Consider the following 54,553-nt stretch of genomic DNA (forward strand, 5'->3'; position numbering starts at 1 on the left):
CCAATGCCTCTCCCTCTCCCCTTCCCAAGGGGAGAGGGGTCCCTTTGTCCGGGGATTCTCCCTCTCCCCTTCCCAAAGGGAGAGGGTCGGGGAGAGGGGTCCCTTTGTCCGAGGACTCTCCCTCTCCCCTTCCCAAGGGGAGAGGGTCGGGGAGAGGGGTCCCTTTGTCCGAGGACTCTCCCTCTCCCCTTCCCAAAGGGAGAGGGTCGGGGAGAGGGGTCACCTTATGTCTAGTCCATCCCACGCTCCCCCCATTATGCCTACCGTCCCTCCACTCCCAGCCGTCCAAACCCAGGGCTTGACCCGCATGTATGGGAACATCGCTGCCCTCTACGGCCTGGATTTAATCGTCAACAAAGGCGATTTGTTCGGGTTCATTGGCTCCAACGGCGCCGGCAAAACGACCACCTTGCGCATCCTCGCCACCTTTCTGGCCCCATCGGCCGGCCAGGCCCGTGTCCTCGGCCATGACGTCGTGCGCGATGCCAATGCCGTCCGCCATGTCATCGGCTACATGCCCGACTTCTTCGGCGTGTACAAGGACATGGAAGTAACCGAGTATCTCGATTTCTTCGGCGCTTGTTATAAAATCCCAACTACCCAAAGGGAAAAGACCGTCAATGACGTCCTCGAGTTGGTCGGGTTGAGCGAGAAAAAAGGCTCGCTCATCGGCGCTCTGAGCCGGGGCATGCAACAGCGGTTGGGGCTCGCCCGCGTCCTCATTCATGACCCACAGGTGTTGCTCCTGGACGAGCCGGCCAGCGGCCTGGACCCTCGCGCCCGCATCGAGATGATGGCCATCCTCCAGGAACTCCAGCGCCTCGGAAAAACCATCATCATCTCCTCCCACATCCTCAGCGAACTTCAAACCCTCTGCAACCGCGTCGCCATCATTGAAAAAGGAAAGCTCATCTATAGCGGCCCCGTCCAGGGTGTCCGGGACCAGATGACCCAAGGTTGCGTGCTCTGGGTTAGGGTTTCTAGCGATCAAAGCCAAGCCATCGAATTACTCAAGGCCCGCCCGGAAATTGCCGATGTCGCCGTCACCGATGGCGAACTCAAAATCACTCTGACCGGCGCCAACATCGATCACAGCATCGTCGCCGATGTCCTGGTGCGCGGCGGGGCCAAACTCATCGAGTTGCGTGAGGATGAAATCGGCCTCGAAGAGGTCTTCCTGAGAGTCACCCGCGGCGAAACCCAGTGAGGCGCTCAAAACGAGAAGCAGAATTGGCCGCCCTGGAAGTTGGGGCCGACCACCGGCTGCAGCGCTACCCCCCAGCGGTTGCGGCTGAAATGCACCACGACATGCCCCACCAAAGTCCCAATGGCCGCCCCCGCCAGCTCGTCGGAGGCCCAATGGTAATCGCTATTCAACCGCGCGTAACCGACCATGCTTGCCAGGCCGTAGGAGGCCGCCTTGCTCCAAATCGAATCGTAATGTTCCGCAATCACCGCGTCGAAATGTTGTCGAGCCTGCCGTTGCGGTTCCGTTGGACGGCCGGCGCGGTGAAGGTCTCTTTGACATCACAAAGCACGAGTTTCCAATAGGCCTTTGTAAAGGGATTGGGCGGGATGGCGGCATCGCCAGCCGGGGTGGAGGAGTCTGGTTCCCCCAGGGCCAGGGTAAGCTCGGGCGATATTACAGAAGCCCACAGGGCGCTTCTCACAGAGGAGTCTGCAACATGTGCCACAACCGTAAGCTGCCGAGGATTCTCCCTCTCCCCTTCCGAAGGAGAGAGGGTCGGGGAGAGGGGTCCCTGCGTCCGAGGACTCTCCCTCTCCCCTTCCGAAGGGGAGAGGGTCGGGGAGAGGGGTCCCACATAAACTACAGCTTTACTCTGCCGATGCTTCCCCCTCTCCCCCCCTTGCAGTCCCTGCCCCGACCAGTAAACGCATTAAGGTCGAATAAAGGTAAATCAAACCAAATTCAACCAAATGAAACCAATTCGCGGATAAAAGTGCACCCCATCTCCCCGAAAATCCGGTCAACTCGGCAAAGAAACGGTAAAGTGAACCCCCATCGTGCCAGCCCATTCTCCCCATCGCTCTCAGCCACCCCGGTCACCAAAAGTAGCCAACAGACACCAATAGACACCAATTCGCGTATAAAAATGAACCCCCTCACTTCCAACTCATTCCATCGTACCGCCCGCTTTCTTCTCCACCGGCGCCGCGCCGGAAAAATCGCCCGCCTGCCACAGCCCATCCGCGAGCAAATCGACCTCATGCTCCGCGACGGCCTCACCTACGCCCAAATCATCGCCAAACTCGGCCCGGACGCCAAACACCTCAATAAAGACAACCTCTCTCGCTGGCGAAAAGCCCAGCACCAGGATTGGCTGGCTCACCAATCTAGTCTGGAAGCCGGCGGCCGCCCCGCTCACGCCTCGCCGGAAGTCAACAACATCGCCTTCCTGCTGCACGAATTTGACTCCGACACCCTCCGCCACAGAGCCTCGCACGGCCCCCACGCCTTTAATCGAATCTTTAACCTGAGCGCCCGATTGCTGAACGCCTTTGCAAAAAACGGCAAATCCACCCCTGCGCCACCATCCGGCGCCGCCCCCCCCACCAATAACGCCTGCTAACACCTACTCACGTCAATTAACATCTCCCTCTTTTTGCCTCCAACTGTTAGAGCCTCTCCCCACAGACTTGAGCATTGAGCATTTTGGATTTTTCATTGACCGCCCCCACGCTTGCCTTTGAACCCGTTTTGCCTTACTGAAATCAACCTATGAACATGAACCAGCCCAACCGCCCGTTCACCCGGCGCAGCTTTCTCAAAACCTCAGGCGCCGCTCTGGGCCTGGCCGGCGTGGCCGGGTTTCCAGGGGAGTCTTACGCCGAGTCCGCCCAAGCCTGGCCCCCAGCCGCTCATTCCCTCGTGCGGCCCGGGGACATCATCCTGTTCCAAGGCGATTCGATCACGGATTTTGGCCGCAGCCGGGAACACGCCCAGGAAGCCAATAGCCAGCCCGCTTTGGGCACGGGCTATGCCTGGCTGGTGGCAGCGGGCTTGCTGGTCGATCATCCCCAAGCAAACCTCAAGATTTACAATCGCGGCGTCAGCGGCAATAAGGTCTTTCAACTCGCCGACCGCTGGCAGGCCGATTGCCTCGACCTCAAACCGAACCTGCTCAGCATCCTGATTGGAGTCAATGACCTCTGGCACACCATCGATGGAAAATACAACGGCACAGTCGAGATTTACGAACGCGATTACCGCGCCCTGCTCGAACGCACCCGCAAAGCCTTGCCCAAACTCAAGCTCGTCATTTGCGAGCCTTTTGTCCTCCGCTGCGGCGCCGTCAATGACAAGTGGTTTCCGCTGTTTGATGAATACCGCGCCGCAGCCGCGCGGGTGGCCCGGGCCTATCACGCCACGTTCATCCCGTTCCAGGCGATGTTCGACCAGGCCGTCAAATACGCCCCGCCCGAGCGCTGGTCCAAGGACGGCGTCCACCCCAGCAACGACGGCGGCGCGCTGATGGCCCAGAACTGGCTCCGCGCCGCCGCCGGCAAAGGATGACAGAACCCGTAGCAGCCGACGCCAGGAGGCTCTTTTGCCGCTACCCCCTCCGCGCCCATCTCCCCAAAATCATCAACCCGCATATCCCCACACAAATCCAGCCGAATACGTCCCCGTTTCGGGTATAGAACGTCAGGGTGCGCGCCGTCCCCGGCGGCGCCAGCGGCACCTCGATCGTCATGAACCCCGGCCCGTAAATCGTCCCATGGTCATCCCGAAAAATGTCCCGCAGCCGGCCATCGCTATCAATCCAGCAGGTCAGGCCGTTGTTGCAGCAACGGAGCAGCGGCACGTGGTTTTCAACCGCGCGAAACAGGGCCGTCGTTGCGTGCTGCCACTGCTCGGCCCCCTCGTCGAACCAGCCGTCATTGGTAATATTGACCAGGAAATCCGTGTCCGGCCCCGTGCTGTCGCGCCCAAGCTGCGGGAAAGTGTCTTCATAACAAATCAGCACCGACGTCCTCACGCCCAGGTCGCGCAGCTCAAAAGGAACGGGGCGAGTCCCCGGCGTAAACCCGCCCTGGATAGGCGTGAAATACTTGAGGAACGGCAGCCAATGTTGAAACGGCACATACTCGCCAAACATCACCAGGTTCCGTTTGATGTAGCGCTCGCGCAGTTGCCCCTCCGGGCTCACCAGGAAGCTGCTGTTAAAATAATTCTCCTCGCGTTGCACGGCGTTCCGGCGCGGCTCGGCATCGTCGGACCCGAGAATGATCCAGACATGATGCCGGTGGGCCAGGCCGGTGATGGCGTCGAAGGTGGCCTGATCATAACGAATCATTTCAGGAACCGCCGACTCGGGCCACACGAGGAGGTCGGGCCGGTTGGTCAGCGCCGCTTCAGAAAGCTCGAGGACATGCCGAAACCGGTTCGTGTCGTCGCTGGCATTCCAGATCACCGTTTGGGGAATGCTCGGCTGCACCAGGGCCACTTTCAGCGCGTGCTCGGCGGCGGGCTGGCTGCGCAGATGCCGCGTGCCCAGGTTGAACACTACCGCCACCACCAGCAGCGGCAGAAGCACTTCGCCAACCCACACCGAGCGCGCTGTTGGCCGCCGGATGACCATCAGCGCCGCCGAGAGCAGCGAGAGGGAACCCCAGGCAACCAGAAAGGAGACACCATACACCCCGGTAATTGACGACATCTGAATGAGCGGCGCCATCCGGTACTGCGACACCCCAAGCAGGTTCCACGGAAATCCCCCAAGAAACCGCGCCAGGACCATCTCGAACGCAACCCAACTGGCGGCGCCCCCAAGCGCCCAACACATGCGCCTCGCCCAACCGCGCGCCAGGACGCCTCGCAAGTCCTGTGCGTCGCTGGTCCCGAAAAGGGATTGGGCCAGCGGTTCTGAAGGGGCCTTGGGCGCGCCCCGGTGGACTGCAGCTACCAGCGCAACCCACGTCGCCGGGAACAACGCCAACACACCGCTCATTGCAAGCCATCCGGCCGCAGGCGCCAGAGGCAGCCCGTGCCAGCGATACGGGATTAACAACACCCAATAAAGAATCGACAGGTAATGAACCAGCGCCCCGGCATATCCAATCCGAAACCGCTCACCACCGCTTTTGCCCAACGCGGCGCCTGCGAGAATGCCAGGGCCGATCCAGGCCATGCCGGCAACCCCGATGTTGGGGAAGGCGGACGTCAGCACCAATCCTCCCAGCATCGCCAGGGCGTAACGGCTGCGAAACAACGGAATTTGCGGCGGCATCCGTTTGGCTCCTATTGCTACGCAGCAACAACAACTCGCCTAAGGACCGCTTCCTTGCAGATGTCGCGCGCGGCATTTGGCCGACCCAGGGCTTTGGCTGCGCGCCCCATCTCGCTGAGCTTCTTCGTTCCCAGCAACTGCTCGATGCGATACGGCAAATCATCGACGCGATTGGCCTTTGCCGCCGCGCCGCGTTCGAGAAGGAAATCGCTGTTGGCCGCCTCCTGCCCCGGGATGGGGTTGATAATAAACAGCGGCTTGCCCAACGCCAGCACCTCGGATGTGGTGAGCCCGCCGGGTTTGGAAATGATGAGGTCCGCAGCGGCCATGAGTTCGTGCATATTCGAAGCAAAACCAAGCACACGCGTCGGATGCCGGCGGTCCTGCGCCGCCAGCTCACGCCGCAATTCCTCATTGCGCCCCGCAACGACCACCGTTTGGAACAACGCCTCGACTTTATCCAGCGCTTTAAGAATCTCCCCCACCGGTCCCATGCCAAACCCGCCGCTCAACACCAGCAACACCGGCTGATCATCGCGAAGACCAAAAGCTTTGCGCGCCCCTTTGGCATCCGGCTTGGCGGAGAACTTGGCCGAGATGGGAATGCCCGTCACCACGACATCCCCGGCAGGCGCGCCTCGGGCCACCAGCCGGGCTTTGGTGTGTTCAGCCGCAACACAATACAAATCGACGCATGCGTCCATCCACAGCGCGTGCGCCTCGAAATCGGTGACCACGCTCACCGCCAGCGGGCGCAGCCCATTCTTTTTCCGGCGCAATTCACTCAAGGTTTCGAGCGGCAGGTAATGGGCGCACAGCGCGATGTCGGGCCTAAACTTCTCGACATGCCGCGCGAACTTCGCCCGCGAATTGCTCGGAAAAATGCGCTTCAACCGATTGAGCCGGCGAGCGACCTCGGGGTCGTCGGTTTTGCCGAACATCATGCCCCACAACTCGGGCGCATGCGCAACCAGCTTCACATACCCGTCCGAAACTATCTTGCGATGCAGCGGAGAAAAGAACTTCACCAGGTCAATCTGCTCGACCACGTCTTCCGGGCGCGCGGCGCGCCAGGCCTCATCCAACGCCGCCGCCGCTGCCAAGTGCCCTGCCCCGGCTGTGACCGTCGCGATGAGAATACGCATAAGTTCTTCCCGCACCTTGCCGAATGCATTGCGAATTGAGAAGCCCAATTTTGATAGCGGCAGGCGCTGGAATCCTAAGTCGAGGGTGGGGCCGCTGCCAGGTTCCCCTCTCCCATTCTGCGGCCAGAGGGCTAGGGAGAGGGGCCTGTTCGCTGGTTGCGCTTAAAGACTTTCATTGGCGGGGTGCAGCGAGTGGAGCCTCCTCTCCGCGCCGACCCTATCTCCACCTTTGCGTTACACAACGCTCGCGCCTTGGCCTTGACACTCAGCCCGGGCTGGCAATCATCTTAACAATGCCTTCTCCGCTTACAAAGGCGTCAGAATCCGGCACGCCGGCTTCTCCGCCCTTAAAGTCTTCCGGGTTGACCTCCTATCACTGGCTCGTTCTGGGCCTGGCCGCCTGTGGCTGGCTCTTCGACTGCATGGGCCAGAGGGTGTTTGTGTTGTCGCGCGAGCCTGCCCTGAGAGAGTTGCTCGGCAGTGGCGCAACCGATGCCTTGGTCAAATCCTGGGGCGGCTGGGCAACGGCTGTCATGATGATCGGTTGGGCCACCGGTGGCATCCTTTTCGGCTCAATGAGCGATCGCTTGGGCCGAGTCAAAACCATGATGGCTACTCTGGTGGCCTACACCCTCTTTTCAGGTTTGACCGGCTTGGCCCGGACTGGCTCGGAATTCCTAGCTTACCGTTTTCTGGGTGGCCTGGGCATCGGCGGGATGTTCGGCGCCGCCACCACCCTCGTGGCTGAGAGCATTCCAAGCCGTGTCCGCGCCCTGGCCCTCGGCGCCATGCAAGCCCTCTCCGCTTTCGGCAATATTTTGGGTTCTCTCATGAGCGTCTGGATTCAACCTGGTCAGAAGGATTTTTATCACGGTTACGCGGGCTGGCGATTCATCTTTTTTGCCGGGGCCGTGCCGATCCTGTTGCTGGCGCCAATCGCACTGCTGCTGCACGAGCCGGAGCCCTGGCTGGAGGCCAAGCGCCGCGCCAAAGAGTCCGGAGACCATTCCAAGAGAGTAGGCTCGATCTTCGATCTCTTTCGCCACCCTGTGTGGCGCCGCAACACCCTGGTGGGCATCGCGCTGGGCCTGGCCGGCATGGCGGGCCTGTGGGGAATCGGTTTCTTCTCGCCGGAACTGATTTCAACAGCGCTCCGGGGCGAACCTCAACGAGTGGTGGATGTGGTGCGCGGATGTGGCTTGACATTGCAGGATGTCGGGGCCTTCCTCGGCATGCTCACCTTTACCTTGGCGGCTACCTACGCCGGACGGCGGATCGCCTTTCTCGGCGCCTTCGCCCTTTGCCTGGTCACGACGGTGTTCGTCTTTAACAACCTGCGTAGCGGAAGCGATGCCTACTGGATGCTCCCCATCATGGGCTTTGCCCAACTATCCGTGTTTGGAGGCTATTCGATTTATTTCCCGGAATTATTCCCGACCCGCCTGCGGGGCACCGGCGTGAGTTTCTGTTACAACACGGTGCGGTACCTGGCGGCGGCCTTTCCGCCGATGCTCATGTATCTCAATGGCCTGCTGCACGAGCATCACATCAACGAACCGTTCCGCCGCGCGGCGACGCTTCTTTCGCTGGTTTTCATTGTCGGCATGGTCGCGCTGATATGGGCGCCCGAGACCAAGGGGAAAGCCTTGCCGGAGGATTAGAAAGAAATTAAAGGATGTTTGAAAATGGACGGCTCCCTCTCCTCTTCGTTCTCGTTCTCGTCCTTCGTCCTCGATTTTTCAGGGCTTTCGAGAACGAGGACGACCACGAGGAGGAGGACGAAGAGCGGCAGTGGCTCAGCCTCAGGCCGAAGCTGGGGTGGCGGATGCCTGCTTTGGTTCTTCCTTGGCCTCGGCAGGCGCTTTGCCCTCTTGCGCAGGTTGGGTTTCGGCTACCGGTTTGGTTTCTTCCGCCGGTTTGCTTTCCTGAGGCTCAGCGGGAGTAACGGGCATATCGACCCATTCAAGGATAGCGAGATGCCCGGCATCGCCTTGGCGCTGGCCCAGTTTCACAATCCGTGTATAACCGCCATGGCGCTCCTTTTGGAACGGAGCGATTTCGTTGAAGAGGATTTTGACCACGTCCTCCTGGTGCAATCGTGCAGCAGCCAGGCGGCGGTCATGCAGAGTGCCCTTTTTGCCCAAGGTGACCATCTTTTCGGCCACCGAGCGCGCTGCTTTGGCCTTGGCCAAAGTGGTGGTGACCCGTTTATGTTTGATGAGGCTGCAAACCAGGTTGGCAAGCATCGCGTTGCGATGCTGGCCGGTGCGGCCCAGCTTGGCGGTTCGCTTTAGGTGTCGCATAATAAGTGGCGCAGATTGGGCATGGCCCGGACGGGATAGGCGCCCAAGCAGCTATTGATTATCGCGTGATGGTGGTGATCTCTTCTTTGGGCGCTTCGAGCAGGTCGGGCTCGAAGGCCATGCCCAGGGTCAGACCCAACGCCGCCAGTTTCTCTTTTATTTCATTGAGCGATTTCTTGCCGAAGTTACGATACTTCAGCATTTCCTGCTCGCTCTTCATCGCTAACTGGCCAACCGTTGTGATATTGGCGTTGTTCAAACAATTGGCTGCCCGGACGCTCAACTCGATTTCGTTTACGCTCATATTGAGCAGTTTCTTGAGTTTGGTCTTCTCTTCGTCCTGTTTATCGACCACCTCTTCGAATTCGACGGCGTTCTTATCATACCCAACGAATACATCGAGATGATGCTGCAGGATGGCAGAGGCTTGCGTCAACGCGTCATCGGGCGAGATGCGCCCGTCGGTCCAAATCTCCAGCAGCAGCCGATCATAATCCGTGCGCTGCCCGACGCGGGCGTTTTCGACGGCGTAGCGGACGCGTGTCACCGGTGAAAAAAGCGAGTCAATCGCGACGACGCCGATGGCCTGGTTAGGCTTTTTGTTTTCATCCCCAGGCAGAAAGCCGCGTCCGACTTTGATTTCGAGCTCCATCTCAAACTTTTTCTTCTTGTCCAAAGTGCAGATGTGCTGGCTGGGGTTGACCAGTTCGAGGTTCTGGTTGAGCTGGATGTCGGCAGCGGTCACTTCACCCTCTTTATTGACCGAAAGCATCAAGGTCTGCGGATCGCGGCTATGCGAACGGAAGAGCACCTTTTTCAAATTGAGCACGATATCGGTGACATCTTCAACAACGCCCTCGATGGTGGCAAATTCGTGCATGGCGCCATCAACTTTGATCGAGCTGATGGCGGCCCCTTCCAACGAAGAGAGCAGCACCCGCCGCAGCGAGTTGCCCACCGTATGGCCGTAACCGGTTTCAAATGGCTCGGCAATGAATTTGGCGTAGGTTTCCGTCGCGGTCGTGTCTTCCTTGGTCAACCGCTTGGGCATTTCGAACCGTCCTAAACGTACTGGCATAACTTTCCTTTCACAATTTTAATCTGGCCGGCCCGCTATTCCCAAGCGGTCCAACCCGTATAATTGTTTGTTTTTACTGTTAAACTAGCGGGAATAAAATTCTACCACAGCCTGCTCGTTGGCGATAGGTTGGATTTCGTCGCGGGTCGGGATACGCATCACCACCCCTTTGAGGGCCTCCTTATCGAGCGTCAGCCAATCGGGCACAGCGCGGCTGGCGGCAATTTCGAGGTTCTTTGTGGCCAATTGACGAGCGGCATTGGAATTCTTGATGTCAATCGTATCGTTCACCTTTAAGCCGTAAGAAGGGATATTGACCTTCCGTCCGTTGACCCGGACATGGCCGTGAGAGACCAACTGGCGGGCTGCAGCCCGAGTATTGGCAAAGCCCAGATGATAGCAAACGTTATCCAGGCGGGTCTCGAGAATCTGGAGCATCTGCTCGCCGGTGACGCCGCGGCGTTTGAGGGCCCGTTCATAAACCCCGCGAAACTGCCGCTCCAGCAGCCCGTAATAATAGCGCAGCTTCTGCTTCTCAATTAAGCCCAGGCCGTAATCGGTATGTTTGCGGCGCGACTTGGGCCCATGCACTCCCGGGCCGTAATTGCGGCGCTCGAGATACTTGGTCGGGCCGAAGATGGGGATGCCAAATCGGCGGCTAATTCGAACGCGGGGACCTGTATAACGTGCCATAATTTAAAAATGCCAATAAAGGGTTAAGGGGCTACACCCGACGCTTCTTGCGCGGGCGGCAGCCATTATGAGGAACGGGAGTCACGTCCTTGATGGTGGTGATTTCGAGCCCGATTGCCTGAAGAGCGCGAATGGCCGATTCACGGCCCGAGCCCGGCCCTTTAACCCGCACCTCGATCTCCTTCATCCCGTGAGCCATCGCCTGGCGGGCGGCGTCCTGGGCCACCTGCTGGGCAGCATAAGCGGTGCTCTTGCGTGAACCCTTGAATCCGACACGCCCGGCGCTGGACCAGCCGATGACATGGCCTTGCATATCGGTAATGCTGACCAGCGTATTATTGAATGTGGCCAGGATATTGGCCACCCCGCTGAGGATATTCTTAGCGCCTTTGGCCTTGACGATCTTTTTCCCCGCCATTTCATCAGCGAGCAACTCAGCCGCAGTCGGGGCGGCCCCGGCAACTGGCGTCGCAGCACCTTCTGCGGCTTTGGGGGCTTCAACGCCCGGCGCAGCAGGCGTGGCAGTTTCCTGAGAAGCACCGGCAGCAGCCGCGGCCTTTTTAGGCGCTTTAGGGGCCTGGCCTTCAGCCGCAGGTTTGGCAGCGCCTTTTTCATCGGCGCCTTCGGGCTTCGCTTCCTTCTTTGGGGTTTGTTTCTTTTTGGGTTCGTCAGCCATAAACAAAAGACCTTAGTGGATACCGGTCTTGGCAGCAGGGTTGCGAACAACTCCCACTGTTTTGCGCGGCCCTTTGCGGGTGCGCGCATTGGTTTGGGTCCGCTGGCCGCGCACGGGCAAACCGCGCAGATGCCGGATGCCGCGGTAACTTTTGATGCCCTGGAGGCGTTTTAGATTCATGCCGATCTCGCGGCGCAGGTCGCCTTCGATGATATATTTGCCATCTTGAATCGCGTGCACGATTTGGGAGAGCTGTTGTTCCGTGAGGTCCTTGGCGCGGATTGCGGGGTCGATTTTGGCCTTGGCCAGGATAACCTTCGAGTTGCTGGTTCCGATGCCATAGATGTAGCGCAACGCGACATCGATGCGCTTGTTGGGCGGGACCTCTACTCCAATGATGCGAGCCATATTCTTTTATGTAATTACGGAATTCAGTTCAATCAGCCCTGGCGCTGCTTGTGCCGGGCGTTAGTGCAAATGACACGGATGACGCCTTTGCGGCGCACAATTTTGCAATTCTCGCAAAGCTTCTTAACGGATGCGCGAACTTTCATAATCTTGATTCGTTTCTGCTACTATTCGACCATGCGACAAATCATAAGCCGATAATTCCAAGCTGACCTTGTCGCCGGCGTCCAAAGAGACAAAGCCCGCTCGCGCCTTGCCGGCGACAAACGCAAGCAGCCGATGGCCATTGGCCAACTCGACTCGATACGTCCGGTTGGGCAAAGCTTCCAACACTATACCTTCAACCTTGATGGCATCTGTTCGGGCCATGTCAGAATCTCCGGTTCCGCCTCCGTGATGAGCACCGTGTGCTCAAAATGGGCGGATAATGAACCATCTTGGCTGACGACTGTCCAGCCATCATTCAATATTTTTACCGCGGGCAGCCCCGCATTGACCATCGGTTCGATGGCTATGGTCATCCCTGGCCGCAGTTTCGGCGAGGACTTGCCGTCCACGAAATTGGGCACCTGCGGTTCTTCGTGCATCGAGCGACCGACGCCGTGGCCGACGAATTCGCGAACTACGCTGAAGCCGTTGGTTTCCACATACTTCTGTATGGCGCTCGAAATATCCACCACACGGTTTCCAGGCACGGCTTGCGCAATCCCCTCATAAAGGGCCTTTTCGGTCACGTCCATCAGTTTCTGCGCCAATATGCCACATCCACCCACTGGCACTGTTCGAGCGGTATCTCCAATAAATCCATTGTAAACGACACCGATGTCCAGGCTGACAATGTCTCCAAAGCTCAACTGCCGTTGTCCGGCCAAGCCATGCACAACCTGTTCATTCACCGAGATACACGCGTGACGGGGAAACTTGCGGTAACCTAAGAAAGCGCTCTTGGCGCCATAATGCTTCATCCGCTCAGCAGCGAACTGATCGACCTGTAGCGTTGTGACACCCGGTTGAATGAAAGCGCCCACCTCGTTTAACACCGTGCTGGCCACAGCACAGGCGGGGCGCATGGCTTCCAAATCCCGTTCACTCTTAATGAGGATCATCGGTTTTGAGGCCATTGCTCAACCGGAACGCTGCGCGACATCTCACTTTGAGAGGTTCTCACATGAATCGGCCGCGGAGCCGCCCTTTCTTCAAAAAGCCGTCATAATGGCGCATGAGCAGGTGCGTTTCCATCTGGCGCATGGTGTCGAGAAGCACCCCGACCAGGATGAGCATGCTGGTGCCGCCAAAAAAGGTAGCGACCGCGTACGGGATGTTTAGCTCGTTATACAGCAATAACGGGATGACAGCGATCACGGTCAAAAACACAGCACCGGCCAGGGTTATCCGGCTCATCGAATTGTGCAGGTAATCGCTGGTGGCCTGCCCGGGCCGCACTCCGGGGATATAGCCGCCGTTTTTCTTCAAATCATCCGCTATTTGCAGTTCGTTAAACTGCGTGGCCACCCAGAAATAGGAGAAAAACAGGATCATCAGAGAATAGATCAGGAGATAAAAAAAGGAGCGCTCGGCCAGCAATCGCGCCAGGCGAATGCTGATATCCGCGAGCCATTTCACTCCAAGGTTATGGCTGCTATTGAATGTCTCCCCGGCGAACAGGAAAATTTTCTGGGGAAACATCAGGATGGCCTGCGCAAAGATGATCGGCATCACGCCGGCGTAATTGACGCGCAGGGGCATGAACGAGGTTGTGCCCTGGTAAATTTTGCGCCCCACTGCGCGTTGCGCGTATTGGACGGGGACCTTGCGTTCGGCCTGAGTAATGGCGATGACTCCGGCAATGACTCCGGCCAGCAGCAAGACCAGCGCGATGGCATGTCCGAAATTAAACTGAGCTTCCCCGCCGCCGGGCGGGGCAAACATGTCTTTCAGGGCAACGATGGCTTGGGGCAGCCGAGCCAGGATGCCGATGGTGATGACAAGCGAAACTCCATTTCCAATACCGCGATCCGTGATCTGCTCCCCAAACCACATTAACAGCATCGTCCCCGTCGTCAAAATAATGGTCGTTTGAATCCGATACCACCACAAATGCGACGCGCTATAGAGCACCAACTGCCCAATACCCGCTCCGAAGATTTTCTCGGGGTGTTCCCAGCCGAAAGCCATGAACAGGCCCTGGCCGAGACAAAGGGCCACCGTCCCGTACCGGCCATACTGAACGATCTTGGTTCGACCGCCTTCTTCCCGGGACATCTTGCTCCATTGCGGGACGACCGCCGTGAGTAATTGGATGATAATCGTCGCGCTGATATACGGCATGATGCCCAGGGCACCCACCGCGCAATGTTCCATGGCGCCTCCCGTGAACAGGCTGTACATACCCAGCACCGACGCCCCCGTCTGCTGGTGCTTACTGAAGAACTGCGCCAGCTTGCCGCCGTCCAGGCCCGGGATTGTAATCCAGGCCTCAAGGCGGCAGATGCCTAGAAGGAGCAGCGTGAAAAGAATCCGGGACTTGAGCTCGGGGATTTTAAAACAATTACTGAATGTATTGGCAATGGCGGCTAACATGTCGAATCAATCAAAGGCTTATGACGAAATCACAGGAGTCTTTGCCGCTATCTCGCACGTGCCCCCTTTTGCCTCAATTTTGGCCTTGGCCGAGGCGCTAAAAGCATGGGCGGTGACGTTCAGTTTGCGCGTGAGTTCCCCGTCACCCAGAATCTTAATGCCTTGCACAAGGCCCGGCCCATTGGCAAGGCCCGCCTTGCGCAGGAGCGCTTCATCGACTCGTGCGCCGTCCTCGAACCGGTTGAGGGATTCAATATTCACAGCCAGATAACGAGTTTCATGGCGGATATTATTAAAGCCGCGCTTGGGGATGCGCCGAATCAGCGGCATCTGACCGCCTTCAAAACCGATGCGGATCGAGCTGCCGGAACGGGCCGTCTGCCCTTTCCCACCGCGCCCGCTGGTTTTGCCGTGGCCGCTGGATTCGCCCTGCCCAAGGCGCTTGCGACGGTGCTTGGAGCCGGGACGGGGTTTGAGATCGTGTAATCGCATAAAATCGGGTGGTTTATCCAGCCGTTGGGCTCGGAGCAGGCGCCTGAGCCGCCTCAGCCGGGAGAGCCTCGGGCGGTTTAAGGCTTTCGACTTTCTTAATCTGTAATCCGCGCCCCCGATAAATATCCTCGCGCAGCCTGAGACTCAGGAGGGCTTGCAGAGTGGCTTTGACCACGTTGGCGGCATTCTTCGAGCCGAGCGATTTGCTAAGGACGTCTTTAACTCCAGCCGATTCAAGGACCGCTCGGACCGTTTTGCCCGCGATAATGCCGGTGCCAGGCGAAGCCGGCCTGAGGAGCACCTTGGCCCCGCAATAGTGAGAGAAAACCTCGTGCGGCAACGTAGCATCCTTCAGGGAGACGCTCACCATCTGAGCCCTTGCCAACTCGCCACCTTTCCGGATGGCATCGGCCACTTCACCCGCCTTGCCCAAACCTACACCAACACGCCCCCGCTTATCCCCTACCACGACCAGGGCGCTGAAGTTAAAACGCCGTCCCCCTTTAACCACTTTTGCGGAGCGGTTAATGAAAACCACCTTTTCGATTAGCTCTTGTTCCTGGCCTTCCCCAAACTCAGACTGCTCTTGCGCAGGCCGGTTGCGGCGCCCGCGGAAACCCCCGCGCGGACCGCGGTGCTCGGCGCGTGGTTCGGCCGATGGTTTTACGGTTTCGACTTTATCGTCGGTTTCGATTTTTGTTGGTTCAGCCACAATTATAATTTCTTGTCCGGTTTTCGGTTAAAACTTCAGCCCGGCCTCCCGCGCCGCATCGGCCAAGGCCTTAACCTTGCCATGATAGCGGGCGCTACCGCGGTCGAAAATAACTTCTTTGATGCCTTTGCCCAGGGCCGCCTGGGCGGCCAAAGCGCCGAGAGTCTTGGCGCTGCGAGAATTGGCCGCGAGCTTCTCCCGGTCGGGAGTGGCTTTGCCCGTTGTGGAGGCTGCCGCCAGCGTCACGCCGGCCTGGTCATCGATGAACTGCACGTGGATGTTCTTTTGCGTGAAACACACGCTCATCCGAGGACGCTCTTTTGTGCCACTGAGCTTCTTGCGAATGCGCCAGCGCCGCTTAAGAGCCAGCCGTTGTTTCTGTTCAGTTCTCATCTTGCATCCTATTGAACCGTCTTGCCTTCCTTGCGAGTTACGTGCTCGCCCACGTAGCGCACCCCTTTGCCTTTGTAGGGCTCGGGCGGATAGAAGCTGCGCAACTCGGAGGCCACCTGTCCTACCATCTGCCGGTCCGGCCCCTCGATGGTCAGTTTCGTGTTTTCCTCGACGGTCACCTTGATCTGATCGGGAATCGCGTAATTAATTGGGTGCGAGTAGCCCAGGCTCATATTGACCATTTTGCCCTGCACCGCCGCCTTAAATCCAACTCCCTGGATTTCGAGCTTCTTAACAAAACCTTCGCTAACCCCGCGCACCATGTTGTTGACCAGCGCGCGGCTCAGCCCGTGCAGGGCCTTGACTGCGTCATCATCACCCTGGCGGCTGACCAACAGCCGGCCATTATCCATTTTAATGCTGGTGCGCCGGGGAAGTTGCCAGTTGAGTTTGCCCTTTGGGCCTTCAACAAAAACCTGCTGGCCTTTGACTTCCACCTTCACTTTGGGCGGGATGGGAATGGGTTGGTTTCCTATACGGGACATAAATTCTTTAAAAGTGCAATGGGCATATCAGGCAATTACCAAACGTAACAGAGCAGCTCGCCCCCGAGGTTCTTCTTGCGCGCCTGCAGGCCGGTCATGACTCCCTCGGAAGTCGAGAGCACCGCGACTCCCAAGCCCCCGCGCACACGGGGAATTTCAGTGGAGCCCACATAGCGGCGCAGCCCGGGGGTGCTGATGCGGCGCAGTCCTTCGATCACGCTCTTTTTGCCCTGGTACTTCAGGCGCAGCTTGATGGTCTTGGGTAGCTGGCCCTCGACGGCAAAGTCGTTGATGTAACCTTCGCGTTTGAGAATGCCGGCAAGGCTCTCTTTCATTCGGGAGTGCGGCACATCCACCATCGGCAGCAACGCTCGGTTGGCGTTGCGGATGCGGGTGAGCATATCGGAAATCGGGTCGTTCACAAAAATTATTCTTTAAAACGTTAAGAACAAAGGAAAGGGATATGCGCGCTCATTACCAACTGGCTTTCGTGACGCCCGGGATTAGACCCGACAGCGCCGCTTCACGGAACGTCATACGCGAGCAACCGAACTTGCGCAGGTACCCATGACGCCGCCCGCTCATCGAGCAGCGATTCACCACACGCGACGGGCTGGCATTCCGCGGCAGCTTGGACAAAGCTGCGTAGTCCTTCTTGGCCTTTAATTCCGCGCGCAACGCGGCATATTTCTTTACCGTTGCGGCCTTCTTCTTGTTCCGTTCGATCCAGGAGACTTTAGCCATAATTTAAATATAAATCGCGACGAGTTACGCTTTGATTTCCTGCGGTGTTTCCTTGGCGGGTTCCTTGGCCTTAATCTCGGCGAAGGGCATGCCCATTAACTTCAAAAGGTCCAGCGCCTCTTCATTCGTGCGGGCACTGGTGACGATGGTGATGTCCATCCCCTGCTGCCGCTTAATCTTGTCCAACTCGATTTCGGGGAAAATTGTCTGGTCGCCCACGCCCAGCGAATAATTGCCACGCCCGTCAAAAGACCGCGGGGACAGGCCGCGGAAGTCGCGAATCCGGGGCAGCGCGGTCGCAATGAGGCGGTCAAAGAATTCATACATCACATCGCGTCGAAGAGTGACGTGGCAGCCGATGGGTTGACCCTCACGGAGCTTGAAATTGGCAATGCTATGGCGCGACTTGCTGATGGCGGCCTTGCGCCCGGTAATGAGGGACAGGTCCTTGGCAGCGTCATCCAGAGCGCTCTTTTCCAGCGAGGCGCTCACCCCCATGTTAACGACGATCTTCTGCATGCGCGGGACTTGATGCGGATTGGCATACTTGTGCTTTTCCTTCAAGGCCGGCACGACCTCGGAGAGGTATTTCTGATATAAACGCGCTTTCATTTTTACTTCAGTGTCATGCCTGGTCAGGCGCCGCTGCCCCGTGCTTGGCGGCCCGGGCATCGAACGCTTCCGCCTTCATGACGTTGGAGATGTGCAAAGTGCCTTCCCGCTCGACAATCTGTCCATTGGGATATTGCTGGCTCTTGCGCATGTGCCGTTTGATCATGTGAATCCCTTCGACAATGACCCGCTGCTCTTTAGACAGCACCGCCAGCACCCGGCCGCGCTTGCCCTTGTCGGCCCCGGCAATGACCACCACATTATCGCTTTTCTTGACTCTGGACATAATTAGATAACCTCCGGCGCCAGCGAAACGATCTTCATAAATTTCTTGTCCCGCAATTCCCGGGCGACCGGTCCGAAAATGCGGGTCCCGCGCGGGTTTAATTCCTTGTCGATAATCACAATGGCGTTGCTGTCGAATCGCAGGTACGACCCGTCATTGCGCCGGATGGCCTGGCGGGTGCGCACCACCACCGCATCCACCACTTCGCCCTTTTTGACGGTGCCATCCGGGGTGGCTTCCTTGATATGAGCTTTGATGATGTCGCCGATATGGGCATAGCGCTGGTTGCGGCCCAGCACACCAATGGCTGCCGCGCGTTTAGCGCCGGTATTGTCAGCCACATCTAAAATCGAGCGAATCTGTAACATAAATCAGTAAGCAATCGGAACGATCATCAGGCGGCGATGGGGGCGATTTGAATCGCGCGTTCGACAACCTCCACCAGGCGCCAGCGTTTCGTCTTGGACAGCGGGCGGGTCTCCTCGATTCGCACCCGATCCCCAACTTTGGCCTCGCCCTTCTCGTCGTGGGCATAGAATTTCTTGTAACCGGTCACCACTTTCTTGTACTTGGGATGGGGAAACCGGCGCTCGACGCGCACGATGATGGTTTTGGTCATCTTGTTTGAGATGACCTTGCCCACGCGCTCTTTGCGCTGGGCTCGCGAACTCGGAGCCGCTGCCGCTGCTGTCGGGGTGTCAATAGTTTCAGACATAGAAAATGGTTAGGCGGCCTTTCTGCGCAAAGCCGAGAGGCGGGTTTCGATGCGGGCGATGTCGCGGCGCAAGGTGTGCAGGCGCGCCGGCTTTTCCAATTGCGCGCTGGCCTGCTGCAAACGCAGGTTGAAAAGCTCCTGGCGAAGGTTCCTGCCATCCGCCAGCAATTCCTCGAACGTTTTTTCCTGAATCTCTTTTCTCTGGGATTTCTTCATGACTTTAGCCGATGCGATGGCGGGAAATGAATTTGGTTTTAATCGGCAGCTTCGTAGCGGCCAACCGGAGCGACTCGCGCGCGACCGCTTCGGTAACGCCATCCACCTCGAAGAGAATGTTTGCCGGCCGTATCACAGCCACCCAGGATTCCAGGGGCCCTTTGCCTTTGCCCATCCGGGTTTCCAGCGGCTTCTTGGTGTATGATTTTTGTGGGAAAACCCGAATCCACATCTTGCCGTGCCGCTTCATATTACGGGCAATGGCGACGCGGGCGGCCTCCAATTGCTTGGTGTCAAGCCAGCAGCGTTGCAACGCCATTAATCCATACTCGCCAAAGGCCACGGTCTGGCCCCGCGAAGCTATCCCGGCCCGGCTGCCCCGGTGCATCTTGCGGTACTTCACTCTTTCGGGAATCATTGGCATAAAAAATTCCTTCTACTCAAATCGAGCTGGCCACCGGTTCTGGCCGTGGCGGAAATTCGGACGGCGGTTGGCCGGGTAGAGGCTTGGTGCCTTTGGCTTCGCCTTTGCAAACCCAGCATTTAATCCCCAGCTTGCCATAGACCGTGTGGGCCTCCGCAAACCCGTAGTCGATATCCGCCCGCAACGTGTGCAGCGGAACCCGGCCCCAGTGATATTGCTCGACGCGGGCCAGTTCCGCGCCGCCCAAACGGCCCGCGCAACGTATCTTGATCCCCTCAGCCCCAAAATCCTTCGCCGTCTGCAGTGCCTTCTTCATCGCCCGCCGAAACGAAACGCGCCGCTCCAATTGGAGGGCGACGTTTTCAGCAACGAGCTGGGCATCAGTTTCGGGGTGCTTGATTTCAATAATATCAACGTAAATCTCCTTGCCCGTCATCTTGCTAAGCTCTTCCTTGAGTTTGTCGATCTCCGCACCTTTCCGCCCAATGACGATCCCTGGCCGAGCTGTCAGAATCGTTATGCGGCACCGGTTGGCCGCGCGCTCGATGAGTATCTTGGGCACCGACGCGCTCTCGAGCTTCTTCTTCAGCAGCTCGCGAATCTCGCGGTCCTCGGTCAGGAGTTTGCCGAATTCCTTTTTGCCCGCATACCATTTGGAACGCCAGTCATGATTGACCGCGATGCGCAGACCGATTGGATTAGTTTTCTGTCCCATATCAAACGTGGCTCGATGGAGGAGTGGGGTGGTGGAGTTTATTCATCGGACAAAACGATTTTGATATGGCAATTGCGCTTGAGAATAGGACCGGCCGAGCCGCGGGCTTTGGGGGTGAACCGCCGGAGGGTCGAGGCCGTTTGGGCCAGGGCTTCCTTGATGACCAGCCGGTCGGTCTTCATCGCGCTGTAATCCTTGTGGTGCGTCTTGAGGTCCTCGGCATTGGCAATGGCCGATTGGAGCGTCTTGGCCACCAACCGCGCCCCTTTTCGAGGCGTGACCCCCAGGGCCGCCTGGGCTTGCGCGGCAGGCAAACCCTGAATCTGGCGAACCACTTCGCGCATCTTTTGGGCCGACATGCGCACATTCTTGGTGATGGCTTGGACTTCCATAAGCTTTACTTGGCTTCCGCCTTCGCCGTGTGGGCGCCGTGTTTCTTGAACGTCCGCGTCGGAGAAAACTCTCCCAGCCGGTGGCCGACCATGTTTTCGGTCACAAACACCGGGTTAAATATCTTGCCGTTGTGGACGGTGAAGGTCAGGCCCACGAAATCCGGTGTGATCATCGACCGGCGCGACCAGGTCTTGATCGGCGTTTTGGATTTCGTGTCCTTCGCCTTCTGGATTTTCTCCAGCAAATGCCCATCCACAAACGGGCCCTTTTTAATTGAGCGTCCCATAATTACAAAATGTTCACACGTTCTTCATCGGACGGCCATCGCGGCGGACCAGAATAAAGCGATTCGAGTATTTCTTCTTTTCCCGCGTGCGGTACCCCTTGGCCAACAGCCCCCAAGGTGAGGTCAATTGCTGCCAGCCGCCGCCTGACTTGGATTTGCCGGCCCCGCCCCCATTCGGGTGATCCACCGGGTTGCGCGATACCCCACGGTTAATTGGCCGGATTCCCCGGTGCCGTGACCGGCCCGCTTTGCCCAAAACCACATTCTCGTGCTCGGTATTGCCTACCTGGCCGATAGTCGCGTAGCAATTCTCATTGAACCTGCGGATTTCTCCCGAAGGCAGCCGGATTTGCGCATACCCTTCGTCGCGGGACATCAGCATTGCAGAGGCCCCTGCCGTGCGGACCATCTGGGCGCCCCGACCGGGAGTCAGCTCTATATTATGAATCGGCATTCCAACCGGCACCGAGCGCAGGGGCAGGCTATTGCCAAGGTCCGGAGGAGCCGTCGGGCCGCTCATTAGCCGAGCCCCCACCTGCAGCCCATTGGGCGCGATGATATACGCCTTCTCGCCATCTTTGTACTCCAGCAATGCCAGCCGCGCCGTGCGGCCAGGGTCATATTCGATCGCCGCCACGGTGGCTTCCACGCCATGCTTCTTGCGTTTGAAATCCACCAACCGCGTCTTCTGCTTATGACCCCCGCCAATACCCCGAGCCGTGACGCGACCGTAGGCATTACGCCCCCCGGTGCGCTTGCGGGTCTCGACCAGTTCCTTTTCAGGTTTGGTCTTTGTTATGTCGCTGTAATCCGCATACGCAATATAACGCGTAGATGGCGTCAGCGGTCTAAATGTCTTTACTGGCATAAATCCCAATCAGTTACGGTCCCAAGTCAGCTACTTGGAGAGCGGAGCCATCAATCCTGCCCCCAGATGGGCGGCCAGTTATCGGTTCCGCAGGTTATGCTGTCCGCACCCGAGCCGGGTGAAACGGAGCCGGGAATATAGCAAACGCGATTCCACATGCAATAGATATTTAAAAGTTTTTTGTAATGCCTCAGTGACCGACTACGGGGCTGCCGGCTGAAGCCGGCGTTCCGGACGCGCGGAACGCCGCCTTTAGGCGGCAGCGCCCGCCGTCACTAACCGATTACAGATTTTTGAAGCCCCCCGGTCCAGGGGGCAGTTCGCTCCTCCTTCCTCCTCGCGAGGAGAGCACCGCGTAGGGGTGCCCCGAGGCCAAAGGCCTCGCTTATACCAGCCCAGGGCCAGCGCCGTGGGAAGAGAAACCAACACTCCGCCTGCACGCCTACGGCCTGCCTCATAGAGCCCTCTATAAAGCAGGCCGCTTGACTTAGGTTTTACAAGAGTTTTCCGGCGGCTGCGACGGATGCTTTCCAAAAGCAATTGTTTGGACTAACCTTGCGTGCCCCGATGGCGCAAATGCTCCTCATCCCGGATGCGCGGCCGCTCGAACAGCGGCTGGTTCGGAAGTTTTTTCGCAAAACGCCCCGGCGGCCGGGGGTTTACCTGATGAAAGATGCCGCCGAGAAAGTGGTTTACGTCGGCAAGGCCAAAGACCTCCGGCAGCGATTGAACAACTATCGAGTCGCCAACCCCGACCGGATGCCCCGCCGCCATCTGCGAATGCTTCGCGAGGTGATGCGGATCGAGTTCCAGTTTTGTGCCAATGAAACCCCGGCCTTGGCGCGCGAAGCCCATCTGTTGCGCTCGCTCAAGCCAAAATTCAACCGGGCCGGTGTCTGGCCCGGCAAGGCCCGCTTTCTGGTTTGGCGGGTGCGACACACCCTGTTGGAAATGTCGGTCGTGGAAACGCCCCAACCGGGGTGGCAACGCATTGGTCCGCTGGGCAGCAACGCTGTTCACCTGCACCGGGCTTTGGTGCGACTGTTCTGGCTCGCTCTCAATCCCGCGCGCGCACTGGCCGGCCTGCCGGCGGGGTGGGTGCACGGACACTTCATGGGCACGACTGCGCTTCACTGCGACCGCTCAACGGACGAGCTTTGCAATGCGCTCGAAATGTTCTTTTGGGGCACACCCAGCGAATTCATGTCGTGGCTCGAATCAAAATACGCGCAACGCATATCGGCATTTGAGCGTAGCGCAATCAAATGCGACTTGCAGATGCTCGAGGAATTCGCACAGAGGCAGCAGAAACAAAAAGAAAACCGATGCCAGTTGGCACTGCTGTGACCGGCAAGAAGGTTCAAAAGCCTGAACGCAGCGCGCAAGTGTCTGCCCTTAAACCGAAACTCGCACGCACGCCGTGAGCGTGCTCTTCGTTTCGCACAACTCGTGAAGTCAGTCTGGCTCGGGGCGGGTGGTTTTCAGTTCACCGCGCACAAAACTCACAACCCGCGCCTGGGAGTCATCCTCCCCAGGAGCAACAATCGTCAAACGAACGGTGGTTCCCGCAGGACCTCGAATCAATGCAACCGCTTGTGCAAGCCTGTCCACGTGCACGGGAACGGCCGGCCCGTCTTTCTGGGCGACTGCTATGATTCGATCACCCACGTGGACGTCCTCGCGAGCAGCGGCTGGGGAACCCTTCTTCGAACGCGGCATACGGCGCAGCGTACAAAAACAATTAATTCCTCAATTGGTTAGTCCATTGGATGTCCGTGCCCGCGAGAAATGCGGTTAGCACATCTCTCCGAATCCTTCAGCTTCGCGGGAGTCGGGTCCTGACATAATTGACGTGGTATTCGTCAGTTTCCATTATTCGCCCAGGTTATGCCGAAGCAACGCGTTCAATTTCGATGGCGACAACACCGTAACGGTTTTGCCTTTGACTGCGATCAGCTTTTGTCCACGGAACTTTGCGAGCGTGCGTGAGAAGGTTTCGGTGACCGTGCCGAGCTCCGCCGCCAGCACACGCTTGGCGCTCGTCAATTCGATTGCCACGGGTGTCTTGCCCAGCGGATCAGCGCAGCGCTTCACGAGCCAGTTTGCCAGACGCGTTTCGACATCCTTTAATGCCAGGTCTTCAAGCTGCCCCACCAGCACCCGCAAATGGCTGCTCATCGAGCCAAGCATCCGCAGCGCCAGTTCCGGCTGGCGCCTGAGCAAGCCGAGAATGCCCTCCTTTTGCACGAGCAAAACCTGCGTCGGCTCCAGGGCTCGCGCGTCGGCTGGATAACCGGTGGCCGAGGCCAGGGCCACTTCGGCAAAGGAATCGCCCGTGCGAAAAACGTGGATGATCTGCTCCTTGCCGGTGGCGCTGACGCGATGGACGTTCACGGCGCCGCGTTGCACGACGTAGAATCCGCGCGCCGGATCGCCTTCGTGGAAGAGATACTCGCCCTTGTCGAGCGATTTCACAACCGTGACCTCCGCGATGTTTTCCAAATCCGCCCGCGCCAGCCCCGCGAAAAGCTGACAGGTCCGCAACGAGCTAATAATCGCTGTTTTCTTGAATTCGGCCAGCACCGACATGGCCCCATTCAAGCAGCCTTGCGCCAAAGGTAAATCAGCCAGTCGCTGCCCGTGCCGCGTTCGACTTTGCTGGCGAAGCCACCAAGTTGCGCTTTTCGTTGCGACACCAATTCATCAGGACCTTGACCTGCATCAAATATCTCCAATGCAGGGCGTGCGAGAGTTAGAGCATGAATACGAGCGCCCAACCAGCCTTCCGGGCCGGCATTGCCTCCGCTGACCGGAAACCCATGGCCGATTTTGCGAGCAAACGATCAACCCGCGAATGGAAAACGATGGAGACGATGATCCACATTCATTGCCGGGACTATCATCAGCCGGACGGAACACTATGCGCCGAATGTCAGGGACTGCTGGATTACGCCACAATGCGGTTAGAACGTTGCCGGTTTGGCGCACAAAAGCCGACTTGCGCGAGATGCCCCGTACATTGCTACCAGCGCACCCGCCGTGAACAGGTCAAGGCCGTAATGCGCTATGCCGGTCCGCGCATGGTCTGGGAACATCCAGTCATGAGTTTGTGCCATTGGCTGGACGGATTGCGCAGAGGAAAGAGCTGCGATGGGTCCTCTATTTGACTTGGCCAGAGCTTTCCCCGGGAGCGTTTGACTCCTGTTCGCACTCAGCCAGCAACCGCCTGTAAGCCTGGCGGGCATGCTCATAAGCCTGTTGCGCCTCCTCCAATTCATCCGGTTTGATGAACTGACGCTTCTAGGACCAACAGCGGTCCACCCCGTCGAGGCACCATTGGGCGCTGCGCCTCGATGCGCGAATCGGTCTTCCACCCACCAGCACGAAAATGGGATTGGTATGGGATGAGGGCAGAATCCGCAACGCCACCCAACTGCTCCGTTCAATGCGGGTCTGAAATTGCACGTCCCTCAGGGTGCCGTCGGCAACGAGGTTTTGCCGGGCCACAGGGTATCCGTTCACAACCAGTTCGAGCGGCGCCTCGCGCGTGTTGCCAATGCGGGCCCGTTCGATATCCCAGTAGGGCTTCTCGTTGTAGGGACGCTTTTGCAAATCGGGATTGGGCTGGGGGTCCAGCAACGCTGCGACGCGGGCCGTGACGTTCACAATGGCGGGCGTTTGCAGGTCAAACTGGCTGCCCTTTTCGCCCATGGCAACGCCGTTGATTTTGAAATCGAGCAGGTGGCTCCGACCGTCGCTGACGTAATTGCGCCCCTGGCGTATGCCCTCGCACCAGGCGCTGTAGATCAGCTTGCCGGTCAGCTTCACGTAGGACCGGCCCAAGCCAACCCGGTCCCAATAAATGCAGGGGAAATCGGTCTCCCCGCTGACCCGGGTGCGAAAGCCGACATTCAGGGTGTGATACCACATGTTCAACTCCCAGACGTAAGGTGTATCAACCAGCGACATGAAATCCACCGCCGGCGCCAGGTGACCGTCGGGCCCGGGCACCAGGTGGGTCACGTCCACAATGTACTCATTGGCCCCAATCCCGCTGTAAGGCGGAACAATGTAATTGGGCAGCTCCGAGGTCTGGACTTCCAGGCCCCAGCCCGAGTGCGCCGGGCCGCAAACGGCTCCCTGTTTTCTGGCCCATTTCAATGTGTTTAATCCCAGCGTGGGCCAATGCTTGTCGGAATTACCCCCCGGATAGATTTCCTGCTTGAGATTGAGCAACACCAGGTGCCCGGACTCATGCGAGCCGAACCCGGAGACTTCGATATCATAATGCAGCAGGTATGGATACCGGGAGACCGCATCGTCTTTCCCGGTAAAGAATTGCTTTTGGAAATCAAAGCAAGGGCCCCAGGTCAAGTTGCAGCCGACTTTCAAGTCCTCCCCCTGGCAATGCCGGTACATGTCGGCTGGGAGCACCCCTTCAGTTGGCTGGCTGTAATGGGCGCAGCCGGCGGCGTGAATATGGTGGTCGCCCGACCACCAGCCCAACCGCGATGGATCGATCCAACGCTCGAGCTGGAATGTCGGTCTCAGGTCGGCGCCCTCGATGCGCAGGGCCTGGGTTCGAACCAGGTACTCCGGCCCGCGCGAGTACTCGATGTTGTATTGGCCATCGGGCAAGCGGACCTCTTCCCCGTCGGCCCGGTACACCTGGGGTTGAAATGCGAAATCCGGGGCCAGGCGCTTGGCTTGTGCCGGATAGACCCGCTGTTGAGGGTCGCGAATAATAAACATGGCGGTTGTGGGCCTTTTGTTTTCATCCAGACATGAAAACGCAACCGATGCGCCGGCGCGCATTGAAACAGCACGTCCAGTTCGTTGCGGAATCCCAGGTCCTGCGCGCCCTGGCCCACATCGAAGGCCAGCTTGGCCTCGCGCCGGCCCGAGTCGCGGCTGTAGAGCGAAACGACACGGTATTCCAGGCCAAGGCCACTGAGGGATTTTTGGAGCGGTTGTTTATCGAACGATTCGAGGTCAAGCCAAAGCTGGTTCGCCGGCAGACGGGGTTTTGCCTGGCCGTAATAGCGGTCCGAAGCGGTGCGTTCCCCGGGTGAATCATGCACCGACAGGGCGTTTGGGCTGACGACGCGCAATGGGGCGGTGGCTCCGGCATCGTTTTGGACCTTGATGAGAAATGTGCGCCATCCTTTCTCGACCAGGGCGGGCGCGGCAGGTCCTTGGACGACCTTGACGCGCATTTCGGCATTGATTACCACTGCCGCAAGGCAATGGACATCCAAAACCGCCTGAATGCCGGCCAGCGTCTTTTGCGCATCGGGATCGGAGGCCGCCTTTTCGATGGCCTCGCGTTCGGCTTCCAGCAAGGGCGCGCCCAACAATGAGAGGGCCTCCTCGACTCGATGGACCTGGGCAACCAGCGGCTGGGCTTCGACGCCGCTGACGAGCGGAAGGGCCGGTTGGGCCGCCACAGTGTTTGGACACAAAACCGCGGCAGCAAGGACCGTGGCGCCACAGCAAATGGAACGCAGCATAGTGAGTGGCTCTATGTTAGCGCAGGAGGCGTTCTTTTTCAACGCGGAGTGTCCTGCCGCATTACGGAGGGACGAGCTCACGGCTGCCCCGCCGAAGCTGTGCGAAGGCGGGCGTGTCCCCAATCCTGCCGCGAACTCGTTCAAGAAAACGTGTTACCTTTTCCCATCCTCGGACATTATTGATTAGAACATGACCGACGACATGGCATTATTACAGGAGTTCGCCCGCAGCGGTTCCGAGGAGGCCTTCGCCACCCTCGTGTCTCGCCACATCAATCTCGTTTACTCCGTTGCCCTGCGAGAGGTCCGCGACGCTCATGTTGCGCAGGAACTGACGCAAGTGGTTTTCAGCCTGCTAGCGCAAAAAGCAGATTCGCTCAACCCAAAGACGATTCTCTCAGGCTGGCTCTGGCGCACCACCCGGAACGCCTCCTCGGCAGCTCTGAGAACCCAACGCCGCCGCGAACAGCGCGAGCAACAAGCCTATATGCAAGCGCAGTTGAATGAACCGGAACCCGATGTCTGGACACAAATCGAACCCCTGCTGGAAACGGCCATAGCCCAACTCGGAGAAAAAGACCACGACGCGGTGGTGCTGCGGTTCACCGAAGGCCACAGTTTCAAAGAAGTTAGCGCGGCCCTGGGCACCAGCAAAGCCGGAGCTGGAATGGCGACTCCAACTCCCCGGCCTGCAATTATGAGCCGCCGACCAGTTACGATTACGATTGGGATGGAAAATGACGCTTTCCTTTTCCTCACGCAATTCGGTCCTTGCCCGATTCATCGCAAACATTACGATCCTGTTCACGTCCTCCTCGAGGGCGGCGAACTGGCCGAGTCTCAATCTCGACCTGCTGTTTTCCGAAGGGATTCCCTCGCCGCCAAACCCGGCTCGAGCTTTGGACAACCGGACCGAATAATCCCGCCGGCCCCGGGGGCCGGGCGGATGCTTATGAAAAAATTCAACGCCGGAATCATCGGCTACGGGTGGGCGGCGACGGCTGCGGGCTGCCATGCCCTCGATGCGCTGCTGCTGTGCATGGGCAGCGACGTCGTCGAGGTGATGCGCGCGGGCGCCAAATCCCGCGCCGAAACCTTTGCGCCCTACGAGGCCCCCGCCCGAACTCACGAAGTGATCTTTGCCGCGGACCGCTCCGCGCGGGTGGGCTGGCCGATTAAGGTACCCCTTCCCGACAAATGACCCGCCCCACCGCCATCGCGATCGCCGCGCATCCGGATGACATCGAGTTCTACATGGCCGGCACGCTTTGGCTGCTCCAGCAAGCCGGATACGAAACGCATTACTTTAACCTCGCAAGCGGCAATTGCGGCGGCACGAAGCACAACAGCGCCCGGACCCGCCTCCTGCGCCGCCAGGAGGCCAGGTCCGCCGCCGCCGTGTTGGGCGCGCACTTTCACCCCAGTCTCACCGACGATTTGGAAATCCTCTACGAGCCGGCTCTTGTGCGGCGCGTTGCCGCCGTGATTCGCCAGGTCGCCCCGACCATCGTGCTGACCCACTCGCCTCAGGACTATATGGAAGACCATACCAACACCGCGCGCTTGGTGGTCACCACCGCCTTTGCCCGCGGCATGCCCAATTTCCAAACCCGGCCCCGCCGCCGCCACGTGGCCGGGGACCTTGCCATTTATCACGGCATGCCCCATGGGCTGCGCGACCCGCTGCGGCGGCGCATTGTCCCCGGGGGTTTTGTGAACACCACGCCCGCGCAGCCGGCCAAACTCAAGGCGCTGGCCCAACATCGCAGCCAGCAGAACTGGCTTGAAGCCAGCCAGGGCCTCAATTCCTATCTCGTCACCATGGAGCAGGCCTCTCGCGAACTCGGCCGCATGTCGAAACGGTTCGAACACGCCGAAGGCTGGCGGCGGCATCTGCACCTGGGATTTTCGGCGACGCCAATCGATCCGCTCCGCCGCGCCCTTGGCCGCAACTACCTGGCGAACGCTGCGTACGAACGAAGTTTGGACCAACCTTATGCCACGTAAGCTCAGCTCAATCGCCCCTGAATGGTGGGATTACACCACCCTGGACTCGGAACTCATCCGCGACGCCGCGGCCTTGACACCCGACCGGATGCTCAAGCTCTCGAGGCCCGGCTTTAAAGTCGTTTTCTACGACACTCTCGAGGAATTTTACCTCGCCGAAGCCCTCGAGTACATCACCGCATGGAAACAGTCCACCCCCGACAATCCCGTCGGCATCTGCGGCCCGATTGGACCGACCGAGCAATTGCCGCTGGTCGCGCGCCTGGTGAACGCATTGAACTTGAACGTCCAGTCGGCTCATTTCTGGGGAATGGATGAATGGTTCCTGGATGGCAGCGAGGCCCCGCTGACACATCCGCTCTCGTTTGAAAAAGCGGACCGCGAGCTTTGCTTTAGCCGCATCCGGAAAGAGCTAGTCATGCCGGATGCCAATCTTCATTTTCCCAAAGCCGACACCCGGCGGTACCGACAAACCTGGAGTGCCGGCGTCCGTTGCGCGGTCATGCAGGGCGGCCAGGGGGACGTAAAGCACTGGGCCTTTAACGACCCGCCGCGGCGTAAGGGCAAATTCAAGGACCTGCCTCCGTCGCCGGCCGAGTTTCGCAAACTCGAAACCCGCGTCGTGGACCTCCACCCCTTAACCATCGCCCAAAATGCCCGTACTTCCGGCGGCGGCAATATCTCGCTGGTGCCTACCCAAGCCATCTCGGTGGGTCCGGCCGAAACCTGGCTGGCGGAGAAAGTTTCCATCTGGCAGGCGGGAAACCATGACAACCCCTTCGGCCAGCGGCTCACAACCCTGATGATTGCCAAACAGACCCCGGATTCGGCTGTGCCGATGTCCCTCTTGGCCGATCACCCCAACGTGCAGTTCAACTTCTACCGCAAAGGCATTGGCGCCTGCGATGTCGAAATGCACTGAGCGTCTGCGCCGGAAGTCCCCCCACCTCTCATCGGGGGCCGGTGGGTGGATCGCGCAACCTCAGGGAGAGCGGACGCGGTAAAAGCGCGTGGGGTAATTGGTGGAGTAGAAGTCCGTGAAATTGAGCAGGCCATTGGTGACCATGCAGGTTTCCACGGCCACCCAGTCCCCGAGGGCCAGGTCGGTGCAGGCTTCGATGACGACCGGGTTGCCGGCGGTGCCGGTGATGGTCAGGTTAAAGCTGTTTTTCTGTATGCCGAAGTTGCCGCTCTGCACCTGGGCGTCCCAGAGCATGGTGGGCCGGCCGGCATAGGTGGGGCCCCAGCCGGTGGTCCCCGGCAGATAATAGAGGGTGGCGGAGTCGGAGTTGTGAAAGATGTCCTCACCGAACATATTCTGCCCTGGAGTGGGGGCGTTGCCTTGGAAGTAGAGGCTAGTCAGGCTGGCGCACCAGGAGAAGGCGCCGGTGCCGAGATGGGCAAGGCCTTTTCCGATGAAGACGTTGGTCAGGCCAGTGCAGCCATAAAAGGCGCCCAGGGAACCGCCGAAATCCAAAGCGCCGTCGGTGATGTTGGTCACATTGTCGGGAATCGTCAGCGTGGTGAGGCTGACGCAACCCTCGAAGGTTCCAAACATCTGCGCTCCGCCGCCACGAATCTGAGTGATCCCATGGCCTATGGTCAGGCTCGTCAATGCGGCGCAGTTGAAGAAAGCCGCGTCCCCGATGTTGGTGACGCTATCCGGAATCGCGATGCTGGTCAGGCTTGAGCATGAGTAAAAAGCCTCGTCCCCGATGGAAACAAGGCAGCCGGACAGGGCGACCTCTGCCAGGCTGGCGCAGGAGAAGAAGGCGCCATTCCCGATCGTGAGGACATTGGTGCCGAGGTTGACGGTGGACAAGCGCGAGCAGTACGCGAAGGCCTGAGCCCCGATATCGGTGACGGTGCTGGGGATGGTGACGCCAGCCAGGTTCGTGACGTAAGCGAAGGCGCCGTCTCCGATGGCGGTGACAGGCAAGCCGTTGATGACGGCGGGGATGGCCACATACGCATCGGGACCGTTATAACTCGTGATGGTGATCGCGCCGTTATTGTTGGAGTAGGTGAAATCGCCATCGCTGGTGGTCCCCAGCGTCGTAAACGACATGTCGTCCCCGGAGGCAGTGCCCACGGCGTTGGTGGCAACCAACTGGAAATGATACATGGTATTCGGGCTTAGGCCCGCAACGCCTTCGGATACGGTGAACGGAGTGGACCCGGCAAGGACGGCGGCGGTGGGCAGCACGTTGCCGTACGCGGCGGTGGCGCCCCAGCGGAAGTAATAGCCGGCGGGCACGCCGTTGGGATTCAGCGTTCCGGTGAGCGTCGCGCTGCTGCCGGTCAGACTAATGGCGCCCCCGGTTGAAACGGTTGGCGCTTGAGACGGTGGTGGCGGCGGTCCGTTCATAGTCGTGAAGGTCATGTCCGGAGAGGTCCCCTGGCCGGCGCTGTTGGTGGCCAGCAGTTGGTAGTGGTACGTTGTGTTGGGCGCCAGCCCGCTGAGGGTCGTGCTGACCGGGACGGGCGCCGAGCCCGCGGGCATGTCGGCCAGGCCCTGGTAGTGGTCATAGGCAGTGGTGGTTCCCCACCAAATCGAACATCCGGCCTGCAGGCCGTTAGGATTTACCGTTCCGGTGATGGTCGCGCTGATAGCGGTGATGTCTGTGGCGGCGTTCGCCGTGACGGTTGGGGGCTGCGAACCGGGAGCGGGGCCGTTCGTGGTGGTTACCGTCATGTCCGCTGAGTAGCCGGTGCCCCCACTGTTGGTGGCCATTAACCGATAATGATAAGTGGTGCTCGGGGTCAGGTTAGTCATCCGCGCGGTGACGTTCGTGGGGGTCATCACCGCCGCAATCGGGTAAAAGAAGGTTGCGGAACCGTAATCGCTCGTGAGCCCCCATTGAAGAGAGAAAGCGGCGGGGACACCGTTGGGGTTGACGGTCCCGGTGACGGTCGCGGCCGTGCTGATGACCTGGCTCGCCGGGTCCACGGTGATCGTTGGCGGCTGGGCCGCCCAGGCCTGCGCCGAAAGCAATAGCAGCAGACTCGCGCCGGAGAAGAATCGGATACTTTGTCGTTGACCCGCCCGCATAGTCTGAAAACCGAAGTAACCCAAGTGTAGCGGAATGTCATATACGTGTAAAGCGTTTTGTTTACACGATGAGTTTCTTCTTTACTGCCGGCGGGGCGCTGCCGGTGCGAGCGTCGAATGTGTGCCCCCAGTTTCCCAAGCGCGTGAACCTGCCCTGAGCGATTTTACCCGCGCGCCTCTTTCCTGGCCCAGGCATCGGCTTCCAGGATTTCCTCGACACTGGGGCTGGGCCTGACGTTGTGGCGGTCCAGGGTTCTTGCAACGGTCTGCGGGATTTGGGTAAAACTAATCCGCCGGTTGATAAAGGCCTCGACAGCCACCTCGTTAGCCGCGTTGAGCACGGCTGGCATTGTCCCGCCAGACTCCCCTGCCCTGCGGGCCAAGCCCAACGCCGGAAAGCGGTCCGGGTCGGGTTCCTCGAAGGTCAAAGTGCCCGTTTTAGCCAGGTGGGTCTGCACGCGCTCGCTTGGGACCCGCTCGGGATAGGTTAATGCGTATTGTATCGGCAGGCACATGTCCGGTGTCGAAAGTTGGGCAAGCATCGAGCCATCCACAAATTCAACCATCGAGTGGATGACGCTCTGGGGATGCACCACTACCGCAACACGCGCCATCTCGATGTCGAACAACCAGCGAGCTTCGATCATTTCGAGGCCCTTGTTGAACAGCGTTGCCGAATCAATGGTGATCTTACGCCCCATCACCCACGACGGATGCTTCAGCGCCCGCTCGAGGGTAATCGTCCCAAACTCCTCCTTGGGCGTCGTCCGGAAAGGTCCGCCCGATGCCGTCAGCCACAGGCGGCGGACCGAACTGGATGGTTTCCCGTCCAGACATTGGAAAATGGCCGAGTGCTCGCTATCCACAGCCAAAACGCGCACGCCGTGCCGGCGCGCTTCACTCATCACGATCTCCCCGGCCATCACCAGGATTTCCTTCGAAGCCACCGCGATGTCCTTGCCCGCCCGAATGGCCGCCAAGGCCGGCTGCAGGCCAGCCGTTCCCACAATCGCAATCAGCACCACGTCAGCCCCCGGCCAGGTTGCCAGCTTGAGCAAGCCCTCCATCCCGCAAAAGACCTGGGCTGAGTTCCCCAGCGCTTGCTGCAGTTCTTTGGCCTTGGCCGGGTCGCTAATCGAAATCGCTTCTGGCCGGTGTTTTCGCGCCTGATCGAGTAACAACTCAACATTGTTCCCCGCCGCCAGCGCCAGCAGGCGAATGCGCCCGGGCAAATCCTCGGCCACCTTCACGGTGCTGGTGCCGATCGAGCCGGTGCTGCCAAGCAGAACAACGCGTCGCATCGCCTTACCTCGTCAGAACATGCCTGAGATACAAATACATAATCGGAGCATTAAACAACAGACTGTCCAGCAAGTCGAGTATGCCGCCGATGCCGGGGAAAAACCGGCCAGAATCCTTCACACCGGCTTCACGTTTAAAAATGGATTCAATCAGGTCCCCCACCACAGCGGCCAGGCCCAGAATGATCCCAAGGATGAGCCCGTGAAGCGCATTCATCCCGCGCAGCTTATCGCCCAGGAAATGCACAAACAGCAGGCTCGCCAGGGCCGAGACCACAATGGCGCCTCCAAAGCCTTCCCAGGTCTTTCCCGGGCTGATGCGCGGAATCATCTTGTGCCGCCCGATCAACGAGCCGACCACATACGCCCCGCTGTCACTAATTTTGGTAATTAGGACGAAATAGAGCAGGTAATAATGCCCGTCCACGCCAGGGAAAAAGTTTATCTTTTGGATAAAATTGAGTAGCCAGGGAACATACATCAGGCCGAAAAGGGTGGTCGAGATGGCCAGGATGCCCGCTGTGTTGCTGCGGGAAAAGAACTGGCGCAAACAAAGCCCCAGCACAAACAGAATGAGAAAGCTCGTCTCAAAATCGTTCACGCGCGCCGGCGAGCCGCTGGTCCCAATTTTACCGGTCACATTCAGGAACGTCCCGATCATCAGCAGCAGCGCGCCGAAGATGCCCCAGCCTTTGAAGCAGACCAGGTCCCGCTTTTCTACCAGGCCATAAAACTCCGCCAGGCCGGTTATGGCCAGGAACACCATGATCGCCAGAAAGACGTAATCCGAGAGCGCGCGATTGCTGGAAAAAAGGGCAGCCAAAACGATGGCCCAGAGCCCGACAAAGCTCGTCAGCCGGCGCAAGAAGACCTTGAGCTTCGAGGGCGGCGTTGGGGCGGGTGCGGTTGCTGGCATTCGCGCTTAAATCCCCCCAAACCGCCGGTGCCGCCGATTGTATTCTTCGAGAGCCGCGTAAAATTGCGGCCTGCGGAAATCAGGCCAGAAGGTCGGCGTCACCACCAGCTCGGTGTAAGAGATTTGCCAGAGCAAGAAATTGCTCACGCGCATCTCGCCGCTGGTGCGGATCAGCAGGTCCGGGTCGGGCAGATTGCGCGTATAGAGATGCTGGGCAAACACCTGCTCGGTGATATCCGCCGGGTCCAGTTCCCCGCTCTTGACCTTGCTTGCGATGTTGCGCACCGCCTCGACAATTTCGGTGCGCCCGCCATAGCTCAACGCCATAATCAGCGTCAGCCCGTTGTTCTTCGAAAGGGTCGCAATGGTCTTTTTGAGGTGCTCCTGCACATTCTCCGGCAGCCGATACACCTGGCCAATGATTTCGAGGCGCACGTTGTTTTTGTTCAATTCCGGCGTCTCGCTCTTGAGGTAATGCACCAGATACTTCATCAGTGCATCCACCTCCTCTTTGGGCCGGTTCCAATTCTCGACGGAAAAGGCGTAAAGGGTCAGGTACTTGATTCCCAACTCGCCCGCCGCGCGGATGATGGTGCGGGCTGATTCAGCGCCTGCCCGATGGCCTTCGATTCGCGGCAAATGGCGCTGGCGCGCCCATCGACCGTTGCCATCCATGATAATGGCCACGTGCCGAGGCAAGGAGGCCTTGGCCTCGGGGCTCAGATGAGGGGTTTGAGCGCTCACAGTCGCTGCTGCACATTACAGAAAAATCGTCTGTTCTCTCCCCGGTCCCACAGAGGCAATCCCCAGCGTTGCTCCGGTCAACTCAGCCAAGCCTTTGAGGTACGCCCGAGTCTTGATCGGCAGCTCCTTCCAGTCGCGGATTCGGCTGGTGGGTGTGTGCCACCCAGCGAATTCCACATACATCGGACGGCAGCGCGAGAGCACCTCGATGTCATTGGGCACATAATCGTAGCGCTTTGCGCCGTCTCCATAGGCGACGCATACCTTGATGGTCTCGAGCGAATCCAGCCCATCCACATTCGTCACCGCCAGCTCGTCAATCCCGTTAACCATGCAGGCATGGCGCGTGGCCACCGCATCAAACCAGCCGCAGCGCCGCGGCCGGCCTGTTGTGGCGCCGAACTCCCGTCCCATCGCGTGCAGCATGTCCGCAATCTCGGCGTTCTCGGTCGGCAAGGGCCCTTCCCCAACCCGAGTCGTATAGGCCTTCATCACACCTACGACTCGATCCATTCGATGCGGCGGGATTCCCGACCCAGTGCATGCTCCGCCCGCCGTCGTGTTGGACGACGTCACAAACGGATAGGTCCCGTGGTCGATATCCAGAAAAGTCCCCTGCGCCCCTTCGAATAGAACATTCTGTCCACGCCGCACCGCTTGATGCAGCAGGATGACCGTATTGGCGACAAAGGGTTTCAGATAATCGCCCGCAGCGCGGTAATCGCGATGGACCTCTTTGAAAGAGAGCGGCTTGGCTCCAAAGGCCTTCAGGATTTCGTTATTCTCCTTGATCTTCTCTTCGAGCTTTTGCCGAAACCGCGCCGGATTGACCAGATCGATTACACGCAGGCCGGTCCTTGCGCATTTATCACCGTAAGCGGGGCCAATGCCGCGTTTGGTGGTGCCGATCTTGTTTTTGCCCTTCAAGGTCTCGCGCTGGGCGTCCAGCTCCCGATGATAGGGCAGCACCAAGTGCGCCGTCTCGCTCAGAAACAGATTCCCGTTTATCTTGATGCCCAGCTTGCGCAACCCCTCAATCTCCTTGACCAGCCCCACCGGGTCCACCACCACTCCGTTGCCAATAACGCATCGCTTTCGCTTGCGCAGTATCCCGGAAGGGACCAGGTGCAGGATATATTTTTGGCCACGGATGTGCACCGTGTGGCCGGCGTTATTGCCTCCCTGGGTCCGCACTACCACATCCGCTTCCTCGGTCAGCACGTCAATGATTTTGCCTTTGCCTTCATCGCCCCATTGGGCGCCCACCAGTATCGTATTGGCCATAGCTTCAATAAAAATCCCCGAACCACTGTTCGGGGGCAAAGTTTCTACCTTTGCCAACAGACAGTAAGAAAGCGTCCCGAGGCGTGTCAAGGGGCAAGGCATTGCGGCGTTGCGGCGAATTGCTTCAGCGCTTCAGCCGTCTATCTGCGCACCCTGCGCATCGGGCTATACCAGCGCGAATAATTTCTCTTTTTTTTTCCAACGCGGCGCCTACCCTTCCGCAATTCACGATGGCTCTGAAGATTTTCAACACCCTTACACGTTCAGTCGCGCAATTCATACCGCTGGACCCCGGCGGGCGCAAAGCCGGGATGTACTGCTGCGGGCCAACCGTCTATGACTTCGCCCATATCGGCAATTGGCGCACGTTCCTATTTGGGGACCTGGTGCGGCGCTATCTGGAATTCCAAGGCTGCGAGGTCACCCACGTGATGAACGTCACGGACGTTGAAGACAAAATCATCCAACGCGTGCAGCAAACCAAAACCCCACTGCGCCAGTTCACCGGGAAATTCGAGGCCGCTTTTCTGGAAGACCTCAAGACGTTGAATTGCCGGCTGCCCCACCAGATGCCGCATGCGACCAGCCACATCCCCGACATCATTGCCTTGGTTCAAAAACTCTTGGAACGCGGGATTGCCTACCGGGCGCCGGATGGCTCGGTGTATTTTAGCATTGAAAAATACCGTCAGTCTGGCGCGCAATATGGCCGGCTCGTGAAATTGAATTTCGACCAGATGCGTCCCGGCGAGCGGGTGCGCAGCGATGAGTATGAGAAGGAATCGCTGGCCGATTTCGCCCTCTGGAAGGCGCGCGCAGCCGAGGACGGCGAGGTCTTTTGGCCCAGCCCCTGGGGCGAGGGACGGCCCGGATGGCACATCGAGTGCAGTGCCATGAGCATGAAAATCCTCGGACCCAGCTTTGATTTGCACCTGGGGGGAGAAGACCTGATCTTTCCTCATCACGAAGACGAGATAGCCCAAAGCGAGGGGGCAGGAGTCCAGAATCCGGGCCAGTCTTTCGTCAAATACTGGCTCCATGGCGCCCATCTCATGGTGGATGGAAAAAAAATGGCCAAATCGCTGGCGAATTATTTTACCCTCCGCGATTTGCTGGCCAAGGGATTTACCGGACGCGAAATCCGCTTCCTGTTGCTTCAGGCGCATTATCGAGAGACATTCAATTTCACCATCGGTGGCCTGCAAGGGGCCAAGGCCTCGCTGACACGCATTGATGAATGTCTGGCGAAGCTGCGCGAAAAGACCGGGGGCGTTGAGGCAAAGCCGGACGCTGAACTGCTCGAGCGCTTCTCAGCCGCGCTCGATAACGACCTGAACGTAGCAGGGGCCTGGGGGGTTGTTTTCGAGTGGGTGCGCGAGCTGAACCGGCGGCTGGCTCAGAATAACGTGAATAGCGCCGAAGCCGCTGCCGCATTGGCGACATGGGACAGGATTGACTCGGTATTTGGCGTTGAGGCGCCGCGTGAAGGCGAGGTCCCACCCCAGATAACGGCCTTGCTCGAAGAGCGCCTGGCAGCACGCAAGGCGAAAGATTTCAAGCGCGCCGATGCCATCCGCGAGGAGTTAAAGGCCAAGGGTTGGGTCATTGAAGACACACCCAGTGGCGCCAGGGCCAAAAAACTCTAGAGCCCCCACGCTACCTGCGCATGAAGGGCCTGTTTATCAGTTTCGAGGGGACGGAGGGCTGCGGTAAATCCACCCAAATGGTTTTATTGGCCGAGCGATTGCGCGACCAGGGACGCACCGTGCGCACCCTGCGCGAGCCAGGCGGCACGCCCATTGGTGAGGAAATTCGGCACACGCTCAAGCATAGCGCCGTCAACCAGGCCATGATGGCCGAGACCGAGCTGCTTCTGATGAACGCCAGCCGCGCCCAACTGGTCCGGGAAATCATCCAGCCGGCCCTGGCCTCAGGCGAGATTGTCCTGTGCGATCGGTTCTACGATTCCACAACAGCCTACCAGGGTTACGGCAGGCAACTGGATTTGGGCCTCGTGCGCACCGTCATCGATATCGCCGCAGGCGCGACACGTCCGCATCTGACCTTGCTTCTGAACGTGCCGCAGGAGGTTAGCCAGCAACGGCTCCGCGCCAGGCAAGCCACCCTGCCCTTCATCCGCGATCGAATCGAAGAAGCTGACCGAAGCTTTTTCGAGCGCGTGGCCAAGGGTTACCAGGCCCTCGCCGCCGCCGAACCGGACCGGGTCCGGTCTATTGACGCCAGCGGAAGCGTTCAGCAAGTGAGGGAAGCAATCTGGGAGTTGGTGGCGGCTGGAGTAAGGATGAAGGATGAAGGATGAGTGATGAAACCTTCATCCTTTTCGCTTTGCCCATTGGCTGGTTGCAGATATGTTGAACTCAGACCGGGAGCAACGCGATGATCGAAGATACGATTGGTAAAATCGAAGCCAAAATCCAGGCCGCCGAAGCGATCAAGGACGAGCGGCGCGGCGAACTCCTGCAATTGTTAGGCACGTTGAAAGCGGAGGTTGCGGAGTTGTCGAAGACACATGTTGAGCAGGCCGAGAGTATTGCCGGTTTCGCAGAACTTTCGACGCATGAAGCCACCCGCTCAGAGCAGAATCCGCGCTTGCTAAAGCTCTCGCTAGAGGGGCTGAGCTCATCGGTAGAAGAGCTTGAAGAATCTCATCCGCGCCTCGTACGAATCGTCAATGCCATCAGCAACACCCTTTCAAATCTGGGTATTTGAATTAGCTTTCCCTGCCATCAATCCATTGAAGGGAGTTTCAATGGCCCCATGCGAAGCCTACCGAGGCCGGCAAAGAGCGGCATCTGTGCGCCAATGGTCCGTAACGGCCCAGAGGTTGACCGGGCAGGTCGATTCCCCCCAGGGGAGGTATTGAATATGCCCGTCAGCCATGGCGTAATTGGAGCCGCCCCCTTTTGGCCAGTGGGCCAGGTTATTGTGCCGGTTCTCCGCCAGGTCGTTCAGGTAGCTGCCAGTTGGGGCTTCGAATAGATTAACCTCATAGGCCCGGGAGCCGCTGGCTTTTTCGCCAAAGGCAATCGTCTCTGCCGGATGCCCCATGACGGACTGCTTCATCCGAAGGTAGGCGGGGGTGGTGGTCCAAAGGGGAGCCGAATTTGTGAGGAGGCTGGCATAGTAATCGGCAAAGGCATTAATGATGTAGCTCTGTGGGGCCAAATCCGCGCTAGTTAGCCGGGGCGGGAGACCCATTTTAAGCGTTTCAGCGTCTGAGGGGCAAACCAGGAGCCGCAAGGCGTTGTAATTGATTCGAAGCTGCGCCGGCCAATGGCCGGAAGCCTGCTGCGGAAGCGGCAGGACATCCTGGTTATCATTGGCGTAAAGCGTCAGAGACAAGGCAAGCTGGCGCAGGTTCTGTACGCAAGCGGCACGGCGGCCATTTTCTTTGGTCCGAGCAATGGCAGGCAGCAGCAAGGCGGCTAGAATCCCAATGATGGCGATGACCACTAACAATTCGATCAAGGTGAAAGCCGGCAATAAGCGCCGACGCACGGCCAAACGAGCGCAAGGTTTTGCAACTCTCTTCATCGAAATGCGCGGTCTTGCCATAACGGGGAAAGCCCTATTGGCTGCGCAGGCGGAAGAACTGTCCCCCGGCGCTGGTTGGAAGGTCCACAAACTCGTTAATGCCATCCGACTGCGCGGAAACACTCACCGGCACCCAGGAATCGCCGGTGAGGTCCTGGGTGGTTTCCAGTATAAAGGTGGCCTGTGTGACAGGCCAGGAAATGTGGGCTTGTCCGGAGTTCAATGTCAGATTCAGCGCCAGGTTCTGATAAAGCAGAGGAAGAACGGCTTGTTCGAACGTGGCGAAAGTTTGGGAGCCGACGAACTTCTGGCAAATGTGATTTTGTGAATCGATCACAAACGTGGTGGGTATGAATTGAATTCCGCCAAAGGAGGTTTCGACGGACCACCATGAAGGTTGGTCCATGAGGACGGGGTAAGTCATGCCGTTGTTGAAAACGAAGCTGCTCACCAGCGAGGTGGGTGGGTTCCTCCCATCCGGGCTGCTATCGATTGATATGCCGACTATGACAAGACCATCCGGCGAATACTTCTGGTACAAGGATATCAAATCGGGAATCTCGGCCACGCACGGTCCGCACCAGGTGGCCCAGAAATTGAGCAGAACGACCTTGCCGGCAACACTGGTGGAATCAACCATGTTCCCGTAGATGTCAGGCAACGGTCCCCATGCGGGGGCGAGGGGCAAGCCCGATTGGATGCTCAAGGAAAGTTTGATTGCGCCGGAATCCGCGTCGGTGGGCGTATCATAAGTGAAGCCGTCCACGGCTATGCGATAGACTTTCCCTGCATCGACGCGAAAGGTCGTGCTGGCTGGGGATCCTTCAACGGAGGCGACTTCCGAGAGATTCGATACCGACTTGCCTACATAAACCGCCAGCAAGGCATCGAGGTCGGAACCGCTTTGGCTGCTGACGCTGCCCTGAGTTGAGATGGTCACAAAACCGGTGACTGGGGCCTGCCAAGTCCACCAGACTGATTTGCCTCCGGGATTCCCGGCATGGTCCGGTTCGCCCGGTTCTTTTGTCGAATGATCATTGTTGCCTATGGCAATCAAGTTGGTGCCGGTGAGTTGGATTGCATCGGCGAAGTCGTCATTGGGAGCCAACCCCGACAAGGTCAGTGAGAGCAGGATCGCACCCGAGTCGGCATCGGCTGGGGTATCGGGGGAATAACCATCGACTGCGATGCGGTAGAGAGTTCCGGCGGTGGCTTTGAATCCGAGCAGGCTTGTGAGACTGGTGGCAGGGTCTTCGTCATTCGAGGCGATTTCATTTACGTTGGAAACGGAGTTGCCAACATAAACGGCCAAAAGGGTATCTAGTGGCCCGCCCCAGACACTGCTGGTGCTGCCGTGAGTCGAGATGGTGACATAGCCTACGGCAGGGGCCTGCCAAGTCCACCAGACTGATTTGCCTCCGGGATTCCCGGCATGGTCCGGTTCGCCCGGTTCTTTGGTGGCGTAATCGTTATCACCATTCACCGTGATGTTCGTGGATAGAATCGGAATGGCGTTAACGAAATTGTCATTGGCGGGCGGGCTTTGGGCGCGAGCCAAAGACGCGGGAAAGATTGTGACAAGGAGCAGGCTGAATGCGAACCGTCTAAACACCGGCTTAGCCGCAGTTGCCGTCCAAACTCCGTTGTGCATGACCGGAAGTTTAGCACAACGAAGATTCTCCGTCACGCCGCTATTTGTTGTTTGGCAGGATTACGAGACATGCGAAGAAGTCATGCCGGGGGCTGGCGGCGCAACCAGTAAAATGGACGGCGATGCAGGTTCATCGCGGCTTTGATGTATAGGAAATCGGCGCGCATATTGTAAACGATGGCGTAAGGAAAGCGGTGGAAGTTGAGCTTGCGCCCCGGATCTCCTGCGCAGCGTTCCGGTTCGGCCGCGATCCGGCGCAACGTGCGCTCCCGTTCCGGCAGGGCCAGTACCTCGGCCACTTTCTAAGCAGCAGTGCTCATGCGGATTAAATTTCTGTCTCTGCGCGCGTTCTGGCAAGCCCTTTTGCGCTGGTCAATGGTTTTCAGGCTTCTGCTATTTGGGGTTCGGCAGGATTACCAAGTCCACCAATTCCCCCGCTCGTATGGTAATGTTGGGTGGGAGGCTGATATCGACGGGCAGGCCCAGCTCGGCATTGGCCAGGCGCATCGGGCCGAGCATGGTGACGGGCACCGTTTCCAACTGCGTGCCCACTTCGAGCACGCTGGCGAAACCGATGTGCCTTCGCAGGCCGCGTGTGCGGACCTCGACGCGCATGCCGGGCTTGGGCTCATCCCCAATCGGGGGCCGCAGGTACCCGACAATCCGCACCGGGTTGAAGGTGGCAATGGCGGCAATCGGCTGGCCGGCCGTGACGGCTTCGCCTGCCCGGTGATAAATCGTCGAGACAATCCCGTCCATAGGCGCCTTCAATTGGATGGGGCTCAGTTCCGCTTCGGTGAGGCGCAGTTTGGATTCTTGAACGGCTATTGCAGCCCGCAAAGGGTCTTCGGTGACCTTGGAGACCTCGGTCGCATTGGTTAATTGGAGCGTTTGAAAGTTCTGTTCCCCTTCCGCCACCAGTTTGGCGAGTTCATCGACTTCGCTTTGAGAGCGGTCCTGGGCGGCCTTGGCCTGATCATAAACGCGTTGGGACACGATCTGGTCTTTGAACAGCTCAGACATCCGGTGGAATTCGGTCTGGGCCAGTTGCAGGTTCACGCGGGCGGTGGCGAGTTGGGCGCGTTGGCGCATCCAATCGAGCCTGAGTTGGTCATAATCCATGGCATTTCGCTGTTGGGTGATGACCGGTTTCATGTTGACACGCAGCATCTCGATTTCGGCCTGGATGACCGCCAGCGAAGAAGCCAGGATTCGCGGGTCGGTTACCAGGACCTGCCCGACCGGGTCGCCGGTCTTCACGCGCTGGAAGCGGTTGACGGTTAATTCGGCGAGAACACCCGGTTTGTAAGAGCTAATATTGGCCAGAACCGGTTCAGCCTGGCCGACCAGGGTGGGAGCGGCAGCGTGTTGGTTCCAAAGAAGGGCGATGAGGCAGACTGCCCCGCCAAACACAACGAACGGCAACGCACGCAGGCGCACCTCATACCAGCGCTGCCGCAAGGGCATCGGAATTGGCTTTGGAGCATCCGCATTCATAATCCGCATGGCGCCAAGGTTCTCAGGAAACAGTTCATAGTGGACTGCTCGGGGCGCGTCAAGTCTGAATAATCTTGATCCGATCCGGCATGTCCTCTACCGTCGCACTCCATTGCAGGCGCTTGGCCCACGAATCGATGACGGTTCCCCGGTCCACGCCGTGATACTCAAACGACAGACCACTGCTTTTTACCCCCATGAATCTATCCAAGCCATTTTTGAAAGCTTTTGCGCTTTTTAGCTTTGGTTGGTTAGCGGTCAGTTCCTTGCTGGCATCGCCCCCCTCAGGCCAGGGTCCTGGCGACAGCCTGCGCTTGAATAACGGCTGGGAACTCCAGGATGCCGCTCAAGTCCAGCAAAGCGGCGAGGCCCTCTCCCAACCCGAATTTCATCCCAACAGCTGGCATCGCGCTGTAGTGCCTGGAACAGTTCTTACCAGCCTGGTGCTAGACGGGATTTATCCAGAACCATTGTATGGTGAAAACAACCGGACCAATGTGATTCCAGACAGCCTCTGCCGGACGACTTACTGGTACCGGAACACGTTTACGCCGCCGCAATCCTATAGGGGCAAGCAAGTGTGGCTGGCCTTTGATGGCATCAACTACATTGCGGAGGTTTGGGTCAACGGCCACCAGGCCGGGACGATCAAAGGGGCTTTCACCAGAGGCATTTTTGATATCACCCCTTATGTGACTCCAGGAGCGCCCAATGGCCTGGCTGTGCATGTATTGCCCCAGCCGCATCCGGGGGTCTCTCACGAGAAAACCATCGCGACGGGCACGGGTCGCAATGGCGGTGTGACGGGCCTGGACGGGCCGACCTTTCTCTGCTCGATTGGCTGGGATTGGATTCCTACCATCCGCGATCGAGACACAGGAATTTGGCAGGACGTGCGGCTTTTCGCCACAGGGCCGGTGGTGGTCGAGGACCCATACGTAACGACGAAATTGCCCCTGCCCCGCACCGACTCTGCGGAGCTGACTGTTCAAGCCACCGTTCGCAACGTCACCGATACTCCGCAGAACGGCACATTGACCGGCGCCATAGATAAAATTCATTTCAAGCAAACGGTTTCTCTTGCGCCGAGAGAGGCGCGCACCGTGACCTTCTCGCCAGCGATTACGCGAGCGCTTCACGTCAAAAACCCACGGCTCTGGTGGCCCAACGGCTATGGGCCGCAAAACCTTTACACATTGCGCCTGGCTTTTGCGATTAAGGGCGCGGTTTCGGATTCAAAGCAGGTGAACTTTGGTGTGCGCCAGATCAGTCACTCGCTGCCCGGTTCGGACAACCTTGCTCTTTCGGTGAACGGGGTGCCAGTAATCGCCAAAGGTGGCGATTGGGGAATGGATGAAGCCATGAAGCGCATCCCGCGCGAGCGGCTGGATGCCCAAGTGCGCATGCACCAACTCGCCAACTATACCATCATCCGCAACTGGGTCGGCCAGAGCACCAGCGCCGACTTGTACGACCTGTGTGATCAATATGGGATTCTGCTTTGGGATGAATTTTTCGAGCCGCACCCGGCGGATGGGCCGATCCCCCCGGACGTCGAGCTGTACCTGGCCAATGTAAAAGATAAAATCCTGCGCTTCCGAACGCATCCGAGTATTGCGCTTTGGTGCGCGCGCAATGAAGGCGACCCGCCGCCGGCGATTGGCGATGGGATCCGGACGCTCATTCACGAGCTGGACCCGGGCCGGCTTTATCAGCCCAGTTCCACCTCGGGCCGCGGTGTAAATTCCGGCGGCCCATACCATTGGCGCACTCCGCGCGAGTTCTATACATACAACGAGGCATTCAAGACTGAAATCGGGTCAATTTCGGTCCCTACGCTCGAAGCGATTCACGGCATGATGCCCTCGAAGGATTGGGAAGTGATCAACGACGACTGGGCCGAGCACGATTTTTGCTCGGGCGCTCAACAAGGGGATCGCTATCCAATAATGATCTCCCAACGTTACGGCCAGCCGTGGAGCCTGGCTGATTTTGTGCGCAAAGCGCAGCTTGCCAATTATGAATGTTTTCGGGCGATGTATGAGGGCCGGTTCGCCAAGCTTTTTGCTCCCGAAACGGGTGTGATTACCTGGATGAGCAGCCCGGCGCAGCCGAGTTTTGTCTGGCAGCTTTACAGCCATGACCTCGAACCCAATTCATCGTTATACGCTACGCGCAAGGCATGCGAACCCATCCACATCCAGATGAACCAGAATGATTGGCGTATCCTGATCATCAACAATACACCGCGCCCGCTTGAGGGGCTGCGGGTCAAAAACGCCATCTACAATCTGGATGGCACTCGAAAGTATCTGCAGAACGAGACCCTGACCGCCACTCCAAGCGCCGCTTCCCAAGCGGGCCAGGTCCCCTTTCTGGCCGGCCTATCCGATGTGCATTTCGTGAAGCTCGAACTGCGGGATGCAGAGGACCATCTGCTGTCGGAAAACTTTTACTGGCGCGCGCGTCCGGAAGAGCCGGACAATTTCCGCGCATTGAATACGATGCCGATTGCCGGCATTGAAGTTGAAGCCGGCCAACGCCAGAGCCGGGGTAAATGTCTGCTGGACGTGACGGTTCGCAATCCCTCCCATGCGGTGGCGCTGCTCACGCATTTACAATTGCGCAAGGCCCGCTCCAGCCAACGGGTGTTGCCCGTGTTCTATACTGATAATTACATTTCACTTTTACCCGGTGAGGTCCGTTATGTGAGTATTGAGGCGCCCCTGGCAGCGCTTGAGGGCGACGAACCGCTCCTGGCGGTGGATGGCTGGAACGTGGCTCTTCGTCCAGTCCCCTATTCGGGGCGTTCAGTCCGTGTCACGCCCAACACCGAGGCGCAGGTGCATCCTTTGGCCCCGGAGAGCGCAGCGGCGGGAGCGAGCGAGTGGTTGAATATCAATTGCGGCGGCGGGCAGGTTGGCTTTTTCAGGTTCGGGACCACTCCGCAACATGAATTCGTTGTGGACAGCGATTACCAAGGCGGCGATGGAGAAGGGACCGGAGACCTGATTGATACCGAGGCCCCCCACTGCGCGCCACCCGCTGTTTATCGAACGGAGCGGCACGGCTCGTGCACCTACAGGGTGCCAGCGCTTCGCGGCCATTCCTATACCGTGCGATTGCACTTTGCCGAGGTGAAGCTCGCGCCGGGGGAACGCGAGTTTAACGTCGAGGTCAATGGCCGCCGGGCGTTTTCGGATTTGGACATCGCCGCCGAGGCGGGCAGAGACAAGGCCCTGGTAAAAGACGTTGCCTCAGTAAGCCCCGATGCCGACGGGAACATTGTTATTGCGTTCACCCGGGGCTCTGCGGGCGAGCCGTTGATCTGCGGGATTCAGATACTGGAGTAATAAACCTGTTCAGGTCAGAACGATCTTGTCGCCCTTTTTGAGCGTCACGATGGCCTTCTTCCAATTGGGGGTCTGTCCAGCTTGTTTGGTGCGTTGGCGGCGGTATTTGCCGCGCACGTTGAGCGTATTGACTTTGAGGACTTTGACCTTAAAAAGGTCCTGCACGGCCTGACGAATTTGTATCTTGTTGGCCCGCGGGTCCGCCACGACCGTGTATTGGTTGAACTTCTCGCCCTGGCGGGTCCCTTTCTCTGTCAGACGCACCGTTTTGACTATCTCGAAGGCATTCATGTTATTTCCTTGCTCAGCCGGGCATCCACCTGCTCGAAGGCGCCGCGGGTAAAGACCAGTTTATCAGGCCGTAGCAGGTCATAAGTGTTCAGCGAATCTGAGGTCGTCAGGGCGACATGCCGGACATTGCGCGAGGCTAGCGTCAGGTTCTTGTCCGGGGCCTGGGCGACGATCAGGGCGCTGCCCTTCAAATCCAGGGCAGCCAACAACCCAACGAAATCCTTCGTCTTGCCGGATTCGAGTTTTAATTCATCTATCAGCACAACATCGCCGGCGCGCAGGCGCTCCGAAAGCGCCTTGCGCAACGCCAGTTGCCTGGTTTTGCGTGAAACTTTCTTGCTGAAATCGCGCGGTTTGGGACCAAACACCACTCCGCCCCCTCGCCACAGCGGCGAGGCGAATGACCCGGCTCGCGCGCGCCCAGTTCCCTTTTGGCGCCATGGCTTTTTCCCAGACCCGGCGACTTCCCCCATGGTTTTGGTGCAGGCCGTCCCCATTCGCTGCGCCGCCCGGTAGGCCGTCACCGTATCGTGGACCGCCTGGGTCCCTTTGCCGCCCTCGACCAGCGGGAACTTCACTTCCAGCTCGCCCTGGTTATTTCCCTTGGTGTCTTTGATTGTAAGTTTCATAAAATGCATTCCGCATCATCCGCAGCGGCGCCCTTACTTTTTCTTTGTCTCCGCTTTCTTGTTTTCCGCCCGCTCCGCATGCGGACGCCACCCCTTGGGCCGCTTCTTGGACTCCCGGATGAGCACGTAATCTCCGTTGGACCCGGGAATGGCTCCTCTGATCAACAGCACGTTTTCAGCTTCGCGCACTTGGATAACTTCGAGGTTTTGGGCCGTTCGGCGGACTTGGCCCATGTGGCCGGGCATTTTCATGCCGCGCATCACTGTGCCTGGGAACAACCGCTGGCCGATGGCGCCCGACCGCCGGTGCCAACCCTTGGCCCCGTGGGTCGAGTCGCCCCCGGCAAAGGCGTGGCGCCCCACCACCCCTTCAAACCCGCGCCCCTTTGTAATGCCGATTGCGTCCACATAATCGCCTGGGGCAAAAAGCGTGGCCCCGATCACATCCCCCGGTTTGACTTCCTTGGAAAAATCACGGAATTCCCGGATTCGCTTTACTGCCGTCCCGCTGAATTTCTTTATATGGCCCAGCAAAGATTTGGCAAGACGCTGCTCTTTTTGGTCGCCGAACCCCAGTTGAACGGCATTATAGCCATCGGATTGCTGGTTTTTACATTGTAAAACCCGGTTGGGCCCGGCCAGCACAATGGTGACTGGCGTGATCACCCCTTTGGCATTATAAACACGCGTTTGGCCCAATTTTTTCCCTAAGAGACCTACTGGCATAAAATCTGAATTTTGATGGTTAAAAATTTTAAACGAGCCGGAAGACCCAAAGGCGCCGATACGCGCCCCTGGCGCCATCCATGCCGGCAATCAAATCTTGATCGTGATGTCCACACCCGCCGGCAAATTGAGCTTTTTCAGCTCATCCACTGTCTTGGCGGTGGGTTCGATGATATCGATCAGCCGCTTGTGGGTCCGTTGTTCGAATGTCTCCTGGGACTTCTTATCCGAGTGCGGTGAGCGCAGGACCGTGAAGCGCTCGATGCGGGTGGGCAGTGGAATGGGCCCGGCGACACGCGCCCCCGTGCGCTTGACGGTATCCGCGATGTCGCGGGCGGATTGGTCTATGACCCGATGGTCATAAGCCTTCAGTCGAATGCGAATGCGTTGTCCAGCCATACAAAGAACAATTGTCTGTTAATGGTTTTGCTTTCAGCCCGCTCCCCGGCGTGGGAAACGGAACGCGGAATATAGCAGACCCCTTTACCCACGCAACAGGTTTTTCCGAAAATCGTTACGGCTTACGGCTGCGGCGCGCGGGCTGAGCGCCCCAGCTCGAAACCGTTTGGAGCGAGCCAAAAGCGATCTCCTCGGTTCAGCACTCTCCGTACCCGGAAACATGCAGGAACAAACAGGAGGAAACGGAGGGAACAGAGATTTTTGAAGCACTTTTGTGGGCAACGGAGGCACAAACAGCCCCTCACCATCAGTGACCAGCCCCAAGCGTGCAAGACACAGTTTTGGCTTTCTGGTCACGCCTCCGTTTCCTGTTGTCTCCTGTTCCAACTGAATCGTTATGGCTTTAGGGCTCAAAGTTATTATCCGAATGTGCGTATTTAGGTATTGGAAATTGTTGAGCCGGCAGGTATGCTGCTCGTGTAGCCGATAAGGCAAGCGCCTTGCGGATGTTGCCAAGCCCAGCAGAGGCGGACTTGGGCTCGAGCAAGGCCCAAAGCTGTGCGCCAGCGGATTATGCTTAAAAACCAGCGACGGATACGTGCATGAGAACGGGCAAAGAGCTCATACTGGCGACCAAACCGTACGCGAAGGACTCGACGGCCAGGAGTTGGGCGTATTTACTTTCCACGGCATTCCTTTTGGCGGGCGCCCTGGCGGGCACTCTTTGGAACTTTCATTTCGCCGGCAGGATACTCTGCAGCCTGCTAGCCGGGTTGCTGTATCTTCGATTTTTCGTCATCTATCACGATCAACAGCACGACGCCATATTGCCTCATTCCCGGCTCGCTGACGGATTGATGCGTGTGTTTGGAATTCTGATTCTGAGCCCCAGCAGCGTTTGGAAAAGCTCACACAACCACCACCACAACCACAACTCGAAGCTTCGCGGGTCTCATATTGGCTCCTATCCGATCATGACACGGGAGCAATTTCTTAAGGCGCCCAAAGCCGAGCGCCTTAGGTACCTGTTCATGCGCCATCCGCTGACCATTTTGTTCGGGTATGTCTTCGTATTCCAATACGGCATGTGTCTTTATCCCTCGCTGACCAAACCGCGGGAGCACTACGACGGGTTGCTCGCATTCCTGGTTCACACGTTGCTGGCGGCGGCGATTATCTGGTGGTTTGGCTGGCTTGCGCTGGTGCTGACCCTGCTCCTCCCTCACTTCATCGCCAGCGCGATTGGCAGTTATCTGTTCTATGCCCAACACAACTTTCCGAGCGTATCGTTCCGGGACAATTCCTGTTGGGCTTACGACACCGCGGCGCTGGAATCCTCGAGCTACCTGCGGACCGGCCAGCTCATGGCGTGGTTCACGGCCAACATCGGTTACCACCACGTTCATCACCTCAACTCTCGCATCCCCTTTTATCGCCTGCCCGAGGTAGTGGCCGCTATTCCCGAGCTGCAGAGGCCTAAAACCACCTCGCTGCGCCTGGGGGAAATCTTTCGTTGCTTGCGCTTGAAGGTTTGGGACGCCGACGTTCAGCGTATGGTAAGTCTCCGCGCGCTCCACTCACGCAAATGGCAATCGCAGCCGGCCCCGGGTTTTGCCGAGCGGGGCACCGATTCTTAGGAAACCTGCAAACCGCTGTTACGAACATTTTATGTTCTTCACCGCTTCGCAAATTGCCAAGCAACTCCAAGGCGAAATCGTGGGCGATGGTTCAGTCCAACTCACGGGTTTGGCCCCAGCCGAACACGCGAGATCGGGCGAGCTTACTTTTGCCGAGAATGCCGCCTACTTCGCCATGGCAGAACAGAGCCAAGCCGCCGCGATTCTGGTGGCCGGGCCCGTTGTTTCGTCGAGCAAGGTTCTGATTCGTGTCCTCAATCCCCGGGTGGCGTTGGCCAGGGTGCTGCCGCTCTTTTTCCCGCCGGAGGGGCATCCCAGTGGCATCCATCCCAGCGCGGTTATCCCGGCAACAGCCCGAGTAGATGCCACGGCGCACATTGGGCCCAACTGCGTCTTGGGCGACCGGGTGCGGTTGGGCGCCCGCTGCGTGCTCATAGGCGGCAATTCTCTGGGTGCCGACTGCCAGCTTGGCGATGACGTGTGCCTCTTTCCCAATGTCGTGCTGTACCGGCGGACGCAAGTCGGCAATCGCGTCAGCATTCACGCCGGCACAGTCATCGGCTCGGACGGTTTCGGCTACGTGCTCGACGAGGGCCGCCATCGGAAAGTGCTTCAGCTAGGCAACGTGATTATCCAAGACGACGTCGAAATTGGGGCCAATGCCGCCATCGACCGCGCCACATTCGGACCCACGGTCATTGGCCAAGGCACGAAAATCGACAACCTGGTTCATATCGCTCACAACGTGGTCATTGGACGGCACTGCTTGATCATGGGGCAGGTCGGGTTTGCGGGCAGTACCCATTTGGGCGATTACGTCGTGGTGGCCTCCCAATCGGGAGTCGCGGACCACTTGAAGTTGGGCAACCAAGTCATTGTCGGCGCGAAATCAGGCGTCATGCGCGATGTGGCGGACGGCGGTCGGGTGCTGGGCATCCCTGCCTGTTCCGACCGGCAGGCCAAGCGTCAGATGATTGCCATCCAGCAGTTGCCGGAAATGCTCCGCCGACTGCGTAAATTGGAGGAGCAGGTGCGGGAGCTTACAGTCCGGGCTGCTTAAGGCCTGTTGAAAACGTACTAGCAGCAGCCGTCGTCCGGTTGAAAATTGAGCCTCCTGACTCGGCTCCTACAATGCCTACTGTAAGGGGTTTGCTTGCGGTTAATCAGCTTTGAGCGTGCAATTGCGCTTTGAGTTCGCGCAGCAGGGCGTCAAAAAAGGCGGCCGCTTTAGGGGTAGTGGTCAGGCTGGCATCGAAATGCAACAGGGTGGGCAATGAGCTTTGCGTCGGGATATCGTGGTATGGCAACACAGCCTTGATGCCGCCCTCGCGACCCAGCCGTGTATAGCAATCCTGCACGTGGATTTGCCGAATGAGAACGAGCCTATGGCCCAGCCTGGCCAGGAGTTGCTCGTAGGTCTCGGCGCTCAAAATGGCGGCTAGAAGCTTCTCCCGGTCGGGAGTCAGGCGTTCAAGAATAGTCTTAAGCCCTTCGAAGCGGGCTGCGGACAGAACGGGTTCCAACCGCTGCTGGCAGGGGCTGGAGCCGATTGATGATGGAACAGATGACATAAATAAAGGCCCTGGAGGCCGTAAGTCGATTGCTTTTCCCAGGGTGTTCCCGACGTTCGGGTTTCAAATCGTCATTGAACAGAAATTCATTGAAGATTTACCTGCCTCGAGATCGGCAAGCCGCCTAACTGCAGAGATATTCTAGGGAAGACGGACAGGAACGCAACTATTGTTTTTTGCGACATGATTCGTCCCGGCTGCGGATTTTGATGAAACTATCGGCCATTGGGCGCGCTCGCCGGGGCAAAAGCATGCTTCAGGGCGCGGAATCCGACCAGTTTCCGGTGCTGCTCATCCCAGAGGCGGAATGTTAATGATTTAAAGCTGGCCAATAGGGTTATCGGTTGAACGGTCTGAAATAAGGGTTCGGCCCGGTGACACCTTTCGAGGTTGTAATTGGGGATGCGAGGGCTCAAATGATGAATATGATGGAAACCAATGTTGCCAGAGAACCATTGCAGGACTTTGGGTAGTTTATAAAAGGAACTCCCCTGAAGCGCTGCGGCACAATAGTCCCATTCCCGGCGGCGCTCCCAATAAACACCCTCAAACTGATGCTGGACATAGAACAACCACACACCGGCCATGCCGGCGATTGCCATGATGCCCATCTGGAGCACGAGGAATGTCGTAAGGCCGAACAGACAGCTCAGCCCCGCGCCCATTGCAAGGAGGCAGAGATTTGTCCAATAGACCGAGCGACGTTCGCGGGGGCCTGCTTTTGGCGAGGGGAATCGTTGCTTAACCAGGAATAAGAACAGCGGCGCCAGCACGAACAGGATGAAGGGGTTGCGGGCCAGCCGATACGCAAAGCGTTTCCAGCGCGAGGATTCGAGATACTCCTGAACCGTTAAGGTCCAAACATCGCCGGTGCCGCGCCGGTCCAGGTCGCCCGCGCTGGAGTGGTGCAGGGCGTGTTCCCAGAGCCAGTGACGATAGGGGGTTAGGGTCAACGCGCCGGCGATGGACCCAAGAATATTATTCGCCTTGCGCGATCTAAAAAACGAACCATGGCCGCAATCATGGAAAATGATAAATATCCGAACCATGAAGCTGGCCGCCAAAACGGCGAGCGCGGCCGTAAGCCAGTACGAGATGCCCAAGCTGAGGTGCATCAGCCACCAGAGCGCCGCATAAGGAATAAACGTGTTGAGAACCTGCCAGAGCCCTCGGCCTAGCGCGGGCTGCTGATACTTGGCCACAATCTCTTTCCACCTGGGAAGGGCTGTTTTGTGCTCTCCTTTGGCCATCACCGAATCATTTGACATAATAAATACTTTTCTAATAACCATTCCTCTGCGGGATAGCCAAAAGCTGGGAAACCAAATCTTGGAAGCTCGCCCAACGAACCCAACCTACACCACATTGGGGCGAGCGCAATAGTGGGGGCTGTGATTTTTGTAATCGGTTAGTGGCGGCGGGGCGCTGCCGCCTAAAGGCGGCGTTCCGCGCGTCCGGAACGCCGGCTTCAGCCGGCAGCCCCGCAGTCACTGAGGCATTACTGATTTTTTCAAGAAATAATCTGGGCGGCCATGGCCCGGCCCGCAATCCAGCCGGTGGTCCAGGCGGCCTGGAAATTGAACCCGCCGGTCAGGCCGTCAATGTCGAGCAGTTCGCCGCCGAAATAAAGTCCCGGCGTGAACCGGCTCTCCATCGTCTTGAAATTCACTTCGCTCAGCCGCACTCCGCCGCAGGTGACAAACTCCTCCTGGTTGAGACTTTTTCCGGCCGCGCGCAATTCGGTGGTGATGAGCTGCTGAACCAGTTGATGGCGGGCGGAGCGCGACAGGCACGCCCAGCGAGTTGTCTTGGGAATTCCAGCAGCCAGCACGAGGACTTCCCAGAGCCGGGCCGGCAGCGGGGCCACCGGGGCATTGACGACGAGCCGGGCGCCTTGAGCGCGGCGGCGCGAGTCCAGATGTGCCGCCAGCGCCTCGCTCTCGAGGTGTGGCACCCAGTTTACTCGCAGCGGGAATTGGTAATCCATCCCGTGCAGCGCCCGCGCGCCCCAGGCGGAAAGCCGAAGAATCGCAGGTCCGCTCAAACCCGTGTGGGTGACAAGCAGACCACCCCGCTCGCGCAGACCAGCGGCGGGGACGGAGACTTCGGCCAATTCGAGGGAAATTCCTGCCAGGCCGCGCAACCAGTCCGATGCAATGTGGAATGTAAAGAGCGAGGGAACGGGCGGTTCGAGCGAGTGCCCCAGAGAGCACGCCAGCCGGCCCCCCCGAGCGCCGCGGCAGCCGCCGGTGGCCAGCATGAGCCGCTGGCAATCGAGAGTTTCCCCGCCGGTTAGCCTCAGAGCAAAGCCGCCGCCACTGCGCGCGGCAACACTGTCCACGCCGCGATTGACAAGCAGTTCCACTCCCGCCCTCTGGGCTGTTCGGACCAAGCAGTCGAGGATTGTCTGCGAAGAGTTGCTTGCGGGAAACATGCGCCCATCGGGCTCGGTCTTGAGCTTCACTCCGCGGGCTTCAAACCAGGTGATGGTATCGCGAGGTTGAAAGACTGTGAATGGCCCCAGCAACGCCGCGCCGCCGCGTGGATACTGCCCGCTCAGCTCCCGTCCATCGAAGCAGGCATGAGTGACGTTGCAACGCCCACCGCCTGAGATGCGCACCTTTGACAGGAATTGCGAACTCTTTTCCAGCAAGGCGATTCTGGCGCTCGGAGAAGCTTCCGCGCAAACAATGGCGGCGAAGAAGCCCGCTGCCCCGCCGCCGACGACCACCACATGCCGCTGGCTCATCCGCGTAAGCTACCAGGAGACGAAACAGGTGCGCCAGTTTTTGGAGGAAGGGAGTTAACGAGCCACTCTTGAGCAATCCCCTTTCACACGTGCGCCGCGGGAGTCTCATCCCGCTCTCGTGCAGGCGGCGGCTGGGCTCCCGCAC

65 protein-coding genes (1 of these 65 cut by a window edge) are annotated in these 54,553 nt (G+C 58.7%); 15 read left to right on the forward strand and 50 right to left on the reverse strand.

What is annotated here, in order from left to right; genetic code table 11:
- The first annotated feature begins 256 nt into the window (after positions 1-256).
- Entirely contained in the window at positions 257-1,207 is a 951-nt protein-coding gene (locus tag VG146_11090; protein HEV2392891.1) for an ABC transporter ATP-binding protein, read from the forward strand.
- Positions 1,208-1,212: 5 nt separating this feature from the next.
- Here VG146_11090 and VG146_11095 read toward each other — a convergent pair whose 3' ends face one another.
- Entirely contained in the window at positions 1,213-1,455 is a 243-nt protein-coding gene (locus tag VG146_11095; GenBank protein HEV2392892.1) for a phosphatase PAP2 family protein, read from the reverse strand.
- Complete coding sequence (locus VG146_11100; protein HEV2392893.1) at positions 1,452-1,670, reverse strand: hypothetical protein; 219 nt, start codon at positions 1,668-1,670, stop codon at positions 1,452-1,454. The genes VG146_11095 and VG146_11100 overlap by 4 nt, the downstream gene beginning before the upstream one ends.
- A 444-nt stretch (positions 1,671-2,114) precedes the next feature.
- On the opposite strand from VG146_11100, the gene VG146_11105 reads away from it, so the two are divergent.
- Entirely contained in the window at positions 2,115-2,591 is a 477-nt protein-coding gene (locus VG146_11105; protein HEV2392894.1) for a hypothetical protein, read from the forward strand.
- A gap of 149 nt (positions 2,592-2,740) precedes the next feature.
- On the forward strand, positions 2,741-3,535 hold the full coding sequence (locus tag VG146_11110; protein ID HEV2392895.1) for an SGNH/GDSL hydrolase family protein: 795 nt from the start codon (positions 2,741-2,743) through the stop codon (positions 3,533-3,535).
- 40 nt (positions 3,536-3,575) lie between these two features.
- Here the strand turns inward: VG146_11110 and lnt are convergent, their stop codons facing one another.
- Together lnt and VG146_11120 are read right to left on the reverse strand one after the other, a co-directional pair.
- Complete coding sequence (lnt, locus tag VG146_11115) at positions 3,576-5,252, reverse strand: apolipoprotein N-acyltransferase (protein ID HEV2392896.1); 1,677 nt, start codon at positions 5,250-5,252, stop codon at positions 3,576-3,578.
- A gap of 17 nt (positions 5,253-5,269) precedes the next feature.
- Positions 5,270-6,397 carry a glycosyltransferase gene (locus VG146_11120; GenBank protein ID HEV2392897.1) on the reverse strand — a complete coding sequence of 376 codons (1,128 nt, stop codon included), beginning with the start codon at positions 6,395-6,397 and terminating at the stop codon, positions 5,270-5,272.
- A 293-nt stretch (positions 6,398-6,690) separates the two neighbouring features.
- On the opposite strand from VG146_11120, the gene VG146_11125 reads away from it, so the two are divergent.
- Positions 6,691-8,058 (forward strand): MFS transporter, encoded by a 1,368-nt coding sequence (locus VG146_11125; GenBank protein HEV2392898.1) that lies wholly within the window; start codon positions 6,691-6,693, stop codon positions 8,056-8,058.
- A 141-nt stretch (positions 8,059-8,199) separates the two neighbouring features.
- Here VG146_11125 and rplQ read toward each other — a convergent pair whose 3' ends face one another.
- The 25 genes from rplQ to rplB form a co-directional block, all read right to left on the reverse strand.
- Positions 8,200-8,700 carry a 50S ribosomal protein L17 gene (gene rplQ, locus VG146_11130; protein HEV2392899.1) on the reverse strand — a complete coding sequence of 167 codons (501 nt, stop codon included), beginning with the start codon at positions 8,698-8,700 and terminating at the stop codon, positions 8,200-8,202.
- Between the two features lie 58 nt (positions 8,701-8,758).
- Positions 8,759-9,778, reverse strand: a complete 1,020-nt coding sequence (locus tag VG146_11135; protein ID HEV2392900.1) for a DNA-directed RNA polymerase subunit alpha — start codon at positions 9,776-9,778, stop codon at positions 8,759-8,761.
- Between the two features lie 84 nt (positions 9,779-9,862).
- Complete coding sequence (gene rpsD, locus VG146_11140; GenBank protein HEV2392901.1) at positions 9,863-10,471, reverse strand: 30S ribosomal protein S4; 609 nt, start codon at positions 10,469-10,471, stop codon at positions 9,863-9,865.
- 31 nt (positions 10,472-10,502) lie between these two features.
- On the reverse strand, positions 10,503-11,147 hold the full coding sequence (rpsK, locus tag VG146_11145; GenBank protein HEV2392902.1) for a 30S ribosomal protein S11: 645 nt from the start codon (positions 11,145-11,147) through the stop codon (positions 10,503-10,505).
- 12 nt (positions 11,148-11,159) lie between these two features.
- On the reverse strand, positions 11,160-11,555 hold the full coding sequence (gene rpsM, locus VG146_11150) for a 30S ribosomal protein S13 (protein ID HEV2392903.1): 396 nt from the start codon (positions 11,553-11,555) through the stop codon (positions 11,160-11,162).
- A gap of 32 nt (positions 11,556-11,587) precedes the next feature.
- Positions 11,588-11,701, reverse strand: a complete 114-nt coding sequence (gene rpmJ, locus VG146_11155; GenBank protein ID HEV2392904.1) for a 50S ribosomal protein L36 — start codon at positions 11,699-11,701, stop codon at positions 11,588-11,590.
- The gene (gene infA, locus VG146_11160; protein ID HEV2392905.1) at positions 11,679-11,924 is read right to left on the reverse strand and encodes a translation initiation factor IF-1; all 246 of its coding nucleotides are present in this window, start codon (positions 11,922-11,924) and stop codon (positions 11,679-11,681) included. The genes rpmJ and infA overlap by 23 nt, the downstream gene beginning before the upstream one ends.
- Positions 11,888-12,661: a type I methionyl aminopeptidase gene (map, locus tag VG146_11165; GenBank protein HEV2392906.1), complete on the reverse strand. Its 774-nt coding sequence runs from the start codon at positions 12,659-12,661 to the stop codon at positions 11,888-11,890. Before map ends, infA begins: the two co-directional genes overlap by 37 nt.
- A 58-nt stretch (positions 12,662-12,719) precedes the next feature.
- Positions 12,720-14,135 carry a preprotein translocase subunit SecY gene (gene secY, locus VG146_11170; GenBank protein ID HEV2392907.1) on the reverse strand — a complete coding sequence of 472 codons (1,416 nt, stop codon included), beginning with the start codon at positions 14,133-14,135 and terminating at the stop codon, positions 12,720-12,722.
- A gap of 18 nt (positions 14,136-14,153) precedes the next feature.
- Entirely contained in the window at positions 14,154-14,627 is a 474-nt protein-coding gene (rplO, locus tag VG146_11175) for a 50S ribosomal protein L15 (protein HEV2392908.1), read from the reverse strand.
- A 13-nt stretch (positions 14,628-14,640) separates the two neighbouring features.
- On the reverse strand, positions 14,641-15,339 hold the full coding sequence (gene rpsE, locus VG146_11180; protein HEV2392909.1) for a 30S ribosomal protein S5: 699 nt from the start codon (positions 15,337-15,339) through the stop codon (positions 14,641-14,643).
- Between the two features lie 27 nt (positions 15,340-15,366).
- On the reverse strand, positions 15,367-15,732 hold the full coding sequence (gene rplR / locus VG146_11185; protein HEV2392910.1) for a 50S ribosomal protein L18: 366 nt from the start codon (positions 15,730-15,732) through the stop codon (positions 15,367-15,369).
- 8 nt (positions 15,733-15,740) lie between these two features.
- The gene (gene rplF, locus VG146_11190) at positions 15,741-16,277 is read right to left on the reverse strand and encodes a 50S ribosomal protein L6 (protein ID HEV2392911.1); all 537 of its coding nucleotides are present in this window, start codon (positions 16,275-16,277) and stop codon (positions 15,741-15,743) included.
- 35 nt (positions 16,278-16,312) lie between these two features.
- Positions 16,313-16,699: a 30S ribosomal protein S8 gene (rpsH, locus tag VG146_11195; protein ID HEV2392912.1), complete on the reverse strand. Its 387-nt coding sequence runs from the start codon at positions 16,697-16,699 to the stop codon at positions 16,313-16,315.
- A gap of 52 nt (positions 16,700-16,751) precedes the next feature.
- Entirely contained in the window at positions 16,752-17,021 is a 270-nt protein-coding gene (gene rpsN / locus VG146_11200) for a 30S ribosomal protein S14 (protein HEV2392913.1), read from the reverse strand.
- Positions 17,022-17,045: 24 nt separating this feature from the next.
- Positions 17,046-17,633, reverse strand: coding sequence for a 50S ribosomal protein L5 (gene rplE, locus VG146_11205; GenBank protein ID HEV2392914.1), 588 nt, complete (start codon positions 17,631-17,633; stop codon positions 17,046-17,048).
- A 13-nt stretch (positions 17,634-17,646) separates the two neighbouring features.
- Positions 17,647-17,919 carry a 50S ribosomal protein L24 gene (gene rplX, locus VG146_11210; GenBank protein ID HEV2392915.1) on the reverse strand — a complete coding sequence of 91 codons (273 nt, stop codon included), beginning with the start codon at positions 17,917-17,919 and terminating at the stop codon, positions 17,647-17,649.
- A 2-nt stretch (positions 17,920-17,921) separates the two neighbouring features.
- A complete protein-coding gene (gene rplN, locus VG146_11215; GenBank protein ID HEV2392916.1) occupies positions 17,922-18,287 on the reverse strand; it encodes a 50S ribosomal protein L14 in 366 nt (121 codons plus the stop codon).
- A 26-nt stretch (positions 18,288-18,313) separates the two neighbouring features.
- The gene (rpsQ, locus tag VG146_11220) at positions 18,314-18,634 is read right to left on the reverse strand and encodes a 30S ribosomal protein S17 (GenBank protein HEV2392917.1); all 321 of its coding nucleotides are present in this window, start codon (positions 18,632-18,634) and stop codon (positions 18,314-18,316) included.
- Between the two features lie 9 nt (positions 18,635-18,643).
- Complete coding sequence (gene rpmC, locus VG146_11225; protein HEV2392918.1) at positions 18,644-18,850, reverse strand: 50S ribosomal protein L29; 207 nt, start codon at positions 18,848-18,850, stop codon at positions 18,644-18,646.
- A gap of 4 nt (positions 18,851-18,854) precedes the next feature.
- Positions 18,855-19,274 carry a 50S ribosomal protein L16 gene (gene rplP / locus VG146_11230; protein ID HEV2392919.1) on the reverse strand — a complete coding sequence of 140 codons (420 nt, stop codon included), beginning with the start codon at positions 19,272-19,274 and terminating at the stop codon, positions 18,855-18,857.
- Between the two features lie 16 nt (positions 19,275-19,290).
- Complete coding sequence (gene rpsC, locus VG146_11235) at positions 19,291-19,989, reverse strand: 30S ribosomal protein S3 (protein HEV2392920.1); 699 nt, start codon at positions 19,987-19,989, stop codon at positions 19,291-19,293.
- A 38-nt stretch (positions 19,990-20,027) separates the two neighbouring features.
- Positions 20,028-20,381, reverse strand: coding sequence for a 50S ribosomal protein L22 (gene rplV, locus VG146_11240; protein HEV2392921.1), 354 nt, complete (start codon positions 20,379-20,381; stop codon positions 20,028-20,030).
- 5 nt (positions 20,382-20,386) lie between these two features.
- A complete protein-coding gene (rpsS, locus tag VG146_11245) occupies positions 20,387-20,668 on the reverse strand; it encodes a 30S ribosomal protein S19 (GenBank protein HEV2392922.1) in 282 nt (93 codons plus the stop codon).
- A 13-nt stretch (positions 20,669-20,681) separates the two neighbouring features.
- Positions 20,682-21,536: a 50S ribosomal protein L2 gene (gene rplB / locus VG146_11250; GenBank protein HEV2392923.1), complete on the reverse strand. Its 855-nt coding sequence runs from the start codon at positions 21,534-21,536 to the stop codon at positions 20,682-20,684.
- 567 nt (positions 21,537-22,103) lie between these two features.
- On the opposite strand from rplB, the gene VG146_11255 reads away from it, so the two are divergent.
- Positions 22,104-22,883, forward strand: coding sequence for a GIY-YIG nuclease family protein (locus VG146_11255; protein HEV2392924.1), 780 nt, complete (start codon positions 22,104-22,106; stop codon positions 22,881-22,883).
- 108 nt (positions 22,884-22,991) lie between these two features.
- Here the strand turns inward: VG146_11255 and VG146_11260 are convergent, their stop codons facing one another.
- Positions 22,992-23,255 (reverse strand): PDZ domain-containing protein, encoded by a 264-nt coding sequence (locus VG146_11260; protein ID HEV2392925.1) that lies wholly within the window; start codon positions 23,253-23,255, stop codon positions 22,992-22,994.
- 153 nt (positions 23,256-23,408) lie between these two features.
- Complete coding sequence (locus tag VG146_11265; GenBank protein HEV2392926.1) at positions 23,409-24,125, reverse strand: Crp/Fnr family transcriptional regulator; 717 nt, start codon at positions 24,123-24,125, stop codon at positions 23,409-23,411.
- A gap of 170 nt (positions 24,126-24,295) precedes the next feature.
- Between VG146_11265 and VG146_11270 the strand changes: the two genes are divergently transcribed.
- The gene (locus tag VG146_11270) at positions 24,296-24,703 is read left to right on the forward strand and encodes a nitrous oxide-stimulated promoter family protein (protein ID HEV2392927.1); all 408 of its coding nucleotides are present in this window, start codon (positions 24,296-24,298) and stop codon (positions 24,701-24,703) included.
- Positions 24,704-24,836: 133 nt separating this feature from the next.
- Here VG146_11270 and VG146_11275 read toward each other — a convergent pair whose 3' ends face one another.
- A complete protein-coding gene (locus tag VG146_11275) occupies positions 24,837-26,174 on the reverse strand; it encodes a CehA/McbA family metallohydrolase (protein HEV2392928.1) in 1,338 nt (445 codons plus the stop codon).
- Complete coding sequence (locus tag VG146_11280) at positions 26,084-27,046, reverse strand: hypothetical protein (protein ID HEV2392929.1); 963 nt, start codon at positions 27,044-27,046, stop codon at positions 26,084-26,086. The genes VG146_11275 and VG146_11280 overlap by 91 nt, the downstream gene beginning before the upstream one ends.
- A 190-nt stretch (positions 27,047-27,236) precedes the next feature.
- Between VG146_11280 and VG146_11285 the strand changes: the two genes are divergently transcribed.
- Genes VG146_11285 through VG146_11295 form a run of 3 tightly spaced genes read left to right on the forward strand, consistent with a single transcriptional unit; the run spans position 27,237 to position 29,975 of the window.
- Positions 27,237-28,247 (forward strand): sigma-70 family RNA polymerase sigma factor, encoded by a 1,011-nt coding sequence (locus VG146_11285; GenBank protein HEV2392930.1) that lies wholly within the window; start codon positions 27,237-27,239, stop codon positions 28,245-28,247.
- Positions 28,244-29,053, forward strand: coding sequence for a PIG-L family deacetylase (locus VG146_11290; GenBank protein ID HEV2392931.1), 810 nt, complete (start codon positions 28,244-28,246; stop codon positions 29,051-29,053). Before VG146_11285 ends, VG146_11290 begins: the two co-directional genes overlap by 4 nt.
- Positions 29,043-29,975 carry a glucosamine-6-phosphate isomerase gene (locus VG146_11295; protein HEV2392932.1) on the forward strand — a complete coding sequence of 311 codons (933 nt, stop codon included), beginning with the start codon at positions 29,043-29,045 and terminating at the stop codon, positions 29,973-29,975. Before VG146_11290 ends, VG146_11295 begins: the two co-directional genes overlap by 11 nt.
- 60 nt (positions 29,976-30,035) lie before the next feature.
- Here VG146_11295 and VG146_11300 read toward each other — a convergent pair whose 3' ends face one another.
- The 5 genes from VG146_11300 to VG146_11320 form a co-directional block, all read right to left on the reverse strand.
- Entirely contained in the window at positions 30,036-32,105 is a 2,070-nt protein-coding gene (locus tag VG146_11300; GenBank protein ID HEV2392933.1) for a leucine-rich repeat protein, read from the reverse strand.
- A 164-nt stretch (positions 32,106-32,269) separates the two neighbouring features.
- The gene (locus tag VG146_11305) at positions 32,270-33,406 is read right to left on the reverse strand and encodes a 1-deoxy-D-xylulose-5-phosphate reductoisomerase (GenBank protein HEV2392934.1); all 1,137 of its coding nucleotides are present in this window, start codon (positions 33,404-33,406) and stop codon (positions 32,270-32,272) included.
- Positions 33,407-33,410: 4 nt separating this feature from the next.
- On the reverse strand, positions 33,411-34,322 hold the full coding sequence (locus VG146_11310) for a phosphatidate cytidylyltransferase (GenBank protein ID HEV2392935.1): 912 nt from the start codon (positions 34,320-34,322) through the stop codon (positions 33,411-33,413).
- Between the two features lie 6 nt (positions 34,323-34,328).
- On the reverse strand, positions 34,329-35,066 hold the full coding sequence (locus VG146_11315; GenBank protein HEV2392936.1) for an isoprenyl transferase: 738 nt from the start codon (positions 35,064-35,066) through the stop codon (positions 34,329-34,331).
- Between the two features lie 15 nt (positions 35,067-35,081).
- Entirely contained in the window at positions 35,082-36,350 is a 1,269-nt protein-coding gene (locus tag VG146_11320) for an adenylosuccinate synthase (GenBank protein ID HEV2392937.1), read from the reverse strand.
- Positions 36,351-36,580: 230 nt separating this feature from the next.
- Here VG146_11320 and cysS point away from each other — a divergent pair, with 230 nt between their 5' ends.
- From cysS to VG146_11335, 3 genes are all read left to right on the forward strand, one after another.
- Positions 36,581-37,996 carry a cysteine--tRNA ligase gene (gene cysS / locus VG146_11325; protein HEV2392938.1) on the forward strand — a complete coding sequence of 472 codons (1,416 nt, stop codon included), beginning with the start codon at positions 36,581-36,583 and terminating at the stop codon, positions 37,994-37,996.
- Positions 37,997-38,016: 20 nt separating this feature from the next.
- Positions 38,017-38,670: a dTMP kinase gene (gene tmk / locus VG146_11330; GenBank protein ID HEV2392939.1), complete on the forward strand. Its 654-nt coding sequence runs from the start codon at positions 38,017-38,019 to the stop codon at positions 38,668-38,670.
- A gap of 77 nt (positions 38,671-38,747) precedes the next feature.
- Positions 38,748-39,080 carry a DUF4404 family protein gene (locus VG146_11335; GenBank protein HEV2392940.1) on the forward strand — a complete coding sequence of 111 codons (333 nt, stop codon included), beginning with the start codon at positions 38,748-38,750 and terminating at the stop codon, positions 39,078-39,080.
- 57 nt (positions 39,081-39,137) lie between these two features.
- On the opposite strand, the gene VG146_11340 is transcribed toward VG146_11335, so the two are convergent.
- The 4 genes from VG146_11340 to VG146_11355 form a co-directional block, all read right to left on the reverse strand.
- Positions 39,138-39,869 carry a type II secretion system protein gene (locus tag VG146_11340; protein HEV2392941.1) on the reverse strand — a complete coding sequence of 244 codons (732 nt, stop codon included), beginning with the start codon at positions 39,867-39,869 and terminating at the stop codon, positions 39,138-39,140.
- A gap of 70 nt (positions 39,870-39,939) precedes the next feature.
- On the reverse strand, positions 39,940-41,556 hold the full coding sequence (locus tag VG146_11345) for a TlpA disulfide reductase family protein (protein HEV2392942.1): 1,617 nt from the start codon (positions 41,554-41,556) through the stop codon (positions 39,940-39,942).
- Positions 41,557-41,636: 80 nt separating this feature from the next.
- A complete protein-coding gene (locus tag VG146_11350) occupies positions 41,637-41,855 on the reverse strand; it encodes a hypothetical protein (protein ID HEV2392943.1) in 219 nt (72 codons plus the stop codon).
- Between the two features lie 94 nt (positions 41,856-41,949).
- Positions 41,950-43,053: an HlyD family efflux transporter periplasmic adaptor subunit gene (locus VG146_11355; GenBank protein ID HEV2392944.1), complete on the reverse strand. Its 1,104-nt coding sequence runs from the start codon at positions 43,051-43,053 to the stop codon at positions 41,950-41,952.
- Between the two features lie 218 nt (positions 43,054-43,271).
- Here VG146_11355 and VG146_11360 point away from each other — a divergent pair, with 218 nt between their 5' ends.
- Positions 43,272-46,406, forward strand: a complete 3,135-nt coding sequence (locus tag VG146_11360) for a malectin domain-containing carbohydrate-binding protein (protein HEV2392945.1) — start codon at positions 43,272-43,274, stop codon at positions 46,404-46,406.
- A 9-nt stretch (positions 46,407-46,415) separates the two neighbouring features.
- On the opposite strand, the gene rplW is transcribed toward VG146_11360, so the two are convergent.
- The 4 genes from rplW to rpsJ form a co-directional block, all read right to left on the reverse strand.
- The gene (gene rplW / locus VG146_11365) at positions 46,416-46,697 is read right to left on the reverse strand and encodes a 50S ribosomal protein L23 (protein ID HEV2392946.1); all 282 of its coding nucleotides are present in this window, start codon (positions 46,695-46,697) and stop codon (positions 46,416-46,418) included.
- Positions 46,694-47,326, reverse strand: coding sequence for a 50S ribosomal protein L4 (gene rplD, locus VG146_11370; protein ID HEV2392947.1), 633 nt, complete (start codon positions 47,324-47,326; stop codon positions 46,694-46,696). The genes rplW and rplD overlap by 4 nt, the downstream gene beginning before the upstream one ends.
- Before the next feature lie 33 nt (positions 47,327-47,359).
- The gene (gene rplC / locus VG146_11375) at positions 47,360-48,052 is read right to left on the reverse strand and encodes a 50S ribosomal protein L3 (GenBank protein ID HEV2392948.1); all 693 of its coding nucleotides are present in this window, start codon (positions 48,050-48,052) and stop codon (positions 47,360-47,362) included.
- 90 nt (positions 48,053-48,142) lie between these two features.
- A complete protein-coding gene (rpsJ, locus tag VG146_11380; GenBank protein ID HEV2392949.1) occupies positions 48,143-48,451 on the reverse strand; it encodes a 30S ribosomal protein S10 in 309 nt (102 codons plus the stop codon).
- A 602-nt stretch (positions 48,452-49,053) separates the two neighbouring features.
- Here rpsJ and VG146_11385 point away from each other — a divergent pair.
- Both VG146_11385 and lpxD read left to right on the forward strand, forming a co-directional pair.
- On the forward strand, positions 49,054-50,088 hold the full coding sequence (locus VG146_11385; protein ID HEV2392950.1) for a fatty acid desaturase: 1,035 nt from the start codon (positions 49,054-49,056) through the stop codon (positions 50,086-50,088).
- 31 nt (positions 50,089-50,119) lie between these two features.
- Entirely contained in the window at positions 50,120-51,148 is a 1,029-nt protein-coding gene (lpxD, locus tag VG146_11390; protein HEV2392951.1) for a UDP-3-O-(3-hydroxymyristoyl)glucosamine N-acyltransferase, read from the forward strand.
- 103 nt (positions 51,149-51,251) lie between these two features.
- Here lpxD and VG146_11395 read toward each other — a convergent pair whose 3' ends face one another.
- From VG146_11395 to VG146_11410, 4 genes are all read right to left on the reverse strand, one after another.
- Positions 51,252-51,659: a hypothetical protein gene (locus VG146_11395; protein ID HEV2392952.1), complete on the reverse strand. Its 408-nt coding sequence runs from the start codon at positions 51,657-51,659 to the stop codon at positions 51,252-51,254.
- A gap of 215 nt (positions 51,660-51,874) precedes the next feature.
- Positions 51,875-52,927: a fatty acid desaturase gene (locus tag VG146_11400; GenBank protein ID HEV2392953.1), complete on the reverse strand. Its 1,053-nt coding sequence runs from the start codon at positions 52,925-52,927 to the stop codon at positions 51,875-51,877.
- Positions 52,928-53,169: 242 nt separating this feature from the next.
- Positions 53,170-54,408: an NAD(P)/FAD-dependent oxidoreductase gene (locus tag VG146_11405; GenBank protein HEV2392954.1), complete on the reverse strand. Its 1,239-nt coding sequence runs from the start codon at positions 54,406-54,408 to the stop codon at positions 53,170-53,172.
- An 83-nt stretch (positions 54,409-54,491) separates the two neighbouring features.
- Positions 54,492-54,553 carry the end of a hypothetical protein gene (locus tag VG146_11410; GenBank protein HEV2392955.1) on the reverse strand. Its footprint extends 346 nt past the window's final position, so the window shows 62 of its 408 coding nt (coding positions 347-408); its start codon lies off the right edge, out of view — the gene reads right to left on this strand; its stop codon occupies positions 54,492-54,494.

The organism is Verrucomicrobiia bacterium (assembly GCA_035946615.1).
Taxonomy (GTDB): domain Bacteria; phylum Verrucomicrobiota; class Verrucomicrobiia; order Limisphaerales; family UBA8199; genus DASYZB01.

Excerpts from the sequence above, each read along its gene's own strand:
- rplQ (HEV2392899.1), bottom strand. The coding sequence starts at position 8,700 with ATGCGACACCTAAAGCGAACCGCCAAGCTGGGCCGCACCGGCCAGCAT.
- rplO (HEV2392908.1), bottom strand. The coding sequence starts at position 14,627 with ATGCGATTACACGATCTCAAACCCCGTCCCGGCTCCAAGCACCGTCGC.
- VG146_11265 (HEV2392926.1), bottom strand. The coding sequence starts at position 24,125 with ATGTCGGTGCTGGCCGAATTCAAGAAAACAGCGATTATTAGCTCGTTG.
- rplX (HEV2392915.1), bottom strand. The coding sequence starts at position 17,919 with ATGTCCAGAGTCAAGAAAAGCGATAATGTGGTGGTCATTGCCGGGGCC.
- rplF (HEV2392911.1), bottom strand. The coding sequence starts at position 16,277 with ATGTCCCGTATAGGAAACCAACCCATTCCCATCCCGCCCAAAGTGAAG.
- VG146_11105 (HEV2392894.1), top strand. The coding sequence starts at position 2,115 with ATGAACCCCCTCACTTCCAACTCATTCCATCGTACCGCCCGCTTTCTT.
- rplE (HEV2392914.1), bottom strand. The coding sequence starts at position 17,633 with ATGAAAGCGCGTTTATATCAGAAATACCTCTCCGAGGTCGTGCCGGCC.
- rplC (HEV2392948.1), bottom strand. The coding sequence starts at position 48,052 with ATGCCAGTAGGTCTCTTAGGGAAAAAATTGGGCCAAACGCGTGTTTAT.
- VG146_11395 (HEV2392952.1), bottom strand. The coding sequence starts at position 51,659 with ATGTCATCTGTTCCATCATCAATCGGCTCCAGCCCCTGCCAGCAGCGG.
- rplR (HEV2392910.1), bottom strand. The coding sequence starts at position 15,732 with ATGAGAACTGAACAGAAACAACGGCTGGCTCTTAAGCGGCGCTGGCGC.
- rpsC (HEV2392920.1), bottom strand. The coding sequence starts at position 19,989 with ATGGGACAGAAAACTAATCCAATCGGTCTGCGCATCGCGGTCAATCAT.
- rplD (HEV2392947.1), bottom strand. The coding sequence starts at position 47,326 with ATGAAACTTACAATCAAAGACACCAAGGGAAATAACCAGGGCGAGCTG.
- VG146_11310 (HEV2392935.1), bottom strand. The coding sequence starts at position 34,322 with ATGCCAGCAACCGCACCCGCCCCAACGCCGCCCTCGAAGCTCAAGGTC.
- VG146_11125 (HEV2392898.1), top strand. The coding sequence starts at position 6,691 with ATGCCTTCTCCGCTTACAAAGGCGTCAGAATCCGGCACGCCGGCTTCT.
- VG146_11295 (HEV2392932.1), top strand. The coding sequence starts at position 29,043 with ATGCCACGTAAGCTCAGCTCAATCGCCCCTGAATGGTGGGATTACACC.
- lnt (HEV2392896.1), bottom strand. The coding sequence starts at position 5,252 with ATGCCGCCGCAAATTCCGTTGTTTCGCAGCCGTTACGCCCTGGCGATG.
- rplV (HEV2392921.1), bottom strand. The coding sequence starts at position 20,381 with ATGGAAGTCCAAGCCATCACCAAGAATGTGCGCATGTCGGCCCAAAAG.
- VG146_11405 (HEV2392954.1), bottom strand. The coding sequence starts at position 54,408 with ATGAGCCAGCGGCATGTGGTGGTCGTCGGCGGCGGGGCAGCGGGCTTC.
- rpsJ (HEV2392949.1), bottom strand. The coding sequence starts at position 48,451 with ATGGCTGGACAACGCATTCGCATTCGACTGAAGGCTTATGACCATCGG.
- map (HEV2392906.1), bottom strand. The coding sequence starts at position 12,661 with ATGATCCTCATTAAGAGTGAACGGGATTTGGAAGCCATGCGCCCCGCC.
- VG146_11290 (HEV2392931.1), top strand. The coding sequence starts at position 28,244 with ATGACCCGCCCCACCGCCATCGCGATCGCCGCGCATCCGGATGACATC.
- VG146_11335 (HEV2392940.1), top strand. The coding sequence starts at position 38,748 with ATGATCGAAGATACGATTGGTAAAATCGAAGCCAAAATCCAGGCCGCC.
- rplW (HEV2392946.1), bottom strand. The coding sequence starts at position 46,697 with ATGAATGCCTTCGAGATAGTCAAAACGGTGCGTCTGACAGAGAAAGGG.
- VG146_11285 (HEV2392930.1), top strand. The coding sequence starts at position 27,237 with ATGACCGACGACATGGCATTATTACAGGAGTTCGCCCGCAGCGGTTCC.
- VG146_11400 (HEV2392953.1), bottom strand. The coding sequence starts at position 52,927 with ATGTCAAATGATTCGGTGATGGCCAAAGGAGAGCACAAAACAGCCCTT.
- cysS (HEV2392938.1), top strand. The coding sequence starts at position 36,581 with ATGGCTCTGAAGATTTTCAACACCCTTACACGTTCAGTCGCGCAATTC.
- VG146_11270 (HEV2392927.1), top strand. The coding sequence starts at position 24,296 with ATGAATACGAGCGCCCAACCAGCCTTCCGGGCCGGCATTGCCTCCGCT.
- VG146_11255 (HEV2392924.1), top strand. The coding sequence starts at position 22,104 with ATGGCGCAAATGCTCCTCATCCCGGATGCGCGGCCGCTCGAACAGCGG.
- rpsK (HEV2392902.1), bottom strand. The coding sequence starts at position 11,147 with ATGGCTGACGAACCCAAAAAGAAACAAACCCCAAAGAAGGAAGCGAAG.
- rplN (HEV2392916.1), bottom strand. The coding sequence starts at position 18,287 with ATGTTACAGATTCGCTCGATTTTAGATGTGGCTGACAATACCGGCGCT.
- rpmC (HEV2392918.1), bottom strand. The coding sequence starts at position 18,850 with ATGAAGAAATCCCAGAGAAAAGAGATTCAGGAAAAAACGTTCGAGGAA.
- rpsQ (HEV2392917.1), bottom strand. The coding sequence starts at position 18,634 with ATGTCTGAAACTATTGACACCCCGACAGCAGCGGCAGCGGCTCCGAGT.
- VG146_11345 (HEV2392942.1), bottom strand. The coding sequence starts at position 41,556 with ATGCACAACGGAGTTTGGACGGCAACTGCGGCTAAGCCGGTGTTTAGA.
- VG146_11385 (HEV2392950.1), top strand. The coding sequence starts at position 49,054 with ATGAGAACGGGCAAAGAGCTCATACTGGCGACCAAACCGTACGCGAAG.
- VG146_11260 (HEV2392925.1), bottom strand. The coding sequence starts at position 23,255 with ATGCCGCGTTCGAAGAAGGGTTCCCCAGCCGCTGCTCGCGAGGACGTC.
- infA (HEV2392905.1), bottom strand. The coding sequence starts at position 11,924 with ATGGCCCGAACAGATGCCATCAAGGTTGAAGGTATAGTGTTGGAAGCT.
- secY (HEV2392907.1), bottom strand. The coding sequence starts at position 14,135 with ATGTTAGCCGCCATTGCCAATACATTCAGTAATTGTTTTAAAATCCCC.
- VG146_11305 (HEV2392934.1), bottom strand. The coding sequence starts at position 33,406 with ATGCGACGCGTTGTTCTGCTTGGCAGCACCGGCTCGATCGGCACCAGC.
- rpsN (HEV2392913.1), bottom strand. The coding sequence starts at position 17,021 with ATGGCTAAAGTCTCCTGGATCGAACGGAACAAGAAGAAGGCCGCAACG.
- VG146_11120 (HEV2392897.1), bottom strand. The coding sequence starts at position 6,397 with ATGCGTATTCTCATCGCGACGGTCACAGCCGGGGCAGGGCACTTGGCA.
- rplB (HEV2392923.1), bottom strand. The coding sequence starts at position 21,536 with ATGCCAGTAAAGACATTTAGACCGCTGACGCCATCTACGCGTTATATT.
- rpsD (HEV2392901.1), bottom strand. The coding sequence starts at position 10,471 with ATGGCACGTTATACAGGTCCCCGCGTTCGAATTAGCCGCCGATTTGGC.
- VG146_11355 (HEV2392944.1), bottom strand. The coding sequence starts at position 43,053 with ATGAATGCGGATGCTCCAAAGCCAATTCCGATGCCCTTGCGGCAGCGC.
- VG146_11280 (HEV2392929.1), bottom strand. The coding sequence starts at position 27,046 with ATGCTGCGTTCCATTTGCTGTGGCGCCACGGTCCTTGCTGCCGCGGTT.
- rpsM (HEV2392903.1), bottom strand. The coding sequence starts at position 11,555 with ATGGCTCGCATCATTGGAGTAGAGGTCCCGCCCAACAAGCGCATCGAT.
- VG146_11300 (HEV2392933.1), bottom strand. The coding sequence starts at position 32,105 with ATGCGGGCGGGTCAACGACAAAGTATCCGATTCTTCTCCGGCGCGAGT.
- lpxD (HEV2392951.1), top strand. The coding sequence starts at position 50,120 with ATGTTCTTCACCGCTTCGCAAATTGCCAAGCAACTCCAAGGCGAAATC.
- VG146_11090 (HEV2392891.1), top strand. The coding sequence starts at position 257 with ATGCCTACCGTCCCTCCACTCCCAGCCGTCCAAACCCAGGGCTTGACC.
- rpsS (HEV2392922.1), bottom strand. The coding sequence starts at position 20,668 with ATGGGACGCTCAATTAAAAAGGGCCCGTTTGTGGATGGGCATTTGCTG.
- VG146_11110 (HEV2392895.1), top strand. The coding sequence starts at position 2,741 with ATGAACATGAACCAGCCCAACCGCCCGTTCACCCGGCGCAGCTTTCTC.
- tmk (HEV2392939.1), top strand. The coding sequence starts at position 38,017 with ATGAAGGGCCTGTTTATCAGTTTCGAGGGGACGGAGGGCTGCGGTAAA.
- rplP (HEV2392919.1), bottom strand. The coding sequence starts at position 19,274 with ATGCCAATGATTCCCGAAAGAGTGAAGTACCGCAAGATGCACCGGGGC.
- VG146_11135 (HEV2392900.1), bottom strand. The coding sequence starts at position 9,778 with ATGCCAGTACGTTTAGGACGGTTCGAAATGCCCAAGCGGTTGACCAAG.
- rpmJ (HEV2392904.1), bottom strand. The coding sequence starts at position 11,701 with ATGAAAGTTCGCGCATCCGTTAAGAAGCTTTGCGAGAATTGCAAAATT.
- VG146_11320 (HEV2392937.1), bottom strand. The coding sequence starts at position 36,350 with ATGGCCAATACGATACTGGTGGGCGCCCAATGGGGCGATGAAGGCAAA.